Annotated in this window: 53 protein-coding genes and 4 tRNA genes (2 of these 57 cut by a window edge); 27 read left to right on the top strand and 30 right to left on the bottom strand. The window is 40.9% G+C overall.

Features of this window, described 5'->3' with window-relative positions; translation table 11 throughout:
* On the top strand, window positions 1-720 hold the 3' portion of the coding sequence (locus BM739_RS12375) for a cation:proton antiporter (RefSeq protein WP_076541046.1). Its footprint begins 477 nt before the window's first position; only the last 720 of its 1,197 coding nucleotides appear in the window; its start codon lies beyond the left edge, outside the window; its stop codon occupies window positions 718-720.
* A gap of 84 nt (window positions 721-804) precedes the next feature.
* Here the strand turns inward: BM739_RS12375 and BM739_RS12370 are convergent, their stop codons facing one another.
* From BM739_RS12370 to BM739_RS12360, 3 genes are all read right to left on the bottom strand, one after another.
* Window positions 805-2,163, bottom strand: coding sequence for a sodium-dependent transporter (locus tag BM739_RS12370; RefSeq protein ID WP_076541044.1), 1,359 nt, complete (start codon window positions 2,161-2,163; stop codon window positions 805-807).
* A gap of 411 nt (window positions 2,164-2,574) precedes the next feature.
* On the bottom strand, window positions 2,575-3,048 hold the full coding sequence (locus BM739_RS12365; RefSeq protein WP_076541042.1) for an Lrp/AsnC family transcriptional regulator: 474 nt from the start codon (window positions 3,046-3,048) through the stop codon (window positions 2,575-2,577).
* 124 nt (window positions 3,049-3,172) lie between these two features.
* Window positions 3,173-4,909, bottom strand: a complete 1,737-nt coding sequence (locus BM739_RS12360) for a cation:proton antiporter (protein ID WP_076541040.1) — start codon at window positions 4,907-4,909, stop codon at window positions 3,173-3,175.
* A gap of 166 nt (window positions 4,910-5,075) precedes the next feature.
* Here BM739_RS12360 and BM739_RS12355 point away from each other — a divergent pair, with 166 nt between their 5' ends.
* From BM739_RS12355 to BM739_RS12330, 6 genes are all read left to right on the top strand, one after another.
* Window positions 5,076-5,408 carry an SMP-30/gluconolactonase/LRE family protein gene (locus BM739_RS12355; RefSeq protein WP_076541038.1) on the top strand — a complete coding sequence of 111 codons (333 nt, stop codon included), beginning with the start codon at window positions 5,076-5,078 and terminating at the stop codon, window positions 5,406-5,408.
* Between the two features lie 204 nt (window positions 5,409-5,612).
* The gene (locus BM739_RS12350) at window positions 5,613-6,401 is read left to right on the top strand and encodes a 2-keto-4-pentenoate hydratase (protein ID WP_254843539.1); all 789 of its coding nucleotides are present in this window, start codon (window positions 5,613-5,615) and stop codon (window positions 6,399-6,401) included.
* 285 nt (window positions 6,402-6,686) lie between these two features.
* On the top strand, window positions 6,687-8,066 hold the full coding sequence (locus BM739_RS12345; RefSeq protein ID WP_076541036.1) for a Na+/H+ antiporter NhaC family protein: 1,380 nt from the start codon (window positions 6,687-6,689) through the stop codon (window positions 8,064-8,066).
* 123 nt (window positions 8,067-8,189) lie between these two features.
* On the top strand, window positions 8,190-8,639 hold the full coding sequence (locus tag BM739_RS12340; RefSeq protein WP_076541034.1) for an NUDIX hydrolase: 450 nt from the start codon (window positions 8,190-8,192) through the stop codon (window positions 8,637-8,639).
* Between the two features lie 154 nt (window positions 8,640-8,793).
* Window positions 8,794-9,393: an FMN-binding negative transcriptional regulator gene (locus BM739_RS12335; RefSeq protein ID WP_076541032.1), complete on the top strand. Its 600-nt coding sequence runs from the start codon at window positions 8,794-8,796 to the stop codon at window positions 9,391-9,393.
* Between the two features lie 62 nt (window positions 9,394-9,455).
* The gene (locus BM739_RS12330) at window positions 9,456-9,911 is read left to right on the top strand and encodes a GNAT family N-acetyltransferase (protein WP_076541030.1); all 456 of its coding nucleotides are present in this window, start codon (window positions 9,456-9,458) and stop codon (window positions 9,909-9,911) included.
* Here BM739_RS12330 and rrtA read toward each other — a convergent pair.
* Both rrtA and queC read right to left on the bottom strand, forming a co-directional pair.
* The gene (rrtA, locus tag BM739_RS12325) at window positions 9,908-10,549 is read right to left on the bottom strand and encodes a rhombosortase (protein WP_076541028.1); all 642 of its coding nucleotides are present in this window, start codon (window positions 10,547-10,549) and stop codon (window positions 9,908-9,910) included. The two genes, BM739_RS12330 and rrtA, sit on opposite strands and share 4 nt — an antisense overlap.
* A gap of 14 nt (window positions 10,550-10,563) precedes the next feature.
* A complete protein-coding gene (gene queC / locus BM739_RS12320; protein WP_175609523.1) occupies window positions 10,564-11,256 on the bottom strand; it encodes a 7-cyano-7-deazaguanine synthase QueC in 693 nt (230 codons plus the stop codon).
* Window positions 11,257-11,601: 345 nt separating this feature from the next.
* Here queC and queE point away from each other — a divergent pair, with 345 nt between their 5' ends.
* Window positions 11,602-12,270: a 7-carboxy-7-deazaguanine synthase QueE gene (queE, locus tag BM739_RS12315; RefSeq protein ID WP_076541024.1), complete on the top strand. Its 669-nt coding sequence runs from the start codon at window positions 11,602-11,604 to the stop codon at window positions 12,268-12,270.
* A gap of 101 nt (window positions 12,271-12,371) precedes the next feature.
* Here the strand turns inward: queE and BM739_RS12310 are convergent, their stop codons facing one another.
* The 5 genes from BM739_RS12310 to BM739_RS12290 all read right to left on the bottom strand — a co-directional run bounded on the left by BM739_RS12310 (window position 12,372) and on the right by BM739_RS12290 (window position 14,327).
* Window positions 12,372-13,439, bottom strand: coding sequence for a PLP-dependent cysteine synthase family protein (locus BM739_RS12310; protein WP_076541022.1), 1,068 nt, complete (start codon window positions 13,437-13,439; stop codon window positions 12,372-12,374).
* Window positions 13,440-13,729: 290 nt separating this feature from the next.
* A tRNA-Tyr gene (locus BM739_RS12305) sits at window positions 13,730-13,814 on the bottom strand.
* A gap of 133 nt (window positions 13,815-13,947) precedes the next feature.
* Window positions 13,948-14,032, bottom strand: a tRNA-Tyr gene (locus tag BM739_RS12300).
* 96 nt (window positions 14,033-14,128) lie between these two features.
* A tRNA-Tyr gene (locus BM739_RS12295) sits at window positions 14,129-14,213 on the bottom strand.
* A gap of 29 nt (window positions 14,214-14,242) precedes the next feature.
* A tRNA-Tyr gene (locus tag BM739_RS12290) sits at window positions 14,243-14,327 on the bottom strand.
* Window positions 14,328-14,450: 123 nt separating this feature from the next.
* Between BM739_RS12290 and BM739_RS12285 the strand changes: the two genes are divergently transcribed.
* The 3 genes from BM739_RS12285 to BM739_RS12275 all read left to right on the top strand — a co-directional run bounded on the left by BM739_RS12285 (window position 14,451) and on the right by BM739_RS12275 (window position 17,901).
* Complete coding sequence (locus tag BM739_RS12285; RefSeq protein WP_076541020.1) at window positions 14,451-14,954, top strand: VC2046/SO_2500 family protein; 504 nt, start codon at window positions 14,451-14,453, stop codon at window positions 14,952-14,954.
* Between the two features lie 232 nt (window positions 14,955-15,186).
* Window positions 15,187-15,474, top strand: coding sequence for a DUF406 family protein (locus BM739_RS12280; RefSeq protein WP_083698145.1), 288 nt, complete (start codon window positions 15,187-15,189; stop codon window positions 15,472-15,474).
* 252 nt (window positions 15,475-15,726) lie between these two features.
* Complete coding sequence (locus tag BM739_RS12275) at window positions 15,727-17,901, top strand: bifunctional diguanylate cyclase/phosphodiesterase (RefSeq protein WP_076541018.1); 2,175 nt, start codon at window positions 15,727-15,729, stop codon at window positions 17,899-17,901.
* 26 nt (window positions 17,902-17,927) lie between these two features.
* Here BM739_RS12275 and BM739_RS12270 read toward each other — a convergent pair whose 3' ends face one another.
* Both BM739_RS12270 and BM739_RS12265 read right to left on the bottom strand, forming a co-directional pair.
* Window positions 17,928-18,410 carry a YchJ family protein gene (locus BM739_RS12270; RefSeq protein ID WP_076541016.1) on the bottom strand — a complete coding sequence of 161 codons (483 nt, stop codon included), beginning with the start codon at window positions 18,408-18,410 and terminating at the stop codon, window positions 17,928-17,930.
* A gap of 128 nt (window positions 18,411-18,538) precedes the next feature.
* Window positions 18,539-19,087 carry a nuclear transport factor 2 family protein gene (locus tag BM739_RS12265; RefSeq protein WP_254843538.1) on the bottom strand — a complete coding sequence of 183 codons (549 nt, stop codon included), beginning with the start codon at window positions 19,085-19,087 and terminating at the stop codon, window positions 18,539-18,541.
* A gap of 186 nt (window positions 19,088-19,273) precedes the next feature.
* Here BM739_RS12265 and smrA point away from each other — a divergent pair, with 186 nt between their 5' ends.
* Window positions 19,274-19,864, top strand: a complete 591-nt coding sequence (smrA, locus tag BM739_RS12260; protein WP_076541013.1) for a DNA endonuclease SmrA — start codon at window positions 19,274-19,276, stop codon at window positions 19,862-19,864.
* Between the two features lie 113 nt (window positions 19,865-19,977).
* Here smrA and BM739_RS12255 read toward each other — a convergent pair whose 3' ends face one another.
* On the bottom strand, window positions 19,978-21,861 hold the full coding sequence (locus BM739_RS12255; RefSeq protein WP_076541011.1) for a M2 family metallopeptidase: 1,884 nt from the start codon (window positions 21,859-21,861) through the stop codon (window positions 19,978-19,980).
* 193 nt (window positions 21,862-22,054) lie between these two features.
* Here BM739_RS12255 and BM739_RS12250 point away from each other — a divergent pair, with 193 nt between their 5' ends.
* Together BM739_RS12250 and BM739_RS12245 are read left to right on the top strand one after the other, a co-directional pair.
* Complete coding sequence (locus BM739_RS12250; protein ID WP_076541009.1) at window positions 22,055-22,696, top strand: TetR/AcrR family transcriptional regulator; 642 nt, start codon at window positions 22,055-22,057, stop codon at window positions 22,694-22,696.
* A gap of 12 nt (window positions 22,697-22,708) precedes the next feature.
* Window positions 22,709-24,985: an acyl-CoA dehydrogenase gene (locus BM739_RS12245; protein WP_076541007.1), complete on the top strand. Its 2,277-nt coding sequence runs from the start codon at window positions 22,709-22,711 to the stop codon at window positions 24,983-24,985.
* Window positions 24,986-25,195: 210 nt separating this feature from the next.
* Here the strand turns inward: BM739_RS12245 and pyk are convergent, their stop codons facing one another.
* Both pyk and BM739_RS12235 read right to left on the bottom strand, forming a co-directional pair.
* Window positions 25,196-26,635 carry a pyruvate kinase gene (gene pyk, locus BM739_RS12240; protein WP_076541005.1) on the bottom strand — a complete coding sequence of 480 codons (1,440 nt, stop codon included), beginning with the start codon at window positions 26,633-26,635 and terminating at the stop codon, window positions 25,196-25,198.
* Between the two features lie 207 nt (window positions 26,636-26,842).
* A complete protein-coding gene (locus BM739_RS12235) occupies window positions 26,843-27,697 on the bottom strand; it encodes a MurR/RpiR family transcriptional regulator (RefSeq protein WP_076541003.1) in 855 nt (284 codons plus the stop codon).
* Between the two features lie 330 nt (window positions 27,698-28,027).
* On the opposite strand from BM739_RS12235, the gene zwf reads away from it, so the two are divergent.
* From zwf to BM739_RS12205, 6 genes are all read left to right on the top strand, one after another.
* Window positions 28,028-29,500 carry a glucose-6-phosphate dehydrogenase gene (gene zwf / locus BM739_RS12230; RefSeq protein ID WP_076541001.1) on the top strand — a complete coding sequence of 491 codons (1,473 nt, stop codon included), beginning with the start codon at window positions 28,028-28,030 and terminating at the stop codon, window positions 29,498-29,500.
* A gap of 9 nt (window positions 29,501-29,509) precedes the next feature.
* Window positions 29,510-30,208, top strand: a complete 699-nt coding sequence (pgl, locus tag BM739_RS12225) for a 6-phosphogluconolactonase (protein WP_076540999.1) — start codon at window positions 29,510-29,512, stop codon at window positions 30,206-30,208.
* Window positions 30,209-30,219: 11 nt separating this feature from the next.
* Entirely contained in the window at window positions 30,220-32,046 is a 1,827-nt protein-coding gene (edd, locus tag BM739_RS12220) for a phosphogluconate dehydratase (RefSeq protein ID WP_076540997.1), read from the top strand.
* A 19-nt stretch (window positions 32,047-32,065) separates the two neighbouring features.
* A complete protein-coding gene (locus tag BM739_RS12215; RefSeq protein WP_076540995.1) occupies window positions 32,066-32,707 on the top strand; it encodes a bifunctional 4-hydroxy-2-oxoglutarate aldolase/2-dehydro-3-deoxy-phosphogluconate aldolase in 642 nt (213 codons plus the stop codon).
* Window positions 32,708-32,843: 136 nt separating this feature from the next.
* A complete protein-coding gene (locus BM739_RS12210) occupies window positions 32,844-33,536 on the top strand; it encodes a class I SAM-dependent methyltransferase (RefSeq protein WP_076540993.1) in 693 nt (230 codons plus the stop codon).
* A gap of 21 nt (window positions 33,537-33,557) precedes the next feature.
* Window positions 33,558-34,670, top strand: a complete 1,113-nt coding sequence (locus BM739_RS12205) for a hypothetical protein (RefSeq protein WP_076540991.1) — start codon at window positions 33,558-33,560, stop codon at window positions 34,668-34,670.
* A 30-nt stretch (window positions 34,671-34,700) separates the two neighbouring features.
* Here BM739_RS12205 and BM739_RS12200 read toward each other — a convergent pair whose 3' ends face one another.
* Window positions 34,701-35,297, bottom strand: coding sequence for a DUF1569 domain-containing protein (locus BM739_RS12200; protein ID WP_076540989.1), 597 nt, complete (start codon window positions 35,295-35,297; stop codon window positions 34,701-34,703).
* Window positions 35,298-35,448: 151 nt separating this feature from the next.
* Window positions 35,449-36,297: a LysR family transcriptional regulator gene (locus BM739_RS12195; protein ID WP_076540987.1), complete on the bottom strand. Its 849-nt coding sequence runs from the start codon at window positions 36,295-36,297 to the stop codon at window positions 35,449-35,451.
* A 139-nt stretch (window positions 36,298-36,436) separates the two neighbouring features.
* Here BM739_RS12195 and rimK point away from each other — a divergent pair, with 139 nt between their 5' ends.
* From rimK to BM739_RS12180, 3 genes are read left to right on the top strand one after another with little or no spacing between them, the layout of a single operon-like run.
* Complete coding sequence (gene rimK / locus BM739_RS12190; RefSeq protein WP_076540985.1) at window positions 36,437-37,342, top strand: 30S ribosomal protein S6--L-glutamate ligase; 906 nt, start codon at window positions 36,437-36,439, stop codon at window positions 37,340-37,342.
* A 12-nt stretch (window positions 37,343-37,354) separates the two neighbouring features.
* Complete coding sequence (locus tag BM739_RS12185; protein ID WP_076540983.1) at window positions 37,355-38,377, top strand: succinylglutamate desuccinylase/aspartoacylase family protein; 1,023 nt, start codon at window positions 37,355-37,357, stop codon at window positions 38,375-38,377.
* Between the two features lie 11 nt (window positions 38,378-38,388).
* A complete protein-coding gene (locus BM739_RS12180) occupies window positions 38,389-38,811 on the top strand; it encodes a RimK/LysX family protein (RefSeq protein WP_076540981.1) in 423 nt (140 codons plus the stop codon).
* Between the two features lie 368 nt (window positions 38,812-39,179).
* On the opposite strand, the gene adhE is transcribed toward BM739_RS12180, so the two are convergent.
* The 3 genes from adhE to yfbR all read right to left on the bottom strand — a co-directional run bounded on the left by adhE (window position 39,180) and on the right by yfbR (window position 44,251).
* On the bottom strand, window positions 39,180-41,792 hold the full coding sequence (adhE, locus tag BM739_RS12175) for a bifunctional acetaldehyde-CoA/alcohol dehydrogenase (protein ID WP_076540979.1): 2,613 nt from the start codon (window positions 41,790-41,792) through the stop codon (window positions 39,180-39,182).
* Window positions 41,793-42,184: 392 nt separating this feature from the next.
* On the bottom strand, window positions 42,185-43,549 hold the full coding sequence (locus tag BM739_RS12170) for an anti-phage deoxyguanosine triphosphatase (protein WP_076541066.1): 1,365 nt from the start codon (window positions 43,547-43,549) through the stop codon (window positions 42,185-42,187).
* Between the two features lie 93 nt (window positions 43,550-43,642).
* The gene (yfbR, locus tag BM739_RS12165; RefSeq protein WP_076540977.1) at window positions 43,643-44,251 is read right to left on the bottom strand and encodes a 5'-deoxynucleotidase; all 609 of its coding nucleotides are present in this window, start codon (window positions 44,249-44,251) and stop codon (window positions 43,643-43,645) included.
* 208 nt (window positions 44,252-44,459) lie between these two features.
* Between yfbR and BM739_RS12160 the strand changes: the two genes are divergently transcribed.
* Window positions 44,460-45,368, top strand: coding sequence for a hypothetical protein (locus tag BM739_RS12160; RefSeq protein WP_076540975.1), 909 nt, complete (start codon window positions 44,460-44,462; stop codon window positions 45,366-45,368).
* Window positions 45,369-45,382: 14 nt separating this feature from the next.
* Here BM739_RS12160 and BM739_RS12155 read toward each other — a convergent pair whose 3' ends face one another.
* Window positions 45,383-46,225, bottom strand: coding sequence for an endonuclease/exonuclease/phosphatase family protein (locus BM739_RS12155; protein WP_303046096.1), 843 nt, complete (start codon window positions 46,223-46,225; stop codon window positions 45,383-45,385).
* 122 nt (window positions 46,226-46,347) lie between these two features.
* Between BM739_RS12155 and cls the strand changes: the two genes are divergently transcribed.
* Complete coding sequence (gene cls, locus BM739_RS12150; protein WP_076540971.1) at window positions 46,348-47,799, top strand: cardiolipin synthase; 1,452 nt, start codon at window positions 46,348-46,350, stop codon at window positions 47,797-47,799.
* A 134-nt stretch (window positions 47,800-47,933) separates the two neighbouring features.
* On the opposite strand, the gene BM739_RS12145 is transcribed toward cls, so the two are convergent.
* From BM739_RS12145 to BM739_RS12115, 7 genes are all read right to left on the bottom strand, one after another.
* Window positions 47,934-49,148, bottom strand: a complete 1,215-nt coding sequence (locus BM739_RS12145; protein ID WP_076540969.1) for a pyridoxal phosphate-dependent aminotransferase — start codon at window positions 49,146-49,148, stop codon at window positions 47,934-47,936.
* Between the two features lie 333 nt (window positions 49,149-49,481).
* On the bottom strand, window positions 49,482-50,042 hold the full coding sequence (efp, locus tag BM739_RS12140; RefSeq protein WP_076540967.1) for an elongation factor P: 561 nt from the start codon (window positions 50,040-50,042) through the stop codon (window positions 49,482-49,484).
* Between the two features lie 46 nt (window positions 50,043-50,088).
* Complete coding sequence (gene earP, locus BM739_RS12135) at window positions 50,089-51,282, bottom strand: elongation factor P maturation arginine rhamnosyltransferase EarP (protein WP_076540965.1); 1,194 nt, start codon at window positions 51,280-51,282, stop codon at window positions 50,089-50,091.
* Window positions 51,283-51,404: 122 nt separating this feature from the next.
* A complete protein-coding gene (gene fldA, locus BM739_RS12130; RefSeq protein WP_076540963.1) occupies window positions 51,405-51,932 on the bottom strand; it encodes a flavodoxin FldA in 528 nt (175 codons plus the stop codon).
* Between the two features lie 49 nt (window positions 51,933-51,981).
* On the bottom strand, window positions 51,982-52,254 hold the full coding sequence (gene ybfE, locus BM739_RS12125; RefSeq protein WP_076540961.1) for a LexA regulated protein: 273 nt from the start codon (window positions 52,252-52,254) through the stop codon (window positions 51,982-51,984).
* Window positions 52,255-52,262: 8 nt separating this feature from the next.
* Window positions 52,263-52,484, bottom strand: coding sequence for a DUF2788 domain-containing protein (locus BM739_RS12120; RefSeq protein ID WP_076540959.1), 222 nt, complete (start codon window positions 52,482-52,484; stop codon window positions 52,263-52,265).
* A gap of 109 nt (window positions 52,485-52,593) precedes the next feature.
* Window positions 52,594-53,358 carry an alpha/beta fold hydrolase gene (locus tag BM739_RS12115; protein ID WP_076540957.1) on the bottom strand — a complete coding sequence of 255 codons (765 nt, stop codon included), beginning with the start codon at window positions 53,356-53,358 and terminating at the stop codon, window positions 52,594-52,596.
* Window positions 53,359-53,664: 306 nt separating this feature from the next.
* On the opposite strand from BM739_RS12115, the gene seqA reads away from it, so the two are divergent.
* Together seqA and pgm are read left to right on the top strand one after the other, a co-directional pair.
* On the top strand, window positions 53,665-54,258 hold the full coding sequence (seqA, locus tag BM739_RS12110; RefSeq protein ID WP_076540955.1) for a replication initiation negative regulator SeqA: 594 nt from the start codon (window positions 53,665-53,667) through the stop codon (window positions 54,256-54,258).
* Between the two features lie 34 nt (window positions 54,259-54,292).
* Complete coding sequence (pgm, locus tag BM739_RS12105; RefSeq protein ID WP_076540953.1) at window positions 54,293-55,933, top strand: phosphoglucomutase (alpha-D-glucose-1,6-bisphosphate-dependent); 1,641 nt, start codon at window positions 54,293-54,295, stop codon at window positions 55,931-55,933.
* 91 nt (window positions 55,934-56,024) lie between these two features.
* Here pgm and BM739_RS12100 read toward each other — a convergent pair whose 3' ends face one another.
* Together BM739_RS12100 and BM739_RS12095 are read right to left on the bottom strand one after the other, a co-directional pair.
* On the bottom strand, window positions 56,025-57,194 hold the full coding sequence (locus tag BM739_RS12100; protein ID WP_076540951.1) for a DUF1501 domain-containing protein: 1,170 nt from the start codon (window positions 57,192-57,194) through the stop codon (window positions 56,025-56,027).
* Window position 57,195: 1 nt separating this feature from the next.
* Window positions 57,196-57,671, bottom strand: partial view of a DUF1800 family protein gene (locus tag BM739_RS12095; protein WP_076540949.1) — the end only. Its footprint extends 931 nt past the window's final position; 476 of the gene's 1,407 nt are visible here — the last part of the coding sequence; its start codon lies off the right edge, out of view; it ends in the stop codon at window positions 57,196-57,198.

Genomic DNA, 57,671 nt, shown 5'->3' with positions numbered 1-57,671 from the left:
GGTATTTGTGTACCGATCTTATTTGTTTTTCTGGCATTAGCAGCAGGTAGCGTTGCTGAGGGTGAGGTATCAGAATTAGCAGTACACTTTTTGGTTGAAGAGTTAGGCATTGGGCTGCTAGTTGGTTTGAGCGTGTCGTTTATTGGCGCCAGTTTAATTAAGGCATGTCATAAAAAAGGCTGGATTACCGATATTTGGAGCCAAAACCTTGTGTTAAGTTTGGCGCTGTCGAGCTTTGCTATTGCGCAAGAGTTAGGTGGCAGTGGTTATATTGCGGCATTTTCTGGCGGCTTGTTATTTGGCTATTTATGCCAAGAGCATAAACATAAATTGTTATTACCAACCGAAGGCATTGGCGAAATAATGGCGCTACTGACCTGGTTACTGTTCGGGGCTTTGGTTATCGGCAATGCGTTTGAGCAATTTACTTGGTCTATGTTGCTGTATGCATTGTTGAGTTTAACTCTGGTGCGCATGTTACCGATATTTTTGGTGTTGGGTAAGCAAGGTGGCAATGTGCCATCGCGGTTATTTCTCGGCTGGTTTGGACCACGAGGCCTAGCCTCGATTGTGTTTGTTATTATTATGCTTGATAGAGGCCTGCCCGGGGGCGACTTTATGGCAATGACGGTAATTTGTACGGTATTTATTAGCTTGATTGCCCATGGCATGACAGCGCAGCCTTTAGCCAAGTGGATTAGTCAGCGTGCTGATAAATAATGCTAACAACAAGAGAAGAGCTATTAATAGATAACGCTTCTCTTGTTATCTTTACCTAAGTTGTTTTTTAATTAACGATTAGTGTTAATTAAAAAACAGTTGCACAATAATAACGCATATCAATAACGGGCAAACAAACTTCACATAAACAGGCCACATACGCCAAAAGAAGCTATTTTTATCAACGCCTTGTTGCTGTGAAATTGCTGCTAGTAACGAATTCCTATGCCAAACCCAGCCTAAATATATCGCAATACCCAAGGCAATTAATGGCTGTGCTCGTTCTGTCGTTATGGTAATGATTAAACCAAATAACTCATTAAAATTAAACACAATCATGCTAGCAACAGAGGCGATAGACGCGCCGACTACTAAGCTGGCACTGTTACGTGTTAAGGCTGTTTTTTCGACTAAATAGCTGGTGGGTACTTCAACAATTGACATCGCCGAGGTTAAACCGGCAATGGTCATTAATGAAAAAAACACGATTGCTAATAGATATTGGCTGATCCCACCTAAGGAATCAAACAGCGCCGGTAATACACTAAACACTAAGGTGTCTGAGTTTAGTAAACTGCCATCATCTGCGAAAATATGTACGCCATTGTGCTGAGCCACATACATGGCTGGAATAATCATTAACGCGGCTAGCAATGCGACGCTGGTGTCCATTAAGGTAACGTATGCGGTTAGTTTACCTATGTTTTCTTGTTTATTAAGGTATGCACCGTATACCATCATGGCGCCAGTACCCACAGACAGTGAGAAAAAGGTTTGTCCTAATGCGCCCATTAACACATCTGTGTCTAATACTCTTGAAAAATCAGGCACAAATAATACTGACAACCCTTGCATTGCCCCTGGCTGGGTTAAAATATAGATAGCGCCAGCGACTAACATGACGAGTAACAGTGGCATCAATCGTTTTGACCAACGCTCAATTCCTTGCTGTACCCCTTGGCGGATCACCAATATCACCAATGTGATAAACAATAGGGTAAAGACTAAGTTTCTACTGATAGAAAAATCCATTAACCAAGCTGCCAGCTCAGCTTGATTCGCCATTTGTGCCACTGGTGCTAGGGCAAAACTGACAAACCAGCCTGATAAAATGCTGTAGAAAGTACAGATAAGCGTGGCAGTGATAATGGAAATAAGCCCGATACTTTTGGCTATCTGTTTGGTTAAGGGCTTATTCGCTAGTTTCGCCATGGCATCAGCTGGATTAGTCTGTCCATGACGGCCTACCATTAACTCTGCCATCAACATAGGAAAGCCCAGCAGCAATATTAATACGGCATAGACAAGTAAAAATGCACCGCCGCCATGGGTTGCAGCTTGTGTAGGGAATCCCCAGATGTTACCAACACCAACAGCAGATCCTGCTGCGGCCATGATGAAACCAATACGAGAACTAAATTGGCCAGATGATTTTACGCTCATGTGTTTAACTCTATAGACGCTAATAATTTAAGAGCGCGCATAGTAATGTCTTGGATCTGATAAGCAATAAAAACATATTGCGCGCTAAAGCTTTTGGGTGGTTTATAATGTGGGTTTATGGAGTTTTTTTTGGTCATTTGTTGCGCTTAAGTCTCTTGGGGTGATATAAAGTTGTTTTGCAGCAAGCGAGTTTCTGTATCTGCGCAATTAAATATTAGTCGAGTTAATTTTCCAGAAAGTGATCTGCCGCAGCCAATGATGCTTTAGTGTGCAATGACGTTCGGTTTATGGCTGCTGAACAGAAGTGAATAAAAGCCTTTCAAAGACAGTGAAGGCTTTGTGTCTATTATTAGTTTGTGTTTATTGCTTAGTGTTTATTGCTTAGTGTTTACTACTTGTTTTTTCCTAGCGCTAGGCTAAGGGGATAGCAGTGCTACTTTTTACTTTTTTTAAGACAAAACTAGAATTAACACCTGCAATATGAGGATTGGTGGTTAACTTATCTAATAAAAACACCTTATATTGTTGCATATCAGTGACCAACACCTTTAAGTGGTAATCAGCTTCACTGCCAGTAATTAAGCTGCATTCTTGCACTTCATCATATAAGGCAATATCTGCTTCAAATGCCTCTAAAATGGCAGCACTGTGTTTTTCTAATCGCACTTGAATATACACGGTTAATGCTAGCTTAAAGTGATCTGCATTTAATAGGGTGGCATAACCGCTAATATAACCAGCATCTTCTAATGCTTTGACTCGCCTTGAGCAAGGCGAAGGTGACAAGCCCACTTGTTCAGCTAAGTCTTGATTTGATAACTTACCCGATGCCTGCAGTAACTTTAAAATGTGCAAATCGGTCTTATCAAGTGTCAGTTCAGACATGTTTGTTCCTTTAGGCGGTTTTTTATGGTCATATCACCAGTGGGCTATTATAAATCGCCCTGAAACTAACACCAACGGTTTTGTTTCGCTGTGTTGCGCATCGTTAACTTGGCGCTTATTTTGATTAGATTTTTGATTTACTTTGGCTTGAATCAGTATCATCTGTACTTAACTTTTGTTGCTCAAACTGATGATAATCCTGCTCAAATATTTCCTGTTTAAGCTTATCGATTAATGACATGGTGTCTTTTTCTGATACACCAAAATTACGTAATAATTCACTGCCTCGTAAAAAGGTACTTTCAATATATATTGAGCTCGCATATTGAACCCCTTGTTCTCTCAAGTGGAACTCATCTGTGCGCGAGTTTGCTCGAGCATAAATATCTAGATTATTATAATGAGATAACATTAATGCAATGCGTTTAAGTCTGTCTGAGCTAGTGACAGAAATAAATGCTGCATCCGCCGTTTTTAATTGGGATTTTTGTTGGATACCGCTATTTAGAATGTCACCAAAATGGGCGTTTAACCCGATTTTTTTTGCCTTTTGTACGCATTCATAATCAATATCGTATGCGGCGTAAGGAATACCTGAACGATCGGCTAATAACGCAATTAATCGACCCACTTCATCTAAACCTAATATTACTAATTTATTAGGAAAAACATGCTCATCAGGGCCATCTTTACCTGCTAAATATTTTTTAACTATCCAGTCTCCTTGTTTATTCATTAAGGGTGTCATGATCATACTGATACTGATAATAATAAAGCCTACGGCAGCATTATGGCTATCAAGTATTCCCGCTGCTGTCGCGATCCCCAATAATACAAAAGCAAGTTCTCCCACCTGGCTTAAGTTAAAACCTGTTTTAATACTGACAGATAAGCCTTTACCATCAACAAAAGCTAACAGAATAAATACTGATGTTTTGACTATGACTGCAGCGGCCAACCAGAATAGAATACTGCCAAAGTCGCTGAAAAAAACAGCGGGATTAATAGCCATACCTACTGACAGGAAAAACAACGCCATTAATGCTTGCTTTAAGGGGGATACCACTTCTTCAAGCATCAATCTGAAATCAGATGTCGATAACAACATACCTAATATAAATGCACCTAATGTTTGCGATACGCCTGCGACGCTAGATAACCAAAGGGTGAGTAAAATTACTACAAATAAACTTAACGAAAAAGCTGATTTATTACGACTAGATATACTGACTTTAAGGCAAAAAGGTAAAATGTAACGCGCGAGTATAAACACACAAACCATTAAGCTTATGACCATCATGGCGGTGTCTAGGGCTGAGTGCTCATTAGCACTATGTTGATGAGCTAAGATTGGGATTAAAGCCATTATAGGCACCACACTAATATCTTGAGCCATGAGATTAGCAAATATGTTGTTACCGTGAGGGGTACTTAGTTGTTTTCTCTCTTGTAGTAATGACATGACGACAGCAGTAGACGATTGTGAAAAAATGATGCCAATAACAAAGCCAACTTCCCAAGCTAATCCGATAAAAGTACCAATAGCTGAAAATATGACGGCAGTTAATATAACTTGCCCAAAGCCTTGAACAAGAATGGTTTTTTTCATGCTCCATAGTTGTTGTGGCTTCATCTCTAAGCCTAGGGTAAATAAAAATAACACCACCCCAAAATCCGCAATACTTTGTAAGGTTTCGATATTGGTGGTAGCAATGGGCCCAGGAGTGTTAGGGCCTAAAATAATGCCGGCGACAATAAAACCAACAATGGTACCAACACCTATGCGGGAAAAGAAAACGCTGCTGACAGTGATAATACTTAAGGCGATTATAGCGGGTAGTAAGTAGCTATTGATATCCATGTTAGTTCCATTGGTATGTGAAAGGGTGTTATTGAGTTAACAACAAGACTCGCTGCCAGCTTTATTTATTGCTACATGCTTTTGATAAAAACTATTTATAAAAATTATAGATGAACATTTGCAGAGGCTATAATATTTTATCAAGCTATAACGCGCTGAATAAATCTTGCTTGAAGGATTAAGCCCTACATTATGGCAGCCGCTAGGTAACACATTATATTGGGTTGATTATACTAATCATTTCTTTAGTGGCAGAAATGATACAGCATCATTTGAATACAAAATGGATGAAATAGTCACTGTGCTAGGTTGGATTGATGAGTTGAAGTTATTGCTGGCAACGCGTACAGGTTTATATCGATTCAATCTTATTAACCTAGAAAAAAGTTTTATCGTGCATGTTGAGCATGAGTTAAACACTAATCGTAGTAATGATGGCCGCGCAAATCCTTGGGTGGCTTTGGATCAGCACCATGAACACCGATGCCAAAGCCGGTGAAGATGCATTTTATCGTTATTACAAAGGCGCATTAAGAAAACTTATCTCTAACTTGTCTATTTCAAATGGCGTGTGCGAACTGGACCAAATAATAACTTGCCAGGCATGTATTGTCCGTCCGTTTTGCCTGCTAATATACGATAGCTAGCCGATATTCGTAGGCATAGAATTTACCTTTTAAACAACATGACATAAGGTTTTAGTGTGGTTATTAATTCTCAATCAGTACCTCAAACAGCATTCAATTTTAAACTGATAGCCGAGCATTTATTAGCACAGCGCAATGTAAAGCTGCCGCAGTCAGAATTTAACCCGTTACACTTGCCAAAAACATTGGCAGAAGCCCAGACTGTTCAGCAGGTAATGATCGACCTACATGACAAGTCACCATTTGGCTGGAAATGTCTCACTCCTCGAGAAGACGGCAGTATCATAGCGGCGCCTTTATTGGGGCAAGTTGTTACAACACGTTCTGAATGTCAGATAAAAGCAGTTAATGAGCAGGCTTTAATTGAACCTGAAATCGCATTTTTATTAAAAAGTAATTTACCCAGCGGCAAACGCTATAGCGAAGCTGAAATCGATGCCGCCATCGGTAAAACTCATATGGCGCTTGAACTCATTCAGCCAAGATTTAGTCCTGGTTATAAAGCCAGTCATTATGAGCGCTTAGCAGACGGCTTAAGCAATCAAGGGTTATTTATTGGCCCTGAAATTGATAAAGCCTTAGCTTATCACGCTAGCAGTATCGCCATTTCAGTTACTCAATCCGCTGTGAAGACCGAATATGACGGAGTTCATCCCTGCGATTTACCCCAAAAGCCCTTATATTGGTTGGTTAACTATCTTTCTGAGCTAGGTATTGATCTCAAAGCGGGTGAATTCATTATTACCGGTTCTTATTGCGGGGTGGTAAAAGTTGCTATGGATGCACCTTTATCTGTGTCCTATGAAAATTTAGGTGAGTTTGAGGTGAGCTTTTCAAATTACTAGTATTTGTTAAAAAGTGTTGATAGTACTCGTGCTGCTAGATAGTACTCGTGCTGCTAATGGTGTAGCTAATATCACCGTAAAAACTAATAATGACTAAGCTATGATTAGTCATTGTCGTGAACACTGTGACTGTTTATTCGGTCGCAGTGAATTTATATTCCGCGAGTTGTTTTTTAATAAATCCTCATTTATTTCAATATTGTGTTTAGTTTTTGTTGACTAAAATACAATTCGACATTATTTTCTTGTTCATTATTAATCTCTCTTTTTTCAAGGAAAACCGTGATGACAGAGCCATCTGCGATCAGTTTGATCCCGCCTTTGGTTGTTATAATTTTAGCGATTTTATTAAGAAGACCGATCCTCGCCTTAGTGATAGGCGCAGTTGTGGGTTTATTGATGCTAGATCCAGCAGAAGCATTGAATAACTTTTCAGAAATATCACTCAGTGTGATGGCAGATGAAACCATAGGTTGGCTTATATTAGTGTGCGGCACTTTTGGTGCCTTGATCGCGTTATTAGTCAGGACCGGCGGCGCTTTTGCCTTTGGTAAAAAAGCCTTACGGGTGGCGAAAGGGCCAAAATCGTCATTAATGATGACCTTTGTATTGGGTGTGGCCATCTTTATCGATGATTATCTTAATGCGCTTACTGTGGGTGAGACCATGAAGCGCGTCACCGATAAATATAAAATCTCCCGTGAAATGCTCGCCTATGTGGTTGACTCAACCGCGGCGCCTATTTGTGTACTGGTGCCGTTATCAACTTGGGCTGTCTTTTTCGGCGGTTTATTAGTGGACAATGGCATTGCAGAATCCGGGCAGGGCATTGCGGTATATATGCAAGCAATTCCTTATATGCTTTATGCTTGGGTGGCAGTGATCATGGTGCCATTGGTTATTTTAGGAGTTATCCCACTCATTGGGCCGATGAAAAAAGCCCAGCTAAAAGCTAAGCAAGGTATTGGTATTCCTGTGGATGAGTCTGTAGAAACCCATACCAGTGATGACTATGGGGTTAAGGCCATTGAAGACAATTTCAGCGCCGCAGATGAACAAGGCAAGTTACATAATTTTTTAGTGCCCATCATCTTACTGGTTGGTTTTACCGTGTACTTTGATATTGATGTCTGGCTTGGGTTGTTAGCAACAATGCTGATCACCATTCCTTATTATGCGGTGCAAAAATTAATGCCATTCTCCGATATGATGGAGCAAATGATTGATGGCTTTAAAAGCATGTTACCTGCTATTGGTACTGTAATTGCTGCATTTATATTTAAAGATGTTTGCGATAAATTATTGCTGCCACAATTTGTGATTGAAAGCTTAAGCCCTTATATGACCGCGCAAATGTTACCAGCAGTGGTATTTGTCGCAATGGCGGTGTTAGCATTTGCTACAGGTTCAAGCTGGGGCATTTTTGCGGTTTCAATCCCTATTGTTATGCCGTTAGCCCAAGCTGTTGGCGCAGATATGCCATTAGTGATTGGCGCGCTGCTTTCAGCATCATCCTTTGGTAGCCAAGCATGCTTTTACAGTGACTCCACTGTACTCGCGGCCCAAGGTGCAGGCTGTAATTTAGTTAGCCATGCGGTAACGCAATTACCTTATACACTTATTGCCGCAAGCATTACCTTTATTGGGTTTATTGTTATTGCTTAGGGCATAAGTTTATTAGGCCGGTTAGCATTAAACCAGTGTTGAGACTGAATCATTGTCAGTATCACCACTGGTTTTTTTATGGGATAGTAAAAACTAAATCAACTGTGGAGTCGCTGACAAATTATGCTAGCTAATCAACAAGGGTTAACTAAGCAAACAGATACTGAATCATTCACTGGTTGCAAGTTGGCCCTTATTTTTGAAGATAAAATAGTAGTGTATTTACGGGATGATATAGCCAGTATTCCATTTGCAAATCAATGGGACTTTCCCGGTGGTGGCCGCGAAGGCAATGAGTCAGCCCAAGAGTGTGTGCTTAGAGAGCTAGATGAAGAATTTGCTATTGCGCTGCCAATAGAGCGTTTGATATATAAACAGCGAGGGATCAATCAAACGGCAAATGGCGATTCATATTTTTTTGTTGCTTATATCACTCAAACTGAACTTGATGCGATTAACTTTGGCTCAGAAGGCCAATACTGGCAATTGATGACCATAGCTGACTATTTGACTCATCCTGATGGGATAGCGCCATTACAGCAAAGGTTACAGCTGTTTCTTGCAACGAAATAATGCGTTTATTTAGACATGCACCACGACTAGCGCTTGCTCTTAGCACTTAGCACTTAGCACTTAGCTATTAGCTATTAGCTATTAACTATTAGCACTTAGCACTTAGCTTTCAGCACTTGCACTCAAAAGTTACACCAGCATATTAAGGATGATCATGTACCTAGCTAAAAAATTACAAATGCAGCCTAATGAGGCATTAGATTTTATACAAGAGTTTGGCTTTGCGCTGCTTAGTTCAAGCGATTTACAAGCCTCTCATCTGCCATTGATCCTTAAAACAGATGCTGATGGTAATCACACGTTATATGGTCATATGGCAAAAGCCAATAGTCATTGGGAAACGTTGAATTTTCAAACGGTGCTGGCAGTTTTTTCTGGACCTCATGGGTATATATCACCCACTTGGTATGACGGCTTTCCTGCCGTACCCACGTGGAATTATGCAGCGGTGCATGTTACCGGCACTTTTGAGCTAACTGATAACGATGAAACCATCTTGCATTTAACGGACACCATAGCTAAATATGAGCCTGAGTTATTACAACATGGTGGTTTTATCCCGAATGATTACCGCGATAAATTGGCTAAAGCCATTGTGGGTTTTAAAATTTCCATTACTTGCATAGAAGGGAAGTTCAAGTTAGGCCAACATCGCTCAGAGGCTGATCAACTTGGCGTATTAGCGGGTTTGGCACAATCAACAGACTTAGGTGCTCAGCAGTTATATCAATATACTAAGCAAGTGTTGGGTTAAACATAAGCTTGGGCAGCGATGTGTGTTACTTAAACTGAATAAATCTTAGTTAAGGGGCGTAAATGCAGCAGTTAGGCAGCAAGGGTTATGTTATTTCTACGGATAAACATCAATTAGATCTGAGTGTTATTCACGGTTTTATCTCACAAAGCTATTGGGCTAAAGGCATGCCCAAAACGGTATTAGCTAAGGCCATTGAGCATTCTTTATGTTTTGGGGTCTTTACTAACCAAGGCGAGCAAGTGGGGTTTGCCCGCCTTATCACAGATAGAGCCACATTCGCCTATCTGGCCGATGTTTTTATTACTAAGCCGCACCGCGGGCTTGGTTTAAGTAAGTTACTTATCGAAACGGTTATAAGTCACCCTGATGTGCAAGGATTAAGGAGAATGATGTTGGCCACAAAAGATGCTCATGGCCTTTATGCTCAGTATGGTTTTTTGCCGGTAGATAACCCAGAAATATTAATGCAAATTTGGCGACCCAATATATATCAGCAAGCGCAAAATGATGCTTAATTGTGGCTTGTTGACAGTGTTTGAGCGCGCTTAAAATAACCACTCAACGGCAACCAAATTAAACCGCACAGCAAACCACTAACAACGCCAATTAAGTGAGACTCGGTGGCGACCCTAGCATTGATCAGCTCACTGACGCTGTCACTGGCGCCAAAATAGGTTTCATAACCGACTTTGATGATGACCCCTAACAATAACAAATAGCCTGATTTAAAGCCTTTGCGGATATCAAGCAAAGCGCCAACGGTGAAAAGGCCGTGTAATAGCCCGCTAAGCCCCACATAACCTTTAAGCTCAGGGTAAAACCAATATAAGCCGAGCCCTTCAAGCATTGCCAAACTCAAAAATAAGCCTGCGAGTTTAACGCTATGCTGTTTGTAATGCACTTCATGTAAAAACAAAATCACCCAAAAACCGGCGAGGTTCATCAGTAAATGCCACAAGTTAGTATGGAGCATATTGCCGCTGAGTAAGCGCCACCATTCACCTTGAGTAATTAACTCATAACGATAAGCCAGCAAATTATCGATATCAATTTGGCCAATCGGCATTAAATTTAAGGCAAATAATGCAGCGCAAATAACGCTCACCATAATTGCAAAAACATATACGCCAATTTGAGTCTGCTTGGTTGCCATGTCGTAAACCTATTTTAAGCCTTCGCCATTTTATGATTTAGTTCTGCCATTACCGTGTCAGCATTAGCTAAATAATCATCTAAACCACGTTGACGCAGGGTACACGCTGGGCAATCACCGCAGCCACTGCCTTTAATACCGTTGTAGCAAGTGAGGGTTTCATTTCTGACTAAGGTTAATGCTTGGTATTTATCAGCGAGCGCCCACGTTTCTGCTTTATTAAGCCACATTAATGGCGTAACAATTTGCAAGGGTTTATCCATACCTAAGGCTAATGATTGCTGCATCGACTTAATAAATTCATCACGACAATCGGGATAACCAGAAAAATCAGTCTCACACACACCGGTGATAATCGCATCACAACCAAGCTGATAAGCATAAATGCCCGCTAAGGTTAAAAAGAGAATATTGCGGCCAGGAACAAAGGTATTGGGCAGTCCATTGTTCATGATCTCATGGGATACCGGAATTGAATCTCGGGTAAGTGCTGATACCGCAAGCTCATTGAGTAAACCCACATCCATCACTTTATGGCTGGCTATGTTTAATTCTTTAGCAAGTGATTGGGCAATTTCAATTTCTTCACGGTGGCGCTGGCCATAATCAAAGGTGATAGCATGTACTTCGTCATATTGAGACATTGCTTGAATAAGGCAGGTTGTAGAGTCCTGACCGCCGCTAAATACGACAATTGCTTTAGACATTTTTTTCACCATTAAAATATAAATATATCAACATGTTCCTAGAGTAAGCTCATTGAAACCGTTAATTAATTGAAGCAGTTGATTAAGCGCTAAATTATAACGACATTAACAATAACTTTCATGGTTATTTGAATATTGTTTAGCAGAGTTTTTTGTGAGCTTTTTCTACCAGTGGCCTTTGTGTAAAAGCGGCAATTAAAAGACTAAATTATAATCAGCTAGCAGCAGTCATATGCAATAAGCTGGCAGCTAAGCTACTAAGCAGTCATGATCATGGCCGTTAATGGTTGCAGCTACAGTAAAAATACACTATAAATGCGCCCTTACTGAGAATAAGGCAGCTAAATGAAATATCCAGTTAATGAAGTTTTTGAAACCATCCAAGGTGAGGGCACCTTTACCGGCGTTCCTGCAATTTTTGTTCGTTTGCAAGGTTGTCCTGTAGGCTGTGCTTGGTGTGATACCAAACAGACTTGGGATGTATTAGAAGCAAACAAGGTTTCTCAACAACAAGTGATTGCAGTGGATGGCACCATTGGACGCTGGGCAAATCATGATGCCAGTTCATTATTAGCAGCATTTACAGAAAAAGGTTTTACTGCAAAACATATTGTCATTACTGGTGGCGAGCCATGTTTATATGACTTAAGTGAGTTGACCAGCCAGTTGATTGAAGCTGGCAACAGTGTGCAGATTGAAACCAGTGGCACTTTCGAGATTCATTGTCATGAGCAAGTGTGGGTTACCGTGTCACCCAAAGTAAATATGAAAGGCGGTTATAAAGTCCTAACGACGGCGCTAGTGCGTGCTAATGAAATTAAGCATCCCATCGCCACTCAAAATCATATTGATGAACTTGATGAGTTATTAACTGATATTGATGTAACCAATAAAACCATTTGTTTACAGCCTATTAGTCAAAAGCCGCGGGCAACTGAACTTGCCATGAAAACCTGTATAAGCCGTAATTGGCGCTTATCAATTCAGACCCATAAATATTTAGATATCGATTAACTAAGATATTGAAAAATAACCCCGCCTAATGTCAATTGGGCGGGGCTTTTTTTTATAACTGATTTTATGGCTAGTTTTTTTAGCTAGTCACGGCTAAATTTTTATAACTTCCCCAAACAACCACTGCTATTAAAATGCTGCAACTCTAGGTCATATTGTTCAGTACAGCCGATATTGTTGTTAATCCACTCATTATTATAATAAGTATCTAAATAGCGCTCACCCGAATCACACAGCAAGGTCACTAACGAGCCTGTTTCGCCTTTTAGTTTCATCTGACAGGCTAACTGCAACACGCCATATAAATTAGTCCCTGTTGATGGCCCCACTTTACGGCCAATAAGCTGTGCTAACCAGTTCATGGTCGCAATGGATGCTGCATCAGGGACTTTTTTCATTTCATCCACGACACCTGCGATAAAAGACGGTTCAACCCGTGGGCGACCAATGCCTTCAATGTTACTGCCTTTATCGCTGGTAATACTGGCATCACCATTTATATAGTAGTCATAGAATACCGAGTTTTCAGGGTCTACCACGCACAGTTTAGTATCAAGTTGTTGATAATTTAGGTAGCGGCCAATGGTCGCTGAGGTACCGCCAGTGCCTGGGCTCATCACAATCCATGCAGGAATTGGGTGCGGCTCTTTTTGCATCTGATTAAAGATAGAATCAGCAATATTGTTATTGCCGCGCCAATCGGTGGCACGCTCCGCATAGGTAAATTGATCCATATAATGGCCATTGAGTTGCGCCGCTAAGCGCTGAGACTCTGCATAGATTTGATCAGTTTTGTCTACAAAATGACAACGACCACCATAAAACTCAATTTGTTGGATTTTCTTTTTCGCGGTGGTGGCTGGCATTACCGCAATAAAAGGTAGCCCAAGTAAACGAGAAAAATATGCTTCAGATACTGCAGTACTGCCAGATGATGATTCTATGATGGTGGTATTTTCATTAACCCACCCATTTGAAATCGCATACAAAAACAAAGAGCGGGCTAATCGGTGTTTTAAACTGCCTGTAGGATGGGTGCTTTCATCTTTAAGATAAATGTCGATGCCAGTTAGTTGTGGAAGCTCTAACTTAATTAAATGTGTATCGGCGCTGCGCTGAAAATCAGCTTCAATTTTAGCTATGGCTTGATTAACCCATTGTTTAGACATCTGACATCCTAAGTTTGCTGTAATCAGATTATCTTAAAGATAAATAACAAGATCAGGAAGTTAAATTCTAATGTTTTATCAACAAGGTTACATTTTGACGCAGGATAGCCAAGTAATATTCGATATGGATAATTGTGTAGGATAAGGCTGTGAAACTTAAACTGAATTTAAAACTAAGGAAATTAATGACGATAAAAATGAAGTGCAACTTGTGCGAATTGATATTGAGCTAATTGAAATGAACTGATTTAAATGAAATGATTTGAGTAAACTAAAGTAACTAAAAGAAATGGTGGAGGGAGAAGGATTCGAACCTTCGAAGGCTGAGCCGTCAGATTTACAGTCTGATCCCTTTGGCCACTCGGGAACCCCTCCACATATTTTCTTTTACTTTTTACGTCGGTCTAACTGGGTATAACGTTACATCTATATTTTTAAATATTTGCAATCAATTTTAACCATGTTGGCCACATAAATAAAATCAATTTTAAATATTTTTGCTAATGAATGGTGGAGGGAGAAGGATTCGAACCTTCGAAGGCTGAGCCGTCAGATTTACAGTCTGATCCCTTTGGCCACTCGGGAACCCCTCCACATATTTTCATTAACGCTATTACTTTTTACTTGTGTTACCTCTAATTTATGTTGGCCACATAAAATAGATTTTTAATGAACCATAAACCGATAAATGGTGGAGGGAGAAGGATTCGAACCTTCGAAGGCTGAGCCGTCAGATTTACAGTCTGATCCCTTTGGCCACTCGGGAACCCCTCCACGAAACGGTATATTTATCATTGTGCAAATGGTGGAGGGAGAAGGATTCGAACCTTCGAAGGCTGAGCCGTCAGATTTACAGTCTGATCCCTTTGGCCACTCGGGAACCCCTCCTCAATTGCGGCGGCAATAGTAGTCACGAATTAAATATAAGTAAAGGAAAAATCGAAAATAATGCTCAAGTATTTGTTTAAGTGGTCGATAAAATATCAACCTTGATAAATTTGATGTAAATATATGCAAATTGAGTCGCCATTAGTCAATGAACTGCAATTAGGCAATCGCCTTAATGATGCAGTAGAACACCATAGAAGAGGCGAGTTCGCGCTACTCCTTTCTATGTTGTCTCATGACGCTTGCGATATGGCGCAATTTCAAGTCGATAAAAACTTATCAATAGATGAAAAATTATATAAACAGTTAGATATTCCTAAACCCCAAGTATTAGTGTGCGATATATCTCAGCAACAGGCGATTAATCATGCCGCTGAATTTTATGAAAGCGGTTTAAGCCAATTTCATTTACAGCAGGCGTTGAAACCTGAAGCCGTCGTCACGCGGGGGAGATATGATGAAGATTTACAAATCACCCTAGCTAATTGTGATCTGCTGACCAAACTTAAGCACCAACAATTAGCCCCAGACACATCAGCATTAGCACAAAATGAATTTCTTGAGCAATTAACCATACAAAGAAAGATGAGCGAAACCCTAGCATCACAACTTTATGCTGTTGCTTAGTTAATGCTGGTGCCTAGTTAATGCCAGTGCTTAGTAAATGCCAGTGCTTAGTAAATGCTGTGGCAGTGATTACCCCGTAACTTAAGTTAGTCGCTAATGCGTGTTTAATGCCTGCAGCTTAGACAGCCCCATAACGTGTATTACTGATTGGTAATATTGTGAGGCATATAAAGATTTTTTTTCAGTTTTTGGGCTATGCTGACGTTTTAATGTGTATTGATAGGTGATAAAAGTGATAAAAACGATTACTAAGCAAGAAGTACAAGTCAGTGACAACTGTAATGATTGTGGCAGCTTTGTCGATATCGGTGCTGTTATCGAAGAAGAAGATACACAACTTATCTTGCAGGTTGATGGTGAAAACTTTCAGCAAATTGCAGATGACTTAGTTAACAAAGCCAAAGAACGTTTTAGCAATGTCAAAGTTGAGCAGCAAGTATCCGAGCAAGATGCGGTGATTACTTTTGAATTTGACGTTACAGTAGAAAAAATGATTTTCCAATTAGAAAACGGCCTTTAATTAGTCTTTTCTATGAGGTTTTGAAGGTTACAACTTGCTGTTTTAAAATAGGAAGTGTAACCTTCAATTATTGATGTTGAGTAAAATTCAATATCAGGATTTTGATAATAATATTTTTGTAAATATCTTTTTTTGCAACACTCCTTCATATTTTTAGAGTGTTATAAACGGCTAAGTTCCGTTATTTTAAGTAGTAAAAACCTCCACAGAAAGAGGTTTACCCGACTGTTAAGTTGTCCTTTGGGAATAATAATGAAGCAAACTGAGCAACAACATTTATTAGAGTTAATTGTAAACTCTGTCGCCAAAGAACAAGGCGACTTTAAACAGACCTCAGAGTTAGTCTGTAAATTGCTGCTAAAGTTTTTTAATGCTAGTAGCGTTTCAGTTATTTCATTACGTAACAAGTCACTAAAGCAAGAAATCATTGCTTGCCTGTCAGCTGATGACAGCCTAAAACAATTAATTTTTCAACACCGCAACGATAATCTGGTTGCAGATGCCTATTTTGATGATATACGCCGTTACCGCCATATTGTAAGTGACAGCTCTCAAACTGATACCCGTTTACAGGGCTTAAGTGGCTATTATAAGCAAGCCAATGTTCATGCGAATTTAGATGTCGCCATCCGTATTAATGGTCATATAGAAGGGCTATTGTGCATTGAGTTTGCACAGCCGATAAAGCTAACAAGCGATCAAATACAATTTGCTTGTCAATTTGCCGATCAATTGGCTTTAACCCTTGCCACTCGCTATGCCTATGACAAAGATGAGCGAATAACACTATTTCATAGTGCCACTGAGCAAGCTAAGCATGTATTGATGCTTATTAATCTTAAAAGCCAAATTATTGAATATGTAAATCCAGCTCATGAAAAAATGACTGGCCTAAGTCGCGATATTGTTCAAGATAATCAATTAATCACCTTAGACTTTTTTCGTGGCAAACGAGAGCTTGCTGATGAAATGACCCAAGCGTTAATCAATGGTAATGTGGTAGAAGGTGAAAGTGAGCTAATTCGTCTTGATGGTTCGAAATACTGGGTGCAGTATCAAGCCAACCGCTTTGTCACTGAGCAAGGTAACTATTACGCCTTAGTGTCATGCCTTGATGTTACTGCCCAGCGTAAAAGCAAAGAGCAGCTTGAACACCTCGCTTGGAATTGCAGTCTCACCGGCCTTAGTAATCGGCTTCATTTTACACAGCAGTTAGAAAGGCTTTCACAAGGCACGTTGCTCCTTATCGACTTAATGGGCTTTAAGCGGTTTAACGATACCAATGGGCATGAGCAAGGCGATGCCTTGTTATCCGAAGTTGCTCGACGATTAAAACATTTTGCTAACAGCCATGATGCTATTGATGTAGCGCGCGTCGGAAGTGACGAATTTGCAATGATTTTACCGCAAATTGATGCTGAATTACTCGAGAGCAATATTAATAAGTTATATCAACAATTACTGGTCACCTCGGTTATTGGTCGTGAAAAAGTTGACCCCAAAGCGGCGCTAGCCATTGTTGATATTGCTGCGGTTGCAGATCAGTTTTCACCATTATCCTGTGCTGATATTGCTCTGCAATACGCGAAAAAGAAGCCATCACTGAATTACCAAGTCTTTAATGATGACTTATTAGCAACCTTTAAAAATAACGCTGAAATAGAGCGAGATTTACAAACTGCGGTACGTAACAGGCAGTTTGAACTGTATTACCAGCCACTGATGGATTTAAAAAATCATAAATTTATTGGCGCAGAAGCATTAATCCGCTGGCATCACCCTAAAAAAGGTGTGCTTTATCCGGGTGCATTTATTGATATCGCTGAACAAACCGGCATGATCACTGTCATTGGCGAATGGGTATTGGAAGCGGCCTGTAAGCAGCTTAACTTATGGCAGCATAAAAATGTTGATATCGTCATGCATGTTAATGTTGCCGCAAGGCAATTTTTCAGTGGCAATTTATTTGAGCAAGTTTGGAGCTTAGTAACTCGCTACCGGATTAAACCACAAAGCTTAATTTTAGAAATTACTGAAACTGAGCTAATGGGAGATATTCGCCATGCAACCCGTCTTTGCCAAGAATTAGCCGATTTAGGTGTTGGCTTAGCCATCGATGATTTTGGTACAGGTTACAGCTCTATGCGTTATTTAAAGCAGTTTCCAATTACTAAGTTAAAAATCGATCGCTCATTTATTGCCGATTTAACCACCAGTCATCAGAGCCGTGAAATTGTCAGCGCCATTATAGCGATGGCCAAGGCGTTAAATATATCCCTAACAGCAGAAGGGGTTGAAACCAAGGAGCAAGAGCTGTTCCTTGAAGATAGCTGTTGCCATCACGCACAGGGTTATTTATACAGCCCAGCCATAAGAGAAAACGAATTTTCACAGTTTATCTTTGAACAAAATGAAGTCGTGCATTAGCACGACTTTTGTTATTTGATGGCGTGTTAGCCTGTTAACTTCATGCAGCAGGCTTTAAATTTTTTACCACTATGGCAGATACATGGGTCATTTCGCTTAGGTAAATCCGCGTTAAATTGCTCACCAGTAGTGTAAAACCACTTAGCGCCTTCTCGAACAAATTGAGATTTTTCATAGATCGCATCGATTTCACCGTCATGATAAAACCAAGCTTTAAAGGTCACAGTTGCCGTGGCGAGCTCATCTTGCGGCGCAAAATTAACCACCTCTAATCCCAGCCATCGAGTAAGCTCAGCCCCTTGAGACAAATCATTAATAGATAGGCCGCCGCGGTAGTTAGCGTGATGAGTGTCGATTAAATAAGGATAGTGTTGTAACACAAAGGCGCAATAACGCGAGCGCATCAGGATCTCAGCTGTGGCTGCAACCTGAGTGTTACTGTGGTATGGCTTACAACAATCTTCATAAGTAGAATCACTGCCGCAGGGACAATGTATTTTAGTAGTCATAGTAGCTGTCTTTTAAATGCAATGAGTAAAAATTGGCGATAAAGCGTTGAAGGCTTATCTTTAATGGCTTAAAGCACTGATGATTAAACTGGTTAATAAGAGTTTTAAACTAGTGGCTTTAACAATTGCTATGGAATTCGATGTTCTGCTTCAACGGGTACAGAACCCACTTCAACTTCATTTTCAACTGATTTTGATTTAGCTTCAGTATTAAATTGGCGACCATAATATAAGTTAGAAATGGGTTTAGCCGAATAGTAAAGCTCAGGGTTCATTTTGGTGTTTGAATCAACAATAAACTGCCATTGATTGTTAGCGTCTTTTTGTGACACAAAAACAAATTTCCCCGAGAATACACTTATTTGATCGCCTGTTTCTTTTTTAGGGTGGAATCGAACCAAATAAAAGCCAACGTCAGTGGCACTATCGTTAGTTAGCTTTCTATTGATGACTCGAAAATCGACTTCAATACGGGCTTCTCTTTTAGCAATTTTTTCAAAAAAATGCTGATAAAGTTCAACTATTTGTGGCTTACCGGTAATGATACCTTGATTTGGTGTTTCAGAAAGGTACACCGCATCATCGGTATACATGGTCTCTATGATACTGATATCTAAATTTTCAAAGCCTGACGCAAAAGTTTTATAGTTTTGGTTTATGATTTCGTTATCTGTCAAAGTTACAGCTTGGTTGAAAAAACTGATTAATGATAAGCAGGCAATAAAAAATATTTTATAATGAGGCATGCAATTATTTTGCTCTTAGTGATTCTAACAATAGTCATTACGACAATGGCAACACTATAAATTATTCGGTAGTGATACTAAAGTGGATAATCTTTACAAAGTGTGTAGGAACTAATAATGAATAACGATGACAGCGCACTGTTTTTAGCAGAAATGGCCGGGGTAAAACCCATTAAGGCCAATGATAGTATTTTTAGCTTCGATTCCGACATCGCAACAGAAGCGCAATTAGCAAGGCGAGCTGCTGCAGCGCAGAATGAGTACATTAGTAAACTTACTATAGATCCGATGATGATTAGCGCGGTTAAACCAGAAGACATGGTGAGTTACAAGCTTGATGGCGTTCAAGATGAAGTGTTTAGTCATCTACGGCTTGGTAAATATAAATATCAAACAGTGGTTGATTTACATGCTTATCGCTTAGTTCAAGCGCGGGAATACCTTATCGAGGCGATTATCAAAGCACATCATCGTGGTGAGCGTAATATTTTGGTAATTCACGGTAAAGGCTTTAAAAGTAAGCCATACCCAGGATTAATGAAATCAGCGGTGTGCCAATGGTTAATGCAGTTAGACGAAGTGCAAGCCTATCATTCAGCAACTCGCGCTGAGGGTGGCACCGGTGCAGTATTTGTTATGCTGGTAAAATCCGCTCAGCAACGAATTGAAGCAAGTGAAACCAATCGTAAAGGCAGCGGTTTTAGGTAGTCTACATTAGCGGCATCACTTAGCGTGATTACCCTTATAACAAGGCCCACTCACTAAAACAGTCAGTGGGCCTATTTGTTATTGGCCGTTCATTTAAAACAGCTAGCGATAAGTTACCAACCGCATTGACGGTTTTGTTGGCTATTTTGCTTATCTAACCACACTTGTAATGGCGCAAAATAATCAAGTACCGCTTTAGCATCCATGTTTTTAGTGCCAGTGACGATATTTAACGCTTCAGGCCACGGCTGACTTAAACCTGACTCAAGCATTTGATTAAGCTTATCTCCGGCGTCTTTATTGCCATAAATACTACAACGGTGCACTGGGCCTTCATTACCAGCGATTTCACATAATGCTTTATGGAACTGGAATTGAAGTACGTGGGCTAAAAAGTAGCGTGTGTAAGGAACATTGCCTGGGACGTGATATTTAGCACCTGGGTCAAAGTCTGCTTCACTACGTGCTATCGGCGCTTTAACGCCTTGGTATTTTTCACGTAAATCCCACCAAGCTTGGTTGTATTGATCTGGGCTAATTTCGCCATTAAATACTTTCCAGCGCCATTGATCGATCATCAAGCCAAATGGCATGAAGGCAATTTTATCAAGGGCTTGACGCAGTAACAGTCCGATGTCTTTTGATTCATCAGGTACTTCATCTAATAGGCCGATTTGTTTGAGGTAACTTGGCGTAATTGATAGCGCAATCGTGTCACCAATGGCTTCATGGAAACCGTCGTTTGCAGAACCTTTAAACAGGTGAGGTTGGTTTTTATAAGCGCGCTGATAATAGTTGTGACCTAATTCATGATGAATAACGGTAAAGTCTTCGGCGGTTTTTTGAATACACATTTTAATGCGAATATCGTCTTCGTTATCTAGATCCCAAGCTGAAGCATGACAAACGACATCGCGATCTTTAGGCTGCACAAATAATGAGCGAGTCCAAAATGTTTCTGGTAGCGCTTCAAAGCCTAATGATGAGAAAAACCCTTCAGCTTGCTCAACCATTTTAATTTCATCATAGTTATTGGCCGCTAAAAGCTCGGTAACATTGTAGCCAGGATCTGCATCATCAGGGGCGACAGTGTTGTAAATGGTTCCCCATTGTTGAGCCCACATATTACCCAATAGATGCGCAGGAATAGGGCCATTGTCTGGCGCTACCTCGTCACCATATTGCTGATTTAGTTCGCCACGGACATAACAATGCAGTGAATCATATAAAGGTTTGATATCACCCCAAAGACGGTCTAATTCAGCTGAAAACGCTTCAGGCTCCATATCATATTGACTACGCCAAAGTTCTGATAAATCGCTAAAGCCTAGATCTTGCGCGCCTTCATTGGCCAACTCAACTTCACGTTTAAATAATGGACGCATTGGTTTGGCTATTTCACGCCATCCTTGCCACGCTTCCAATAACAGTGCAGGATCTTGAGATTCAGCCATCAAATTTGACAATTCTGGCTGGGTTAAGCAGCGACCATCGGCAAAACAGTATTTCCCTTTACCGTATAAGCCATTCAGTTCTGAGCTAATTTGTGCAAGCTCAGCGTTTTTAGCAGGATCTAATGGCGCAGGTAATACCAAGCTACTGCGTAAAATATGTAACTTGCGAGCGTTAACAGGATCTAATTCGACCTTGGCATATTTAGCCGCTTCAGTGGCAAAGCCAACTGACATCGAAGTCATTTTTTCACTAATAGCAGCAGAAAGCGCAGCAGTATCTTCAGTAATAAAATTGCTATAAACCCATTCGGTGCGAGCACCTTCCACAGAGAGTTTGGCCAACTGTGCTTCAGCATCATTAATGAATGCGATTGCTGAAGCGCTATCAATTTTGGTTGTTTTTTCAGTTGATTGGCTAGCTGGTGGCAGAGGATTTGTGGTGGTTAAATTAATTTCTTCATCCATTTGTTGGCAGGCTGAAAGGCCAAGCGCCATTGAAATAACAACAGCGATTGTAGACGGTTGTTTAAAAGTGAACTTCATCTTACAGGTTTCCTTATTTTTATTTTCGACGACAGTTTACATAATTAACTTAAATATTGCATTTTAGTTGCAACTTGGTACGCAAAGGGTTGGTGCTATTGTGTTGAGATGTAATGGCTGCAAGAAATTAGATTGACAACTGTGCGCTCAATGTTTAATTTAAACGAGTGTTTTAATTGATTTGGGTCATGGAATGGCAGGCAGAACAGATACAAAAACAAGAATATTAGATGCTGCTGAAAAACTTTTCGCTGAGAGGGGCTTTTCAGAAACATCTTTACGTCTAATTACTAGTAAAGCCGAAGTTAATTTAGCTTCAGTTAATTATCATTTTGGTTCAAAGAAAGAGCTGATTAGAGCCGTATTAGCACGCTATTTAGATGTGTTCATGCCAAGCGCAGCTGCTGAAATAGATAGATTATTTAAAAATCCACAACTAGCCAATTTGAATGAGATATTTTCATCTCTAATTAATCCATTATTGGAATTAAACCAAGTAAGGCAGGGTGGAACAACGATATTTCTGCAATTGTTAGGTCGTGGTTATATCGAAAGTCAGGGCCATTTAAGGTGGTTTATCACCACGCATTATGGTGATTATTTAAAAGTTTTCGTTAAAGCGGTATCAGAAAGTGCGCCGCATATTCCGCCTGCAGAAATGTTTTGGCGACTACACTTTACCTTAGGGACCATTGTATTCACCATGGCTTCAGCTGATGCGCTTAACGAAATCGCAGAAGCAGATTATGGTGAACATAATGATACTGAAGCAATCATTCGCAAGGTGATTCCATATATGGCCGCAGGCGTTTCAGTGCCAATTTTAGCAAAGTAATAAGGGATTAACATGACTGTCGTTATACTGGTTTTAATAGCACTTGCTGTGTTATTTGGTGTGCGTAATTTAAGAATGCGATTTATCACCCGTCCGGTTTTTTCGTTTTTTAAGAAAGTACTTCCGCCATTATCTAGTACTGAAAAAGAGGCGATGGAAGCTGGTGATGTGTGGTGGGAAGGTGAATTGTTTGGCGGTAACCCAAACTGGAACACGCTTCACAATTACGGTAAACCCCAATTAACAGCAGCTGAACAAGACTTTATCAATAACCAAGTGCAAACAGCGCTCAGTATGATTGATGATTATGACATTGTTCACAACCGCAAAGACTTACCACCTGAGTTATGGGATTACTTCAAAAAAGAAGGTTTTTTTGCGTTAATTATTCCAACCAAATTTGGTGGTCGCGAGTTTTCTGCCTACGCCAACTCAACCATTGTCAGTAAAATCGCCTCTCGCAGCATTAGTGCGGCCGTTACGGTTATGGTTCCTAACTCTTTAGGCCCAGGTGAGTTATTAACTCATTATGGTACTGAAGAGCAAAAACAGCGTTGGTTACCTGCGTTAGCTAATGGCGATGAGTTACCGTGTTTTGCGTTAACTGGCCCAGAGGCGGGATCAGACGCTGGTGCAATACCTGATACTGGTATTGTGTGTCGCCGCGAGTTTAATGGCGAAGATACATTAGGGCTAAGCCTTACTTGGGATAAACGCTACATTACCTTGGCACCTGTAGCTACTGTGCTTGGTCTTGCGTTTCAAATGCGTGATCCTGACGGCTTATTAGGTGATACGGTTAATCTTGGTATTACCTGTGCGTTAATTCCAACTGATCATCCAGGTGTTGAAATCGGTCGTCGTCATAATCCATTAATGATGGCCTTTATGAACGGCACCACAAGTGGTGAAGATGTATTCATTCCACTGGATTGGATTATTGGCGGCCCTCAGTTTGCGGGTAAAGGCTGGAGAATGCTAGTTGAGTGTTTATCTGCCGGCCGTGGTATTTCATTGCCAGCATTGGCAACTGCATCGGGTCATATGGCCACTAAAACCACAACGGCTTATAGTTATGTAAGACAGCAGTTCGGTATGCCAATTGGTAAGTTTGAAGGTGTACAAGAAGCGCTAGCGCGTATTATCGCTAACACTTATCAATTAGAAGCGGCGAGATGTTTAACTACCACCGGTATTGATTTAAAAGTTAAGCCATCAGTAGTTACCGCGATTGCTAAATATCACATGACTGAATTAGGCCGTGATGTGGTAGAAGATGCGATGGATATTCAGTCTGGTAAAGGTATTCAGTTAGGGTCGAAAAACTATTTGGGTCACGCTTATATGGCTAGCCCAATTTCGATCACCGTGGAAGGCGCGAATATTTTAACCCGCTCGCTGATGATTTTTGGTCAAGGGGCAACACGTTGTCATCCTTATGTATTGGCTGAAATGGAAACTGCGGCGATGGAAGATCAAAAAGCTGCCATTAACCGTTTCGATTCATTATTAATGGGCCATATGACTTATGCTATTCGAAATGGTGTGATGGCTTTCTTTAATGCATTAACAGCAAGTAAAACCAATTCATCGCCAGTGAGTGGTACCACTCAGCAGTATTACCGTGATATGAGCCGTATCTCGGCAGCTTTAGCGATAATGACTGATTTAGCGATGTTGGTCATGGGCGGTGATTTAAAACGTAAAGAGATGATCTCAGCACGTATGGGCGATGTGCTAAGTCAATTATACCTAGCATCAGCAACCTTAAAGCTGTTTGAAGATAATGGCCGTCAACAAGATGATTTACCGGCTGTGCATTATGTCATGACAGAAAGGTTACATCTTGCCGCTAAAGCATTGGAAGAGGCTGTTCGTAACTTCCCCAATAAGTTTGTTAGCGTATTGCTTAGAGTGATCATATTCCCATTAGGTAATCACTTTAATGCGCCAACTGACAAGCAAGCAACGACCTTAGCAGATGGTTTCATGCAGCCTTCGCCAGCAAGAGATAGGTTAACTTTCTTATGTGCTGATTTTGACGGAGATAGCAGCGGCATTGCTGAAGTTGAGCAAGCATTTACAGCTAAATATGCTTGTAAAGGTTTGTACTCTCGCCTCAAGAAAGCCCAAAAAGCTGGTACTCTTGATGCGAAACAGCCAATGCTTGACTTGTTTAACCAAGCTTTAGCCAATGAAGTGATTAATCAAGCAGAGTTTGAACAGCTACTTGATGCCAATGAAAAGCGCTTAGCCGCAATTCATGTCAATGACTTTGAAAGCCTATAATCGAAAGTTAACTGACGTTTTATTGTAACGGTCTAGCGTTGCCTGAGGTTTGAATGTTAAACAAGTAACTAATGTTTAAGCCTTGGGGTACTGTTAGCCTGAAATATTGACGACACACAATTTTCTAAATCAAAACACACATATTTAGCACATAAAAAAACCACCTAATCAGGTGGTTTTTTATTAGCTATTTGAAGCAATTAACACATATTAAGCAACAACAAGTACTTTACAAGTGTTAGTGCCGCCAACAGTTTCCATTGCATCGCCTTTGGTCATTAGCACCATGTCACCTGATTTAAGGTAACCAGCTGCAGCAACCGCTTTTAACGCTTCTGATGCTAATGCATCAGCAGGGTAGGCTGTAGAATCAAACTGAACTGGCATAACGCCACGGAATAAAGCCAATTTAGCTAGCGTCTTTTGATGACGAGACAGTGCGAAAATTGGTAATGAAGAGCTGATGCGCGACATTAACTTGGTGGTTTCGCCTGATTCGGTCAAGCTGATGATAGCTTTAACGCCTTTTAAATGGTTCGCAGCATACATAGTTGAAAGCGCGATAGTCTCTTCAATAGAATCGAATGTTTCATTCATTCTATGCTTAGAAGACATAACCGAAGGATGTTGCTCTGCGCCTTTACAAACATTGCTCATTGCTAACACTGTTTCTTCAGGGAAATCACCGGCAGCCGTTTCAGCTGAAAGCATCACTGCGTCAGTACCATCTAATACTGCGTTCGCCACGTCCATAACTTCAGCACGAGTTGGCATTGGGCTTGAAATCATTGATTCCATCATTTGAGTTGCAGTAATAACAACTTTGTTCAATTGACGTGAACGACGGATTAGTTTCTTTTGTACTGCAACTAATGCAGCATCGCCAATTTCAACACCTAAGTCACCACGGGCAACCATTACTGCGTCAGATGCTTTAATGACATCATCCATTGCTTCATCAGTACCAACAGCTTCTGCACGTTCTACTTTTGATACGATAAGTGCAAAACTGCCCGCATCTTCAGCAAGTTTACGTGCTAAATCTAAATCAGCGCCAGTACGTGGGAAAGAAACGGCTAAGTAATCAACCTGAATTTGCGCAGCAGTTAAAATATCTGCTTTGTCTTTTTCAGTTAGTGCAGGGGCTGTTAATCCGCCGCCTTTTTTGTTGATACCTTTATTATTAGATAAAGGACCCGCAACAGTAACACTAGTGAAAACTTTACGACCTTCAACAGATTCAACTTTAAGCTGAACACGGCCGTCATCAAGCATAAGGATGTCACCAATGACAACGTCATTTGGTAATTCTTTATAATCGATACCAACTTGTTTCTCGTCACCTTCACCTTTAGCAAGATCTGCATCTAAAATGAAAGTATCACCCAAATTTAACTGAATTTTTTTGTTATCTTTAAAGGTAGATACACGAATTTTAGGGCCTTGCAAATCACCTAATACAGCGACGTGAACACCTAACTCTTTAGCAATATTGCGAGCGTCAGTAGCACGTTTAAGATGATCTTCTGGTGAACCGTGTGAGAAGTTAAGACGTACAACATTTGCACCAGCGGCAATGATTTTACGTAGGTTGTCATCGCGGTCGGTTGCAGGTCCAAGTGTCGTAACGATTTTAGTTCTGCGGAACATAAGATACTCCGTTAATTTAAAAGAAAAAGAATTCGGTACTAAATATGGGTTTATATTAACAGAGATTTTCGACTTTTGTAGGAAAGTTACGAACAAAAAGATCGTTTTTGATATATATATTTGTGACCGAGTCGAGTAAATTCAATAAAAAAAGGCCGAACAGTCAATACTGTTCGGCCTTTCGGACAGGTAATTATTCAGTAATAATTAGATGGTAAGATCTTTATTTACCCGAGATTCTTTCAATACTTCTTTTACCCGTTTTAGATTATCGCGAAAACGCGGGCCTCTTCTTAAGGTAAAGCCTGTGGCTAACACATCAATAGTAACCAGCTGTGCTAAACGTGAAGCCATAGGTAAGTACATGTCAGTATCTTCTGGGACTTCCATGGTAACAGGCAGGGTACATTCGTGAGACAGTGGCGAGTTACGAGCAGTAATACCAATCACCGCAGCGCCATTTTCACGGGCAATTCGGGCTATTTCAATTAATGATTTAGTACGACCAGTGTGGGATATAAGTACAACGACATCACCTTCATCGCAGCCAATACAGCTCATACGTTGCATTAATACATCATCAAAACAAATGACCGGAACGTTAAAGCGAAAGAACTTATTTTGCGCATCGTGAGCAACCGATGAGGATGCTCCCAGGCCAAAAAACGATATTGTTTTAGCTTGCGTTAAAATATCTACGGCTTTATTGACTGCAACCACATCAAGGCTTTGACGGGCTGTATCAAGGGATGCCATTGAAGATTCAAAGATTTTTGTTGTATAGGATTCAGGAGAATCATCTTCTTCAACATGGCGGCTTACATAAGGTGTACCGTTAGCAAGACTTTGGGCCAAATGTAACTTAAAATCAGGGAAGCCCTTAGTATCAAGTCTGCGACAAAAACGATTTACAGTGGGTTCGCTAACGTCAGCCATTTTGGCAAGCGTAGCAATACTAGAGTGAATCGCAGTTTGCGGAGAGGACAGAATAACTTCTGCAACTTTTCGCTCTGACTTACTAAATTGTGTAAGGCTTTTTTGGACTTTCTCAAGGGTATTCATAAGTAATTGTCCGCTAAAATGGATGATGTAATTTTATATCATAAATTACAATTTAGGAGGAAATGAAGTAATTTTCATACCTCTGGAAACGATTATAAGCCGTTTATTTTTATTTTTTGTAACTAATCTATGATAGTAAAGTAATTTAACAACCAAAATACTATCAGGTTTTATGTGAAAAAGGCTAGATGTAACATATACCAATAATTGTAAAATTTTGATGCACTAATTTAATTCTGTTGTTATATTACAACAAAAGTGTGCTTTTATTCACTGGCAGCTAAAAATGGTTTGCCTGTGAACACGCATAATAAAGGAGTATTTTAAGCAATGAGTAACTCATCACTAGGCGCCAAGGCTTGCGATTTTGTACTTTTTGGCACCAAAGGCGATTTAGCTCGCCGTAAATTGTTACCTTCTCTCTATCAGCTTGATAAAGCGAATCTATTAGATAAAGACACGAAAGTTATTGGTGTCGCTAAAGACGCCTTTACTCAAGAAGAGTTCATTGAGCTTGTCAATAAAGCATTAAACACTTTTGTCAAAGACGAGCTATGTGAAGAGACCCTTGCACGCTTTATCGCTCGTTGTCATTATATTGGTACTAATTTTACAGATTCTGAAGGCTACAAAGCATTCCATGGTCTATTAGAACCAACTAAACGTGTCATGGTCAGTTATTTCGCCACGCCTCCGTCTATCTTTGGTGAAATATGTCGTTGTCTTAACGAACAAAACCTTATCCATTCCGACACCCGCATCGTGCTAGAAAAGCCCATCGGCACTTGTCTTGCGTCATCTAAAGTCATTAACGACAAAGTTTCTGAATTCTTCAATGAAAATCAAGTTTACCGAATTGACCACTATTTAGGTAAAGAAACGGTTCAAAACCTTATTGCACTGCGCTTTGCTAACTCATTGTTTGCTTCTAAGTGGGATAACCGCACCATTGATCATGTACAAATCACCGTAGCTGAAGAAGTCGGTATTGAAGGTCGTTGGGGATACTTTGATACTGCCGGTCAAATGCGCGATATGATCCAAAACCATTTATTGCAAGTGCTGACGCTTGTGGCAATGGACCCGCCGGTAAATTTAGATGCTGATAGCATTCGTGATGAAAAAGTAAAAGTACTTAAGTCATTACGTCCTATTACCCCAAACAACGTGTTTGAAAACACGGTTCGTGGTCAATATTCTAGTGGTTATTTAAAAGGCTCACCTGTTCCTGGTTATCTTGAAGAAGAGGGTGCTAATGTTAAATCCAACACTGAAACCTTTGTAGCGCTTCGCGTTGATATTGATAACTGGCGCTGGGCTGGCGTACCGTTCTACTTACGTAGCGGTAAGCGTATGCCATTTAAGAGCAGTGAGATTGTGGTTTACTTCAAAAACCCGCCACATAATTTATATCGCGACACCATGCGTAACTTACCACCAAACAAGCTGACTATTCGTTTGCAACCCCATGAAGGTGTTGAAATTCAAATGATGAATAAAGTGCCTGGCTTGGAAGAAAAGCAGCGCATTCAAACCACCAAACTTGATTTAAGTTTCACCGACACCTTTAAAAACGAACGCATTGCCGATGCATACGAACGTTTGTTACTTGAAGCCATGTTAGGCAATCAAGCATTGTTCGTGCGCCGTGATGAAGTTGAGCAAGCCTGGACTTGGGTCGATGGCATCATCAACTCTTGGGAAAATGGCGGCGAGAAGCCTAAGCCTTATCCAGCAGGTACATGGGGCCCTGTGGCTTCGGTAGCTTTAATCACTAAAGACGGTCGTTCTTGGGACGAGTAAGGAAATATTATGATTAAAGAATCAGTATTTAAAGCATTTGAAACCCCAGCGGCTCTTGAAGCTAAATTGGCAGACAAAATTGCCAGTCAATTACAAGATGCGGTAGATAGCCGTGGCAAAGCAAGCCTAGTTGTTTCTGGTGGCTCAACACCGCTTAAATTATTTCAATTACTAAGCAATAAAGCGATCGACTGGAGTGATGTTTATATCACGCTTGCCGATGAACGTTGGGTAGATGCAGAAGCTGCAGATTCTAACGAGCGCTTAGTAAGAGCGCATTTATTACAAAATCGCGCCGCAAGTGCCAAGTTCCGTGGATTAAAAAACATGTTTGATAGCCCTGAAAAGGGTTGCGACATGACCATTGAATCTCTGGCGAATTTCCCTAAACCATTTGATGTTGTGGTTTTAGGTATGGGTACAGATGGCCACACTTGTTCGTGGTTCCCTTGCAGTAAAGAATTAGAAAACGCTTTTACGACTGATTTACTTTGCGCAGCTGTTAATCCAACGACTGCGCCACATGCACGTATTACCTTATCCAAAGGTGCCATTTTAAACAGTCGCCAGATTTATCTGCATTTAGTAGGTGAGTCAAAACTATCCGTATATCGCCAAGCTTTGGAAAGCGACGATGTGAATGCAATGCCAATTAGAGCCGTATTAGCGCAGCGTAAAACGCCCGTTGATGTGTTTTATAGCGCGTAAAGGAGTTAACCATGCACTCAGTAGTTCAAGCTGTTACCGATCGAATTATCGCTCGCAGCCAAGATTCTCGTAAAAAATATCTTGCAGCATTAAATGATGCTCGCGCCAAAGGCGTACATCGTAGTGCATTAAGCTGTGGCAACTTAGCCCATGGTTTTGCGGCTTGTAAGCCAGATGATAAAGATTCTTTACGTCAATTAACCAAAGCGAATATCGGTATTGTGACGGCATTTAACGACATGTTATCTGCCCATCAGCCATATGAAGATTACCCAAACTTCATTAAAAAAGCCTGCCAAGAAGTCGGCAGTGTTGCTCAAGTTGCTGCGGGTGTGCCGGCAATGTGTGACGGTGTGACCCAAGGTCAACCTGGCATGGAGCTTAGCTTACTGAGTCGTGAAGTGATTGCAATGTCAACGGCGGTGGGGTTATCTCACAACATGTTTGACGGCGCCTTATTATTAGGTATTTGCGACAAGATTGTTCCGGGTTTATTGATTGGCGCGTTAAGTTTTGGTCATTTACCTATGATGTTTGTGCCAGCAGGCCCAATGAAATCTGGTATTCCAAACAAAGAAAAAGCCCGCGTACGTCAACAATTTGCTCAAGGCAAAGTTGATAGAGCGGCATTGTTAGAAGCTGAGTCAAGTTCTTATCACAGTGCCGGTACTTGTACTTTCTACGGTACTGCTAACTCTAATCAGTTAATGCTTGAAATGATGGGGTTACAGTTACCGGGTTCTTCATTTGTGAATCCTGATGATCCATTACGTGATGAATTAACTGCAATGGCAGCTAAACAAGTGTGCCGCTTAACTGAAATGGGCACCCAATACACCCCAATCGGTGAGATTGTTAACGAAAAATCCGTGGTTAATGGCATCGTCGGTATTCTTGCTACAGGTGGCTCTACCAACCTGACTATGCACATTGTTGCAGCCGCGCGCGCTGCTGGCATCATTGTTAACTGGGATGATTTTTCAGATTTATCTGATTGCGTACCGTTAATGGCCAAGGTTTATCCAAATGGACATGCTGATATTAACCATTTCCACGCCGCAGGCGGTATGGCATTTTTAGTCAAAGAATTACTAGATGCAGGGCTTATCCATGAAGATGTTAACACTGTAGCGGGCTTTGGGTTACGTAAATATACCCAAGAGCCGCGCATTCTTGATGGCAAGTTAACTTGGGTTGATGGGCCAACAGAAAGTTTAGACAAAGAAGTGTTAACTCACATCGACACGCCTTTTCAAAATAACGGCGGTCTAAAATTACTTAAAGGCAACCTTGGTCGTTCAGTGATTAAAGTCTCCGCCGTACCTGCGGGTAACCGAGTTGTTGAAGGCCCAGCGGTTGTTATTGACGACCAAAACAAGCTCGATGCTATTTTCCAAGCCGGTGGTTTAGACCGAGATTGTGTTGTGGTGGTAAAAGGCCAAGGCCCGAAAGCTAACGGTATGCCAGAGTTACATAAACTCACGCCATATTTAGGTACCTTACAAGATAAGGGCTTTAAAGTAGCGCTTGTTACTGATGGTCGTATGTCGGGTGCGTCAGGCAAAGTGCCTGCAGCGATTCACTTAACGCCAGAAGCATTAGATGGCGGCCTTATTGCAAAGGTCGAAGATGGCGACATGATTCGCGTCAATGCTGATACAGGCGAGCTAAGTTTACTGGTGGATGAAGTCACTTTAACTGCACGTGTGGCAGGGAAAGTAGATCTACATCACTCAAGTTATGGCATGGGCCGTGAATTATTTGGTGCTTTACGAAATAGTTTAAGCAGTCCAGAAACAGGCGCTCGTAGTACCAGTGCCATTGACGAAATTTATTAATTAAAAGGAAGATACTCGAATGCTTGAGAATAACTGGACGCTACAGCCACAAGATATTTTTAAACGCAGCCCGATCGTTCCTGTCATGGTGATCAATAAAATCGAGCATGCGGTTCCGTTAGCGAAAGCATTAGTAGCGGGCGGCATCAGTGTTTTAGAAGTCACTTTACGCACAGAATGTGCTTTAGAAGCCATTGCATTAATTGCCAAAGAAGTCCCTGATGCGTTAGTGGGTGCAGGTACGATTTTAAATGAATTACAACTGCAGCAAGCTGTAGATGCGGGTTCACAATTTATTATCACCCCTGGTGCGACGGTTGATCTGCTTAAAGCCGCTAAGCGTGGCAAGGTGCCGTTAATTCCAGGTGTTGCGAGTATTTCTGAAGTCATGGCGGGGATGGAGTTGGGTTACACCCATTTTAAATTCTTCCCAGCAGAAGCGTCTGGCGGCGTTAATGCACTGAAAGCTTTCTCTGGTCCATTGGCGAATATTCGTTTTTGTCCAACAGGCGGCATTACGCCGACAAGTTATAAAAACTACTTAGCATTAGCCAATGTTGATTGTATTGGTGGCAGCTGGATTGCGCCTACTGATGCTATGGAACAAGAAGATTGGGGTCGTATTACTCAGCTATGTAAAGATGCCATCGGTGCTTTATAACTCGAGCGTTTAATCAGCGATCATAAAAAGCCACTTTCGAGTGGCTTTTTTGTTTTTAAAATAAGACCGATCATCAATTTTATAGTGTATAAATTAATACTGGTGAATTGGCATTAGTAAAATGGACACTTTTTAGATGGATAAGTACCAGCAAACGGTAAGCGTATTTGATAAAACTGCTGATAAATATCAGCAAAAATATATGGATTGCGCTTTATATGCTCACAGCCTTGATAAGTTTGCTGGCTTAATACTGACTGAATTCACCTCAGAGCCTAGGTCTCAATTAACCTATAAAACTGAAGCGGCTATTGCCATGTTCGATATTGGTTGCGGGCCCGGTAATGCTAGTTTATATCTGCAACAGGTTTTATCTGGGCAATTAAACGTCTCTATCAATATAACCGGAGTGGACTTATCTGCAGCGATGATAACCCTTGCTCGAGAGTACAATCCTGCAGCGACATTTGAGGTTAACGATATCCGCCAAATTGCGGCAACAAAGAATAAATTTAATGTACTGCTGTGCTCATTTTGTCTACCTTATTTAGCAAAAAGCGATATCGCGCCTTTTATTGAGTCTTTAGCTAAGGTTTCGACACCACAAGCGTTAGTCTATATCGGTTTTATGCAAGGTGACTACAGTCAATCCTGTGTGCAGGAGTCTGCTGAGGGTGACAAATTACATATGTATTTTTATCAGCCTGCATTTATAACGTCCTTGCTGAGCCAATATGATTTTGAAATTGTTGATAGCTTTACAGAAGATCATATCGTCGATGGTCAGAAGATGGCCACTGATAGATTTATTTTTGCTAGGAAAAAATAGCGTTAATCAAGGAGTGATAACATGCAAACAAGGCCAATAACTTCCAAAATCCCTGTTCTCAGTCTGCTAGCTTTAGCATTTAGTTGGGTTTTATTTTATCAACACGATATGTGGCTTAATGATTATGGCGCTGCTAAATTCGATTGGTTGTTACTCATTGACGCTGCTATCACTTTACCAATAATTTGTTTCTTGTGTGTCAAATCGGCCAAGTTAGCACTGGTTAAGGCGCTAAGTTATTTTGCAATTCTAATACTGCTTGGCAGTTTTATTATTCCCACTGAGCAACAAATATTATGGCCTTATTTAACTCAGGTTCGTTACCTGTTACTGACAGTATTTGTGTCAATCGAGCTATTTTCGATAGCCTGCGTGATATTTGCCATAAAAGCAGCGCTCAAATCAGCGGTTGATCCTGATCTTGCCATTAAGCAGCCCATTTGTACTGTATTTGGTAATAACTGGGTTGCCGATATTATGATATTTGAAGCCAGAGTGTGGAGTTTCTTTTTGTGTGGTCATTTAATCACACAGTCAACATACCAAGGCGATTCACATTTTAGTTATCATCATAAAGACGGTAATCAGTCTAACGCGCTAGGATTTATAATGATGATAGTGTTTGAAATCCCGCTGATGCATTTACTGGTTCATTTTATGTTTTCAGGCTTCAGCGCCAATGTGGTAACGGCATTAACTTTGATGAGTTTGGTATTCTTTATTGCTGAATATCGCGCTATGTCACGCAGACCAATCACAATCGAGACTTGTGCAGCCTCAATAGTTAATGATTTCGAGCCAAACACTCAAGCTAAGCTTGGCTTAGTGGATTTAGATTCAGGCTCAGAAGCAAGCAGCGGTATTCAGAATAAATTACATATTCGTTATGGGGTATTTAATTGTTTTAGCATTGATTTAAGTAATATTAAAACGGTTGAGCCCAACAAATTAGCCATACGACGAGCAGAAACGGTAAAGCGCTTTAATTTTTCAGGTACACCTAATGTCAAACTAACCTTAGTTGAGCCCATTAAAGGAATTGAGATTGTGTATATTGGAGTCGATAAACCTGATGCGCTTATTGGTGAATTAACTAAAGGTCTGGTAAAGGACCAAGTTCCTAACAATTGTTAAAATAACTGCTGTTATTGACCCTATATAGCTTCAGCTTAACCTGCGCAGTTGGATTTGCTGCATATGATTATTAAAGTGCATCACGTGGGCTAAGGCGTATTCATGTTTACTAAGCTTGCCATAAGCAAAGTGGGGCTGTAATTGCCCTGTGTATTGCTGAAAGTCTACTAGCGATTGTTGCAACCTTTTAAGGGCCAGCAAATAATCTGCCTGCTTTGAAATTAAAGGTGCACCAGGTATCAATTCAGCGAGGTTATGAATCATCTTGCCTTTCGCACTGAATAAAGCAAAAGCGCTAGCGCCAATAGTGTGTTTAAAAGCCTCAGCTTTGTGTTGCGGATAACCTGTCATAGAGTACTCAACACTTTGGGCGCAATGCGTAAAAATTTGGTTTAAATCCCAATCTACAGATGTTGTGCTTAAAGTATCCTTTGCTGCTTGCTCTGGCTTGCTGTCAATGACGGCAGCAGCCAGCAATTGCGCTATTTGAGATAATACATTATCTATAGTCAAAGGCTTTGGTGCAGGGCTGATGCTAAACCAAGTTGCTGTTCCAGCAATCGTGGCGCCAGCGCCAACCACGGCACCGCCTTTTACCAAGGCTGTTAAAAACGATCTTCTATCCATGGTTATCCTTGATGGGCTCTGTGAGTTGCAGACTAAAATCGCGTCTAATTTAAGTAACGTCTAATTCAAGTGGCTTCTAATATAAGTAGCGCCTAATTTAAGTGGCGTCTAACTCAAGTAACGTCTTACTAATGCTACTTGTCTATTCGCTTTATGTTTTTAAATAGGGAAATAACTGCAGCGTTTGTTCAATGATATCCACTTTATGACCTTTTTCTAAATACACTGCATAGATTTCTCGAGAAAAAACCGGCGCATCGTCTACGATAAAAAGTCTATTGCTTTCAATATATTCAAACGCCATTTGTCTTGGCAGGTAGGCGCAGCCACCGACATCCAATAAAAAATTAAGAGCAATCCTTGGTTGGTTCATCGAGTGTTTTGCTGGCGGTGAGTCTTGAAAACTGCGTCGATATTGACTGTTAATCGACTCACCATAGTCCACCATAATGTAGTTTTCTAATGTCGAGTTTTGTTTGGCGCTATTTGATTCAGTGCTAACAAGGTATAAGGGCACAGTCGCAACCTTAGTTATTACTAGGTCTTCTACATAAGGCGGCTCGAATAAAAAGGCCACATCAATAACGCGACTTAACAAGCTTTTTCTTAATTCAACCGGTGAAAGAGTATTGGTTAATAGGCTCATACCTTCAATATTTAGGTGAATTTTGGTTAGCCAGCCTTGAAGGACGATATCCCATATAGACATGATAGAACCGATGGCCAGTTGATGGTTATCACCCTCAGCAATACCCACATCTTGCTTGGCCTTTTGCCACATCAATAACAGCTCATTGGCATGCTTAATTAAGCGGTTACCCTCAGGGGTTAATTTGAGGTGTTTCTTACTGCGATCAAACAGTAACACCCCTAAATCCTCTTCTAAAAGCTTGATTCTGGCACTGACAGCAGACTGGGTGATAAACAAATTTTCGGCAGCGACTCTAAAATGTAGCGTACGGCTAACCTCTAAAAATGTTTTTAATAATTCTACTTTCATCAACATCCTTTAAAAGCTGTGATTAAAATTTTTGATTAAACACATCAAAAAATAACGTTATATTTATGAGATAGATACTCATACACTCAGCGAATTACAGCACCTTTGTACAATAAAAGAAACATAATCAGGACATATTATGAGAATTGCGATTCTATCAAGAAACCCAAAGTTATATTCAACTCGCCGCTTAAAAGAGGCGGGTGAAGCTATGGGCCACACAGTGGATATTATTGATACATTACATTGCTACATGGATATTACCAGCAGTAAGCCAACCTTGCGCTACGATGGTAAAGAGCTTCCGATGTATGATGCTGTGATCCCGCGCATTGGTGCATCGGTGACATTTTACGGTACCGCAGTGGCGCGACAATTTGAAATGATGGGCACCTTTAATATTAACGAATCTGTCGCCATTAGTCGCTCACGCGATAAATTACGCTCTTTGCAATTATTGTCACGTAAAGGCATTGGCTTGCCACGTACCGGTTTTGCTAATAAGCCTGACAATATTAAAGATTTGATAAAAAACGTCGGTGGTGCGCCTGTTGTCATTAAGCTACTAGAAGGCACCCAAGGTATCGGAGTGGTGTTAGCTGATACCGCTAAAGCTGCTGAAGCCATTATCGAGGCCTTTATGGGCTTAAAAGCCAATATTTTGGTACAAGAATTTGTTAAAGAAGCTGGCGGCGCCGATATTCGCTGTTTAGTGGTTGGCGGAAAGGTTGTTGCGGCAATGAAGCGCCAAGGGGCTGAAGGTGAGTTTCGTTCTAACTTGCACCGTGGCGGCTCTGCTGTAGTGGTTAAACTATCTAAAGAAGAGCGTGAAACAGCAATTAATGCAGCCAAAATTATGGGGCTAAACTTATGCGGCGTTGATTTACTGCGCTCACAAAATGGCCCTATGGTGATGGAAGTTAATTCATCGCCAGGGCTTGAAGGTATTGAAACGGCTACCGGAAAAGATGTCGCGTCAATGGTATTTCAATTTTTAGAAAAGAATGCCAAGCCCCATAAAAACAAAACTCGCGGTAAAGGCTGATTGGGACGCATTATGAATAAGCTAACCATTGGTGATTTTGACATTTTAGCGGGTGAGCAACGTAAAATTGAGCTGCCAGTAGCAAAATTATATACCGACGCAGATGTGTCTTTACCGGTACATATCATCCGTGCAAAAAAGCCGGGGCCGACAATATTTATCAGCGCGGCGGTACATGGCGATGAGCTAAATGGCATTGAAATTATACGAAGGCTAATTAAACAAAATAAATTTAAGATTACTTCAGGAACCCTCATAGCAGTACCTATGGTCAATGTGTATGGGGTGGTGAATCAAAGCCGCTATATGCCAGATAGACGGGATTTAAATCGCTGTTTTCCTGGCTCTGCGAAAGGTTCATTAGCTGGACGGGTGGCGCATATCTTTCTTAATGAAATCGTTAGACATTGTGATTACGGCATAGATTTACATACTGGCGCGATACACCGCTCTAATTTACCGCAAATTAGAGCGGATATGGCCGATGAGGAAACCAAATTACTTGCAGAGGTGTTTGGGGTGCCAGTGATTTTAAATTCAAACTTAGTGGATGGTTCCTTAAGGGAGTCAGCAGTTAAGAATCAAACCAAAATCCTCTTGTATGAAGCAGGTGAAGCATTAAGGTTTGATGAGTTTTCGATACGCGCCGGCATGAAAGGCATTTTAAATGTATTGCAACACTTAGGCATGATTAGAAAATCATCATCAAAAGCAAAGAAAAAACGCGCCCCATTTATCGCTAATGGCAGTCAGTGGGTACGTGCCAATGCCAGTGGCATTGTACATAACATTGCCAATTTAGGTGATCAAATTACTAAAGGGCAAGTTTTGGCTGAAATTGGTAGTCCCTATGGCGAAGTGATTGACTCGGTGATCGCATCACGCTCTGGCATATTAATCGGTAAACAAAATATACCGTTAGTGCAAGAAGGTGAAGCCATGTTTCATATTGCTTACTTTAGCGAAAATGATGAAAAAATTGCTGAACACATTGAAAATGTTCAAGAACAACTATTACCAGATACTGTAAATTAATGAGTTTCGATATGAAAAATAAAACGATTATTGGCAACTTAGAGTATATCGCGCTGCCTAAATTAGGTATTACCGAGTTACAAGTTCGCGTAGACACTGGGGCTAAAACCTCGTCTTTACATGTAGATAATATTAAAAAGGTGCTGATAGATGGCGAGCATTGTGTCTCGTTTGATATTCACCCAGATTCACATAATGTTGATACTGTAAAAAGCTGCCATGCTCCTATTAGTGATATCCGTAAAATTAAGTCATCTAATGGCACTGTGGAGCAACGTTACGTGATTAAAACGCCAGTAGTCCTTGGGCAACAAAAGTGGTCGATTGAGATTACTCTTACCGATCGCTCAGACATGAGTTATTTAATGCTATTTGGTCGTGAGGCATTAGGAACACGGTTTTTAGTGGATCCGTCAGCAGTGTATTTAGGCTGATAATTCAAGCGAGGTAGTTAGGGGGAGTCAGGATAAAAAGGGGTAATAATGGACTTAGTACAAGTTGAACAATTGCTAAAATTGACAGTGTTTACTGCTGCACAACAGCCAATTACCTTAGGCAGCATATCCACAACGTGATGTGCATTTGGATGGCTCACTGACACTAATAAAGTAAAGGTAAACAGTAAATTATTAAATAAAAATACCGCTGATACATTTGATAATAATCAATATTGTATCAGCGGTTAATTAATCGCTATTGTTCAAGCCAGTTTTTTATAACGCTAGCTTGTGTAGACTGGTACCAGAGCTAGTGCCGAAAACTAGCAAGTAGCAAGTAGCAACTAGTAAGTAGAAAATAGCAATTAGTTATCTTGATAAGCCTTACCATAAAAGCTATCTAATAATATCTGCTTTAACTCACTAATGAGCGGGAAGCGCGGATTGGCACCAGTACATTGGTCGTCAAAAGCGTGCTCGGCTAATTCATCCAATTTTGCTAAGAAATCGGCTTCATTAACACCAGCTTCTTGAATAGAGGCAGGAATACCAACTGCGGTTTTTAGCTGTTCAATTTTACTTATTAGCAATGCTACCTTGTCTTTATCCGTGGTATTTGAGTCAATACCTTCAAGCTTTAGGGTTTCAGCAATCTTTGCATAACGACATAAGGCTTTTGGGCGGTCGTACTGACTAAAAGAGGCTTGCTTGGTCGGCATATCGGTGGCGTTAAAGCGAATTACATTACTAATTAACAATGCGTTTGCTAACCCATGGGCTAAATGAAACTCAGCGCCGAGCTTATGGGCCATTGAGTGGCAAATGCCTAAAAAAGCATTCGCAAAGGCAATACCGGCGATAGTGGCGCCGTTATGGACTTTTTCTCTGGCTATTGGGGCTTTAGCACCCAGTTCATAAGCTGCTGGTAAATGCTCACATAATAATTCCAGTGCTTGTAAGGCCTGACCATCACTAAATTCGTTTGCCATCACGCTAACATAAGCTTCTAATGCGTGAGTTACAGCGTCAATGCCACCAAAAGCGGTTAATGACTTTGGCATATCCATTACTAAATTGGGGTCGACAATTGCCATGTTAGGAGTGAGTTGATAATCCGCAATAGGGTATTTCATGCCGCTCACTTCATCGGTAACCACGGCAAACGGGGTAACTTCTGAGCCTGTGCCTGAGGTGGTCGGTATTGCTACCATTTGCGCTTTAACCCCTAATTTAGGGAACTTATAAATACGTTTGCGTATATCCATAAAACTCAAAGCTAAGTCAGCAAAGTCAACCTCAGGATGTTCATACAATACCCAAATTATTTTCGCCGCATCCATAGGCGAGCCACCGCCTAATGCAATGATGACATCAGGCTTAAAGCTTTGGGCGACTTTAGCGCCTTGTTTAACAATGGCTAAGGTTGGGTCGGCTTCAACTTCATAAAATACTTCTGTTTCAAGCCCTTGAGCTTTTAATATTTTAATGGTTTCGTCGCAGTAGCCATCATTAAATAAAAATTTGTCGGTGACGATTAAGGCGCGTTTTTTAGTTGCTAGCTCTTCTAATGCAATGGGTAAACTGCCGCGGCGGAAATAAATTGAAGAGGGAAGTTTGTGCCACAACATATTTTCAGCCCTTTTAGCGACGGTTTTCTTATTGATTAAATGACTTGGGCCAACGTTTTCAGATATTGAGTTGCCGCCCCATGAGCCACAGCCCAATGTCAGTGATGGCGCTAATTTAAAGTTATATAGATCGCCAATACCACCTTGTGATGCTGGAGTGTTTATTAATATCCGCGCAGTTTTCATCCTAAAGCCAAAGGCTTTAACTCTTTCGACTTGGCCATCTTGGTCAGTGTATAACCCCGAGGTATGACCAATGCCGCCTAAGGTAACTAATGCTTCAGCTTTGTCCATGGCATCATTAAAATCAGTGGCGCGGTACATACCTAAAAGTGGTGATAACTTTTCATGGGCAAAGGCTTCAGCTTCATTGATGTCAGTCACCTCACCAATTAATACCTTAGTCCAGCTTGGGACATCAATTCCTGCCATGTTGGCAATGGTTGGGGCACTTTGACCAACGATGTCAGCATTTAACCCGCCATTTTTAAGAATAACCTCTTGCATGGCAGCAGTTTCTTTAACTGATAAAAGGTAGCCGCCATGGGTTTCAAAGCGTTGTTTAACTTGCTCATAAATACTGTCTACTACGATGACGGCTTGCTCTGAGGCGCACACGACGCCGTAATCGAAGGTTTTTGACATCAGTATTGAGCTTACTGCGCGTTTAATATCAGCGGTTTCATCAATCACGATTGGGGTATTACCCGCGCCAACCCCAATGGCTGGTGTACCCGATGAGTATGCAGCTTTAACCATACCGGGGCCGCCGGTTGCGAGGATAAGGTTAATGTTACCGTGAGTCATAAGTTGGTTAGACAGCGCCACTGAAGGCTCGTCAATCCAACCGATAATGTCTTTTGGTGCACCAGCGGCAACAGCGGCATCTAAAACGATGCGTGCTGCAGTCGTGGTGGATTGCTTAGCTCTTGGATGTGGCGAGAATATAATACCGTTACGGGTTTTAAGGCTAATGAGCGCTTTGAAAATGGCCGTTGAGGTTGGGTTGGTTGTGGGCACTATGCCGCATATTATCCCCACAGGTTCGGCAATGGTGATGGTGCCAAAGGTGATGTCTTCAGCGATAATACCGCAGGTTTTATCGTCTTTGTATTTGTTGTATATATATTCAGATGCAAAGTGATTTTTAATGACTTTGTCTTCTAATAACCCCATGTTGGTTTCAGTAGCTGCCATTTTAGCAAGTTTAATACGAGCATCTGTGGCGGCAAGAGCTGCTGCTCTGAATATTTTGTCGACTTGTGCTTGGCTGAAATTGGCAAATTCTTTTTGCGCTTTGGCGACTCGCTCTATTAGTAGGTCAAGTTGTTCGGTGTTATTGACAGTCATCATTACGTCCTCAAAAGTTGTTAACTAAAGCGTTTTAGTTAACCACTCTCAGCAGCTGATATAGCTGTGTCCTTGAATCAAGATATTCGTCTCTACGTGATAAAATTACTCCTTTAGCGGTATATATGTCGTGATCTACAGCACAAATCACTATTAATGGTAATTAAATTACAAAAAAGCGCTAAGTTAAGTGATTATAAGAGGGTTACAGAGCAGGCGGTTAATTTACTGAGAGTGTTTTATCTTTGAATTAATAGCATAAAAATTTAAGCTAACAGAGTGTGCTTTGGCAGGAAGTATATTGAAGCTTTATTACAGTGTTAGTGACTTTAGATGATTAACGCTCACTAAAGCCACTAACACAGCTGTACTCGTTATTCAGGTTAATAGGGTTATCTTTCTAAGCTAATTTCAAAAATGCCAGAAGACTTAGGGCCAAATAATTGCTGGTGTAATTTACCGGCAAATTCATCGGTCATACCTGAAATATAATCTGCAATCACTCGCATCGGATTAAGGTTATTCTCCTTGGCATGTAACCAACGCTCTTGGGTGTTTAATGGCAGCAACCGCTGTGGATCAGACTCAAAGGCTTCAAATAATTCCATCACAATTTGTTGGCCTTTGTATTCAAGCATTTGCATTTCAGGTTTACGAATAACGTACTTATAGACAAATTGTTTTAAAGTATGCAGCGCGATGGCAAAGTCAGGCTCTAGGCGGGCATTGTATTTTAATAAGGCTTCTTCAAATTTGTCGTCTTGCTCGATATTAATGGCAGTGACAAAACCATTCACTAAGGTGCCAATGGCATCTTTACGTAAGTGATGTTGATGGGAAAATAATTTATCAACAATATGGCTAAATTCGTGACTAAGCCATGGGTCATTGCTTTGGCTTAATTTATCGGCCACATCTTGCTGCCACTGCAAAGGCGTGACTATGCCCATGACGATGGCATCTTCTAAATCATGGACCGCATAGGCGATATCGTCAGCCAACTCCATGATGGAACAATCAAAAGATTTATACTGGGTTCGCTGGTGTGGATAGTGTTGATTGCTGCTGTTTTTAATGCTGATAAAGCGGTTTCTATCATTAACACTTAACGCTGAAAGTACCCAATCAAAGATATCTTTATCATCATTAAAAAGCCCTTTTACCGACGGCCATTGGGATGGTCTTAATTGCCTATGGCTGGTTATTTCTGGGTGACCTAAATCAACATGTAACTGGCTATACAATGCAGGATACTTTAACACTCCAAGTAAGGTTCGTCTGGTGAGATTCATGCCCCAGTATTCGGTATAGGGTTCAAGTCTGGCTAAAATCCTAAAGGTTTGGCCGTTACCTTCAAAACCGCCATGATGGCGCATCATATAGTTTAAGGCTACTTCGCCGCCGTGACCAAAAGGTGGGTGACCAATATCATGGGCTAAGCAGAGTGACTCGATTAAACTCATTGAATCGAGCAGCTGCTCAATGTGGGGGTATTTACGTTTAAGCTGCGCGGCGATGCCTGTGCCAATTTGTGATACTTCTAATGAATGGGTTAAGCGGGTGCGAAAAAAATCGTTCATGCCAATGCCGTGTACCTGAGTTTTAGCTTGTAGGCGACGAAAGGCGGCTGAGTGGAGTATCCTAGCTCTGTCACGTTGAAACGGACTGCGGTGATCATTACGGCGTAATTTATCTTCACCGAGGCGGCGTTCATGCCATGGATTTATTTTAGTGCTGCGCTCAATATCAGCGTTCATTTGGTTGTCATTGTTGGCGGTTAATTCGGTTTCAGTGACATCACTAGTGTGTATTTCATTATCTGACATTGATCATCCTTTACTGTGTGAGCATCAGTTAGTTAATTCGCTCTCAGTCAATTTATCTAATGTGGAGGTGCAGCTATCGAGGAAAATATCGATAAAACATTTTACTTCAGGTAAATCTTGTTCCATTTGCTTAAGCTTTTTATCCAAATTAGCTTTTACATGTTGGAATTCGTCATTATTAAAGCGTAGCTCATTCATGGTTTTTACATAGGCTTGTAAAATATCTGCGGCTTTGACGATAGCTTTGTATTCTGGGTCAACTTGGGTTTGAACTAATAGTGGCTCCATTTCTTCACGCAGATCTTCAGGTAACGAGGCTAAGCACTCTTTTTCTGCCAGATCTTCAAGCTTTTTAAAGGCTTTGGTAAATTCAGGGCTGTGATATTTGGTATTGGAGTTGATATCTTGGAGTTTAGTTTCTGACACTTCATGGTAAAGGGCGATAGTGGCGGCTTTTTCTGGATTGAGTTTACCGCCAAAGCGTTTATTTTTTATGACCACCAATAAGTGTGCAATCACAGCCACTTGATGACAATGCTCTGAAACGTTTTCTTTTTGAAAACAATGCATCAAAGCCCAACGTTCTAGCAATGGCATACGGGTGATCCATGCCATAAAAGTGCTTGGTTTCATAATTGCCTCGGTAATAGGATTAAGGCGAATAGCAGATCCGTGTCTTTAATGAATACGGATAACGGCTAAAAAGCTATCTGTCTACTGTAATCAACTACACTGCACCATACAACTGTATTTTATATTAACAATTAGCCTAAATTTACGTTAGCATAACAACGGATAAGCTTGATTATGAAAGAAAATGTTAAGTTAAATGAGATTGAATATGGATGATGCTCACTGTTTGCAATTAGATAGAATAGTCACTAACGAAGAGCTTTATATACTCGACAATGTAAAATCACTGAATTTTGTGTGCGATGAATGCGCGGTGGCGCTGATACCTTGCTCTTACAAAAAAGCGGTTAACTTACGTCGACCTTATTTTAAAACCTCAAAAAACGTGGAACATAAGCAGCATTGTTACGCTAAAGCCAGCAGCAAAATTAAGCAGCAAGGTAAAACATCACGGCTTAGTAGTGATGAAGGCTTTCCGTTAGCCTATCCCAATCGGTTTAATTTAACCGCTGCGAAGTCAGTTAAAGCGGTGAGCAATACCGAAATTGCCGCTGCTGATGTTAATCACTTATCCATGTCAAAGACCGCAAAAGATGTAAGTCGTAAGCGCAAAGCGAATTACGTCACCAGCTCTTTTCAAAGCATCGTCGATCAGTATTTTGATTTTCCGTTTGATCGTGACAGGGCACTTACATTTGAAGGGGTTCAGGGACAACAATATGGGCAGATTTTCACAAAAATCGTTAACCCTGTAGGTAAGCAAAAGTTTCGTTTTCAAACTGACAATAACGATACCAAGGTGTTTTACAGCACCTTAGCATGGGATAAACCACAAGTTGAAGCCGACTATATTATGATTAAGTTATCCGCTGGCTGGTGGCAAAAAGTGGATAATAAAAATAAAAACCTCAGACCCTATTTTGTCAAAATTCAAACCAGTGCATGGCCTGAAGCGGTAAAGACAAATTTTGTAAAACGCTTAACTCAAATACGAGAACTGGTAAAAGGCACCGACAAAAAAGCCTTGGTTGCATTCGTGGGCAAGCAAGATCAGCAAGAGGATTTTTATCGCTTTTTTGCTGAAGAAGCCAAACTGATTAGTTTTAAAGTGGTTTAATTTGGCTCTGGGTGTTATTGCAGCATAAACTCTGTTTGGATCGGATTATGATCTGAGGCTGAGGTTTCGTTAGAGTCTGCATTTATTAAGGTTAAACCGCGATAAAATAAATGATCTAGGGGTAAGCCAAATACCCGTTTACGAAAATCTGCTTTGTATTTAGCTTCTGTTAGGCTCAAGCCATGAGTGAGTTGCCTTAGGATACTCATTCTACCTTCTCGCCAGGTATTTAAGTCTCCCGCTAAAATAACCGGCCCCTGATGTATGGCGACTTTTTTTAGCACTTTTTTCAGTTGTGATTCGTAACTAGTAAGTCGCCAGTCGAAATTAACCCCATGTAAATTGACCACCAGTAACTGCTGGCCATTAGATAATGGGTACGTGGCCACAAGAGTCGATTTGGCGAATCGAATTAAAGGTTCTGCAGTTTGATAGGCACAGGCTTCATTAGCTGGTTGAGATGAAATATTCATCACCCCCATTGGTACGTTAAGCAGCTTAAACCCCTTGGCCATTACCACATGGTGCTGCGTATCGGTTAAATATTGCGAAAAACGACGATTAAGTTTGGCTTCTTGCAGCAGTAACAAATCTGAGCCTTGAGTGATTTGCTGTAATTCACTTTGCCAGTTTCTCTTTTGTTGTTTATAAATGTTCCAAACGGCAATACGCAAGCGACCTTGTTGATCAAGGGGTTTACTGACTGTTTGGGATAAACATTGGGACACAAACATGGGTTGTACTTCGCTCATCATAACCTCGGCTTCGCCATTGAATTTCGTCACTACAAATAAATACAATCCGCCGCTAAACAATAGAACGGCTATTATCCAATATTTTAATTTGTTAAGGCTCAAGGTTACCTCGGGGTATATGGATAGCTGCTGAATGTGTCGCTTTGCTATATGCTTGCTTGTTTAAAGAGTACAATCAACTTTACTATTAACTTTTCAATACACCTAGGAATACTGTAAAAACTATGGATCAATTGACCCAAATTATTGCCATTGTTGGTGTGGTGCTTTATTGGCTTATTTTAGGTGTGGTGGCAATTCGAATCGTTATCAAACGTCGAAGTATCGGCGTGTCATTTTCTTGGTTGTTGATTATTTACTTTTTGCCTTTTGTTGGGGTGTTTGCCTACTTATTATTTGGTGAATTGCATTTGGGTAAAACCCGCTCGAATCGTTCAAAAGCCATGTATAAACCCTATGCCGAGTGGTTTAAAGCGTTATACGAGCATAATGCCCATAAACCCGAAAGCCAAAGTCATTATGCTATTCCTATTAGCCATTTGTGTGACACCCAATTAAGGATCCCATCTCTCACTGCCAATGAAATGGTGCTAAAACATACTACCGATGACATTTTAAACTCAATAATTAGCGATATAAATAAGGCTAAAAATTGTATTCATATGGAGTTTTATATTTGGCATCCCGGTGGTCTTGCAGATGAAGTGGCTAATGCATTGATTGCCGCTAGGCAGCGTAATGTTGCCATTAAATTACTATTGGATGCCGCCGGCAGTCGCCAGTTTTTTAAATCATCATGGCCAAAGTTAATGACAGATGCAGGAATTAAAGTGGTGCCAGCATTGATTGTTAGTCCACTGCGTATGCTGTTTAGGCGCATGGATCTACGCTTGCATCGTAAAATCGTTGTTATAGACAATACCGTGGGCTATACCGGCTCAATGAACTTAGTTGATCCTAAATATTTTAAGCAGTCTAGCGAGGTCGGAGAGTGGATTGATATGATGGTGCGGATCACCGGACCTGTGGTTCCAGTGATTAATACCGTAAGCAGCTGGGACTGGGAAGTTGAAACCAATGAGCGCTTTTTACCTGAGCAGCCGCCTGCAGCAGAGTCGACTCATACATCATCATTAGTTCAAGTTATTCCCTCTGGTCCTGGGATGCCAGAAGATGTTATTCATCAAGTATTATTACAAAGTTTATATCAAGCCCGTACACGTATTGTTATCACCACACCTTACTTTGTACCCAGTGAATACTTGTTGGTGGCCTTAGTCACGGCAGCGTTAAGGGGAGTTGATGTCAATATTATTATCCCAAGGCGCAATGATTCCACTATGGTCAAATGGGCCAGTAGTTCCTTTTTCACAGAACTGTTAAATGCTGGTATAAAAGTCCATCAGTTTAACGGTGGTCTATTGCACACTAAGTCGGTGTTAATTGATGATGAACATTGCTTGATTGGTACGGTAAATATGGATATGCGTAGCTTGTGGCTTAATTTTGAACTCACGTTAGCGGTTGATGATGTTAAGTTTGCTTATAAATTACAGCAGTTACAGCAAAGCTATATTGATGATTCTGAGCAACTTACTTTAGCACAGTGGAATGAACGCCCTTGGTATAAAAGGGTAATTGAACAAGTTTTTTATTTGTTTAGCCCTTTGCTTTAACCTTTCACTTTAGCCGTTTAGTTTCGCTTTTTGCAATAGAGTTTCGCGTAATCGATAACGCCTTGTCATCAGCTTATAAAAACAGCCACTATAAAAACTATAGTGGCTGTGTTTGTTGTGACTATTACTGATTATTACTGTGAGTAGTTCTCTAAAAAGTTACCAAAATCTGTGAGCGCCTTAGTTAAGTCTTCTTTGTGGGGTAAAAATACCACTCGCAGATGATCGGGCTCTGGCCAGTTAAAGGCGGTGCCTTGGACTAAAAGCATTTTTTCAGATTTTAGTAAATCCAGTACCAGTCTTTCATCGTCTCTAAGATTAAATTTCTTTAAGTCCAGCTTAGGGAAGGCATATAAAGCTCCCTTAGGTTTTTTAACGCTAACACCGGGTATTGAATTAAGCACGTCATAACAGACGTCTCTTTGGGCGGTTAAACGGCCATTTGGCAGTATTAACTCGTTAATACTTTGATAGCCACCTAAAGCGGTTTGTATCGCATGCTGATTAGGTACGTTAGAACACAAGCGCATTGACGCCAACATGTCTAAACCTTCAATATAGTTTTTAGCGGCTTTTAAATTGCCACTGAGCACCATCCAGCCAACACGAAAACCTGCAGCGCGGTAAGCTTTAGATAAGCCATTAAACGTCACTGTTAAAATATCATCTGAAAGCGAAGCTGCATGCACATGCACAGCTTCATCATAAAGAATTTTATCGTAGATTTCGTCGGCGAATAAAATGATGTCATGTTGACGGCACAGTTCAACCACCTCTAACAATAACTCACGACTGTATACCGCACCTGTAGGGTTATTGGGGTTGATGATCACAATGCCGCGGGTGCGCGGGGTGATTTTACTTTTAATATCGTCAAGATCCGGAAACCAGTCTGATTCTTCATCGCAGCGATAATGCACTGCTTTACCGCCAGCAAGGTTGGCTGCAGCGGTCCATAGCGGATAATCAGGTGAGGGGATCAGTACTTCATCATCGGTATTAAGTAGCCCTTGTAATGCCATACAGATAAGCTCAGATGCACCGTTACCGATATACACATCTTCGATATCAATACCAAAGATCCCTTGAGCTTGATAATGCTGCACAATGGCTTTACGGGCAGAAAATAACCCTTTTGATTCACAATAACCTTGTGCGCTTGGTAAGTTTAAAATGACGTCACGGACAATTTCTTCAGGGGCTTCAAATCCAAAAGGGGCAGGGTTGCCGATATTCAGTTTTAATATTCTATGACCTTCATCTTCTAGGCGGCGTGCCTCTTTATGAACAGGTCCTCGAATATCATAGCAAACACTATCGAGTTTATTGGATTTGATAATAGGGCGCATACTTGCCTCAAGTTACTAATACGACATAAGTATCCGAACAATAACGAATTAATGGCAGTGAGAAAAGGATTAATTGAATATTTTAATCAGTTTATTAGAGGATTGTACTGCACGGCTTATATTATCGACACGCGATTAGGTTAAATGACTAAATCGGCGAGCGTAATCAAGATGAAACACTAACTTGCTGGCGTTTTTGAGTGTAACTCTCTGATTAAAGATAAGCTAACTTAAGTGTATAAAATAAATACAAAAAAACAAAAAAGCCAGCAAGTGCTGGCTTTTAGACTTTTAGGGTGGTCCCGTTAAAGGCCTCCCTAATGATAGCGATAATTAAACGCGTTTTTTGAACTCGTTAGTACGAGTATCAATTTCGATTTTATCACCGATTTTAACGAATTCAGCTACAGTAACAGTACCACCACCAGTAATGGTTGCTGGCTTCATTACTTTACCTGAAGTATCACCACGAGCAGCAGGCTCAGTGTAAGTTACTTCACGAACGATGCTAGTTGGTAATTCAACAGAAATCGCTTTACCTTCGTAGAAAGTGACTGAACATTCTTCTTCCATACCGTCAACGATATAAGCAGAAGCATCACCTAAGTTGTCAGCTTCAACGTCATATTGGTTGTACTCAGCATCCATAAATACATACATAGGATCTGCGTAGTAAGAGTAAGTACATGCTAAACGTTCTAGGATGATATCTTCCATTTTGTCATCACCTTTAAAGGTGGTTTCAGTGGTAGAGTCTTGTAGAACGTTCTTTAATTTGATTTTAACGATTGCAGCGTTACGACCAGAGCGAGTTGTTTCAGTTTTCTGAACAACCCATGGGCTGCCATCTAACATGATCACGTTACCAGGACGGAGTTCATGAGCAGTTTTCATTACTTTATTCCTATATTTTAGGTATTAATTTTAATTGCGCAGTATCTTAGCTGGTTTTAATAAATTGAACCAGACGTGTAGCAAGATCTGCATCATTTTTCGCATCAACTGCCCAATCTGCAGCATGACGCTGCATAGGCAATTGCACTGAAATAAGTTGTTGCCAATATTCATTGATATCGACACGTTGCTGATTGAATGCAAAATTCACTTCCGAGAAGATATTTGCAAGTCTATCATCAAGTTTGTGGGTATAGATATTAACAAAAGCCTGCAGTTTTACTAGGTGATAATCTTCATCTTGTGGGTAAATATGCCAAATAAACGGCCTAGCTGCCCACTGAGCGCGCAAAAAAGAGTCTTCTCCGCGAACAATGTTGATATCACAGCTCCAAAGCAGTCGATCAAAGCCGCTTTGATCTGTCATTGGCAGAATGTGAATAACAAGATTTTCCAGCTGATATTGCTGACCTGGTTTAATGTTATCTATGGTCACTGGCAATAAATCAATGATGCTGGTTAAGCTTTTGCCCATAGGAATTAACGCATGTAGGGTTTGGCTTGATTGACGCCAAAGCTTGACCAAATTTGCTAGGGCTTGTGACTCATAACTAAATACTGATACGACGACATCTTCAGCGTTAATGCCTGATAACCCTAATTGGCGAAACAATGACAGTTTATTGCTGCTATCAGCTTGCCAAGCATCACGTTGGCTAAATAAGTCTTGCTCGCAAATCAATCCACCACTTTTTGCTGTAAACCCAGGAAAATAAAAATACTTTTTAAGGCCACTTTGTTGCATTGAAGGCAAACCGTGACAGCCATCAACCCAATCTTCTGCGCAAAGGTATTCAAGGTTTATCCATAGCGGTGGAGTATGTGATGAGGTCGAAGTCTGGTGTTTATTACGCTTATGGAGCTCTTCAATACAGCTTTTAACTTGTGAAGGTAATTCACAAGCAAATGCTTCAATCAATACGCTTCCAGCTTTGTACTCAATATCTAATGGATTATTCCATTGAAAAATATTAACACCATAAAAGTATTGCTGGGCTATCGCCGGGTTTAACTGCGGTAAAATATGCGAAAAGCTGTGTAAGTCATCGACCCACAAATTGATTTCAATACCGTACTCTGCGTGCAACTGTTTGGCTAAACGCCAGGTGACACCGATGTCGCCGTAGTTATCGACAACAGCGCAGAATATATCCCAATGTTGATTGCTTGATTGGTTCACTTTTTATCTCTCAACACAATAGCTCGCTATTTGGTGCCAAATGTTAGCGCTAAAAAAAGCGGCAATGGCCGCTTTTTAAACTGTTTTTAGTTAATCATAAAAACAAAGTTAGAGACTCAATATTAGTCTTCTAATTCAGCTAAGCACATTTCTTCATAAATTTGCTTAACCCAAGCGTCAACACGCTCTTCAGTCAGTTCTGGTTGACGATCTTCATCAATACCTAAACCAATAAAGTGTTTGTCGTCAACTAAGCCTTTTGATGCTTCAAAGTCGTAACCTTCAGTTGGCCAATGACCAATAATGATCCCGCCACGCTCAGAAACGATATCACCAACCATTCCCATCGCGTCAAGGAAGTACTCAGCGTAATCTTCTTGATCACCACAGCCAAAGATTGCGACTAATTTATCAGTGAAGTCTACTTGTTCAAGCTCAGGGAAAAAGTCATCCCAATCGCATTGTGCTTCACCGTAATACCAGGTTGGAATACCAAATAAGATCAAATCGAATTCAGCGATTTGCTCTTTGGTACTTTTGGCGATGTCTTTGACATCGACCATTTTTTTACCCAACTTCTTCTGGATCATTTTGGCTACAGCCTCGGTATTACCAGTGTCACTACCGAAAAAAAGACCTACAGTTGCCATTGTCTATCCTTTAAATATCATGTTCGCTTTGCGAATTTAAAAAAACGGTTCAGTTGTCGATTTGTTGTTGCAAGATTAATTCGATTAACTGGCTACGGCTGATGTTACTGGCCAATGCTTGTTCGTTCAAGGCGTCATATAAAACTTGTGACACCTTTAACTCTATTCGTTTTAATCCGTTAGCGCGATCACGTTGTATTTGATTGCGCTTATTGACCTTTAACTGTTGTTCCCGACTTAAGGGGTTGCTTCTAGGACGTCCACGACGCTTCTCTGAAGCAAACAGGTCAATGGTGGTTCTGTCTGTTGTTTCTTTTGCCATCGTTCTGTTTAACCGATCCCTGAACCTTCCCAGGTGATCTGAATAATACCTTTTGCTACAAACCCGGCACAGCCAAGGAATAATACTAACCATACGATGTAACGTCCAAATTTGGGCACTTGGCCTTGCTTAAGGACATCGTGAATAGCCATACCAATAAAGAAAAATATTAAAGCAAAAAACAAGTTTAGACCTAATGTTTCAATTTGATCCATATACTGATTCAACATGTTTTTTCCTTTAGTAATGCTTTAAGGCTAAAAGAGGGCGGGAATATATCACATAGATATACTATGAGCCATATTTGTTGGCCTCTATTAATGAAAATTTACATCTTAATTAGTGGCTATTGCTATCGATAAACTCAGCAACTAATCGATTAAATATTTCAGGTTTTTGGGCGTGTAACCAATGACCTGCACCATTGATGGTTTTAGCACTGACACGGGGAAACTGCGCCATGATGGCGTTGGTGTGCTCTGCAAGCACGTATTGAGAGTCACCACCACGGATAAAGAAACAGGCCTTATCGTATTGTTTATCGGCGATATCCCAAGCAATGATTTGCGGATAATTCTCGATTAAACCGTCAAGATTCATTTTCCACTCAAAGCCCTTGTCGGTTCGCTGCAGGTTTTTTAGCAAAAACTGCGCGGTGCCTAAATCAATATCAGCGCTGATTAAATGATCTAATGCTGATTTTCTGCTGGTGGATTGATCAAGGGTTAAGGATGTTAACCCAGCAAATACGGTTTGATGACGTGGTTCATAAGCCACTGGGGCGATATCTGCAACCACTAAGCTAGTGACTTTTTCAGGATGTAATAACGCTAAAGCCATGGCGACTTTACCGCCCATTGAATGGCCAACAAAATGGGCTTCGGTTAGATTCAAACTGTCTAGTAAATCAACACAGGCCTGCGCGAGACGTGGATAATCTAAGTATTGCCAATGCTCGCTTAAACCATGGTTAGGTAAGTCGACCCGGATAACTTGATGGTTTACTTCCAGTGCATTTGCGAGGTTTTTCAGGTTGTCTAAATTACCAAATAAGCCATGAATTAATACCACTGCTGGGCCAGTACCTGATGAAACGTAATGCATTGAAATGTCCATTTTGAAGTCAACGAAGGCGTGATTTTGCCTGTAAATGGGGATGATTATCAAGATCTGAAATGAATTAGTCAGTGGCTATATGTTCATTAAAGCATCCAACAGTGCCATTGATACTGTGAAATTGACTAATTTTGAGGTATTTAGCAAATTTTGCTCTTTACCATCGGCGTGAGATGGGTAGACTGTCATTATATAGAGATCGATCTAAATCGATCGAAAATGCCACCGGTAATTATTAGCCGTCTTAAGTGGCTTGACGTTTTTGACTATAGATTAAGACCAAAGGAAGCATTGATGAGTAAATATATTGAGATAGACGAAGAACTCTATCGTTATATTGCAAGTAAAACAGAGCGCATCGGTGAGAGTGCATCTGATATTTTACGCCGTTTGTTGGATCTTTCTATTGAATCAGTTGAACCTGCAGAGCCTTTAGCGATAAGCCAACCTAGCTTAGAAACCGCCAGTGCTGTAAGTGTTGCTAAAGTAAAGGCTGAGGTTATCACGCCAGAAGTCGCTGAAGCTGCCGTAATTGAAGAAGTAAACACTGAGGTGGATTTCAACACTGTTATACATGAACATATGTTATCTCAGCAAAAAGGCGCAGTAGGGCGCTTTATGTTTTTGCTCGAGTCACTTTCTGCAATGACGCCAGCCACTTTTGATCAAATCTTAAAAATTCAGGGCCGTGGTCGTTTATATTTTGCCCGTTCAAAAGCGGAATTATTAAAAGCCAGCCAGTCTGCCAATCCGAAGGAGATCGGTAACAGCGGTTATTGGGTTACCACTAATAATAACACCGCTAAAAAACGTACTATTTTGTCAGAAGTATTAGTACAACTTGGCTGTAACGAAGAGCTGGCACAATCAATTGCCGAAAGAATTTAACACAAGTTTTAATTTACTAAATAGGGAGTATGCCGTGGCAATTCATGACAGAGCAGGGACTGTAGCAATACAACAGGATTTGATTAATTTACCCAAATTGATGAGCCACTATTACCGAATCGTCCCTAATGTTGAAGATGTGCAGCAAAAAGTGACTTTTGGTACATCAGGGCATCGCGGCAGTTCACTTAAGGTCAGTTTTAACCAAAATCATATTTGGGCCATTACTCAGGCTGTGGTTGATTATCGTCAACAAGCAGGTATCACCGGCCCTATGATAGTCGGTTTTGACACCCACGCTTTATCGTACGCAGCTTATATGTCAGTGCTTGAAGTACTTACAGCTAACCAAGTCGCTGTAAAAGTCCAAAAGGATGACGGTTTTACCCCAACACCGGTTGTCTCGCAAACTATTGTGAGTGCCAATGTTAATGGCGGCGATCTCACTGACGGTCTTATTATTACTCCGTCCCATAATCCGCCTCAAGATGGCGGCATTAAATATAATCCGCCCCATGGTGGACCTGCAGAAGGCGAGATCACCAAACAAATTGAAGCCGCTGCCAATGAGTATTTAGCGAATCAATTAAATGGCGTTAAAAAAGTCAATTACGGTACTGCTGTAGAGTCAGGCTGGATTGATGAAGTTGATTTTATCGCCCCTTATGTTAATGCACTAAGCAAGGTTATTGATCTAGAAGCCATTGCCAAAGCTAAAATTAAAATTGGTGTCGATCCATTGGGTGGCTCAGGTATTTACTATTGGTCCCACATTGCTGAGCAATATGGTTTAGACATTACCTTAGTGAATGAAAAAGTCGATCCAAGCTTTGGTTTTATGCCATTAGATAAAGATGGCAAAATCCGCATGGATTGTTCATCACCTTATGCCATGGCAGGGTTATTAGCCCATAGTGAAAACTTTGATGTCTGTGTTGGTAATGATCCAGATTACGATCGTCACGGTATTGTTTGCCCAGGTTTTGGATTAATGAACCCAAACCATTACCTTGCTGTCGCTATTGATTACTTGCTGACTTACCGCAAAGATTGGGCGGCAGACTTAGCCATTGGTAAAACCTTAGTATCAAGTGCAATTATCGACAGAATTTGTCAATCACACCAACGACATTGTTTAGAAGTCCCAGTGGGCTTTAAATGGTTTGTTGACGGTCTTGCCAACAGCAGTATTGCGTTTGGTGGTGAAGAAAGTGCCGGCGCTGCCTTTTTAAATAAAGATGGTTCTACTTGGTGTACCGATAAAGACGGTTTTATTCTAGCTTTATTAGCCGCTGAAATTTTAGCCGTAACAGGTAAAACGCCTGCACAGCGTTATGTAGAATTAACTGAGCAATTTGGTAAGAGTTACTATACCCGTATCGATAGCCCTATCAGCCTGAAGAAAAAGGCCAAGTTTGAGACTCTATCGTCAGATAGTTTTACCGATACCGTCCTTGCTGGTGAAACCATTACCGCTATTTTATCTCATGCGCCAGGTAACAATGCGGCAATTGGCGGCATAAAAGTCACCACTGAAAATGGCTGGTTTGCCGCGCGTCCATCTGGCACTGAAGCATTATTTAAAATTTATGCTGAAAGCTTTGTCAGTGAGGCGCATTTAGCTGAAATTATCAGTCAGGCGCAAGTAATGATTGATAGTGCGTTAAAAGCCTAAAGTTTAAACCAATGGGTTAATAGCCTTAGATAAAAAATGCCTGACTTAGCAATAAGTCAGGCATTTTTATATGGATTGTATTGTTACGGGTTTAGCTAATGATAGGAACATCATAGGGCGGATTATGGGGCAGTATCTGATTAATCTCTTCGGTTGTTAGTTGCCAATGTTGCTGCATCACTGTGGTTATCCAGCTAAAGCTATTTGTGGTGGGTTGCAAATCGCGTTTTTGAAACAACTGCTCAGGTTTAAGCCCCGGCCATTGCCCTAAGACTTTACCGCCTTTTACCGCGCCACCAGCGATAAACATAGCGCTACCAGTGCCATGATCGGTGCCATAGGTGCCATTTTCTTTCACCGTACGGCCAAACTCGGTCGCCACGATTACCACGGTATGTTGCCATTGATCGGCTAACGCGCTTTTAAGTGCTTCAAGGCCATTATCTAATTGGCTTAATTGCCGCTTGAGGCGACTATGTTGGTTGCTATGGGTATCCCAGCCGCCCATCTCTAACATGGCGCAATCTATTTCATCACTTTGGGTTAAAAAATTACCGCAGGCTTGAGCTAAAGCGGCAAATTTACGACTGTTATTACTACCTCCGGCCATGGCCATTTCTTTTAATGAAATGCCGTCCATCAGGTTTTGAGATAATTTTGTGTCTTGTTGGTATAACAGAGCTAACTGCTGATAAATATCTTCATCAGCTGGCTTTCCTTTAGTGGGATACCAAGTATTAACTCGATCACTACCGCGTAAACTGATGGGAACAGCGTTTGAAATGGCGATAGCATTATTGTTTCTATTATCTAGTGAAGCACTTATGGCTCGTCCTAACCAACCAGACTCAAGCTCTTTAAGTTCGCCGCCGCTTTCTAAAAAGTCTTGTCCAGCAAAATGTGACCGCTCAGGGTAGCCAGACGATACTGCCACAATAGGTAACAGTTGCTTGTCGAGATACCACTGATGCATATTGGTTAATACTGGATTTAAACTAAATTGTGGGTTTAACAGGAGTTTTGAATTGGCGACATTACCGGCTAGCGTGGGCCTTAATTGCGAAAAGTTAGGCTCATTAACTGGCACTATGGTATGCAAGGGGTCGAGTGCGCCGCGCAGTATGACCCAGACGATATTCTTTTTAGTTTGAGTGTTAGCTGAGGATGCGGATTTTGCAATGGCAACTGGGCTAGGCGCTAGGCCGCTGCTTAACATCACTAAACTGGCACCGATCCCTTTAATAAATTCACGACGTTGCATGCTATCTCCTTAAGAACTCAGGGCTAAGTAATAATAACGCTAAAGCTTGTTCACGACTTTCTGCACGGGTAATGGTATTAAATGATAATTCAGATAATGAGTTGCCATATACGGTATTAATTGTCTGAGCTGTATCAGAATCTCGTTGCGAGGTAGCAAATTGCGTGGTCCAGTTGATTTTGGTCATTAATGCATTAGCACTGTTCCAGTCTGGTTCTAGATCGCCAAAGCCCTCAGGTGAGCCCGCTTTAAAAGGCTGTTGACCCATTTCACCTAACTGCTTCAGTAACTTTTGCATGTTAGTGACAGGCTGATCAACTGCGCGGTAACTAGAGATGACATGTTCAACTGGGGTTTTAAACTTCTGCAGTTCAGGCTGCCAAGACTCCTCTGCATTAATTAAGGTCAGCATGACTTGTTTGATGTTGCCATCAGTTTGTGTCCATGTTTCAACGAGTTTTTTTTGTAGTGATTCAG

The organism is Shewanella sp. UCD-KL21 (assembly GCF_001957135.1).
In the GTDB taxonomy this organism is placed as follows: domain Bacteria; phylum Pseudomonadota; class Gammaproteobacteria; order Enterobacterales; family Shewanellaceae; genus Shewanella.
The sequence above is the reverse complement of the archived record's forward strand: the minus strand, read 5'-3'. Positions and strand labels throughout refer to the sequence as shown.

Coding starts and splice junctions, on each gene's coding strand:
- rimK (WP_076540985.1), top strand. CDS start 36,437: ATGAGAATTGCGATTCTATCAAGAAACCCAAAGTTATATTCAACTCGC.
- BM739_RS12170 (WP_076541066.1), bottom strand. CDS start 43,549: ATGAACGCTGATATTGAGCGCAGCACTAAAATAAATCCATGGCATGAA.
- efp (WP_076540967.1), bottom strand. CDS start 50,042: ATGAAAACTGCTCATGAACTCCGTCCTGGTAACGTGATCATGTTAGAT.
- rrtA (WP_076541028.1), bottom strand. CDS start 10,549: ATGGCAACCAAGCAGACTCAAATTGGCGTATATGTTTTTGCAATTATG.
- yfbR (WP_076540977.1), bottom strand. CDS start 44,251: ATGAAACCAAGCACTTTTATGGCATGGATCACCCGTATGCCATTGCTA.
- queE (WP_076541024.1), top strand. CDS start 11,602: ATGAAATATCCAGTTAATGAAGTTTTTGAAACCATCCAAGGTGAGGGC.
- BM739_RS12145 (WP_076540969.1), bottom strand. CDS start 49,148: ATGCGCCCTATTATCAAATCCAATAAACTCGATAGTGTTTGCTATGAT.
- pgl (WP_076540999.1), top strand. CDS start 29,510: ATGATTAAAGAATCAGTATTTAAAGCATTTGAAACCCCAGCGGCTCTT.
- BM739_RS12330 (WP_076541030.1), top strand. CDS start 9,456: ATGCAGCAGTTAGGCAGCAAGGGTTATGTTATTTCTACGGATAAACAT.
- zwf (WP_076541001.1), top strand. CDS start 28,028: ATGAGTAACTCATCACTAGGCGCCAAGGCTTGCGATTTTGTACTTTTT.
- BM739_RS12275 (WP_076541018.1), top strand. CDS start 15,727: ATGAAGCAAACTGAGCAACAACATTTATTAGAGTTAATTGTAAACTCT.
- BM739_RS12210 (WP_076540993.1), top strand. CDS start 32,844: ATGGATAAGTACCAGCAAACGGTAAGCGTATTTGATAAAACTGCTGAT.
- BM739_RS12250 (WP_076541009.1), top strand. CDS start 22,055: ATGGCAGGCAGAACAGATACAAAAACAAGAATATTAGATGCTGCTGAA.
- BM739_RS12120 (WP_076540959.1), bottom strand. CDS start 52,484: ATGTTGAATCAGTATATGGATCAAATTGAAACATTAGGTCTAAACTTG.
- smrA (WP_076541013.1), top strand. CDS start 19,274: ATGAATAACGATGACAGCGCACTGTTTTTAGCAGAAATGGCCGGGGTA.
- BM739_RS12215 (WP_076540995.1), top strand. CDS start 32,066: ATGCTTGAGAATAACTGGACGCTACAGCCACAAGATATTTTTAAACGC.
- BM739_RS12270 (WP_076541016.1), bottom strand. CDS start 18,410: ATGACTACTAAAATACATTGTCCCTGCGGCAGTGATTCTACTTATGAA.
- BM739_RS12195 (WP_076540987.1), bottom strand. CDS start 36,297: ATGAAAGTAGAATTATTAAAAACATTTTTAGAGGTTAGCCGTACGCTA.
- seqA (WP_076540955.1), top strand. CDS start 53,665: ATGAGTAAATATATTGAGATAGACGAAGAACTCTATCGTTATATTGCA.
- BM739_RS12365 (WP_076541042.1), bottom strand. CDS start 3,048: ATGTCTGAACTGACACTTGATAAGACCGATTTGCACATTTTAAAGTTA.
- BM739_RS12200 (WP_076540989.1), bottom strand. CDS start 35,297: ATGGATAGAAGATCGTTTTTAACAGCCTTGGTAAAAGGCGGTGCCGTG.
- pyk (WP_076541005.1), bottom strand. CDS start 26,635: ATGTTCCGCAGAACTAAAATCGTTACGACACTTGGACCTGCAACCGAC.
- edd (WP_076540997.1), top strand. CDS start 30,220: ATGCACTCAGTAGTTCAAGCTGTTACCGATCGAATTATCGCTCGCAGC.
- BM739_RS12345 (WP_076541036.1), top strand. CDS start 6,687: ATGACAGAGCCATCTGCGATCAGTTTGATCCCGCCTTTGGTTGTTATA.
- BM739_RS12185 (WP_076540983.1), top strand. CDS start 37,355: ATGAATAAGCTAACCATTGGTGATTTTGACATTTTAGCGGGTGAGCAA.
- BM739_RS12310 (WP_076541022.1), bottom strand. CDS start 13,439: ATGTCTAAACAATGGGTTAATCAAGCCATAGCTAAAATTGAAGCTGAT.
- BM739_RS12285 (WP_076541020.1), top strand. CDS start 14,451: ATGCAAATTGAGTCGCCATTAGTCAATGAACTGCAATTAGGCAATCGC.
- BM739_RS12335 (WP_076541032.1), top strand. CDS start 8,794: ATGTACCTAGCTAAAAAATTACAAATGCAGCCTAATGAGGCATTAGAT.
- BM739_RS12255 (WP_076541011.1), bottom strand. CDS start 21,861: ATGAAGTTCACTTTTAAACAACCGTCTACAATCGCTGTTGTTATTTCA.
- BM739_RS12370 (WP_076541044.1), bottom strand. CDS start 2,163: ATGAGCGTAAAATCATCTGGCCAATTTAGTTCTCGTATTGGTTTCATC.
- BM739_RS12245 (WP_076541007.1), top strand. CDS start 22,709: ATGACTGTCGTTATACTGGTTTTAATAGCACTTGCTGTGTTATTTGGT.
- BM739_RS12160 (WP_076540975.1), top strand. CDS start 44,460: ATGGATGATGCTCACTGTTTGCAATTAGATAGAATAGTCACTAACGAA.
- BM739_RS12180 (WP_076540981.1), top strand. CDS start 38,389: ATGAAAAATAAAACGATTATTGGCAACTTAGAGTATATCGCGCTGCCT.
- ybfE (WP_076540961.1), bottom strand. CDS start 52,254: ATGGCAAAAGAAACAACAGACAGAACCACCATTGACCTGTTTGCTTCA.
- cls (WP_076540971.1), top strand. CDS start 46,348: ATGGATCAATTGACCCAAATTATTGCCATTGTTGGTGTGGTGCTTTAT.
- BM739_RS12360 (WP_076541040.1), bottom strand. CDS start 4,909: ATGGATATCAATAGCTACTTACTACCCGCTATAATCGCCTTAAGTATT.
- queC (WP_175609523.1), bottom strand. CDS start 11,256: ATGTCTAAAGCAATTGTCGTATTTAGCGGCGGTCAGGACTCTACAACC.
- BM739_RS12340 (WP_076541034.1), top strand. CDS start 8,190: ATGCTAGCTAATCAACAAGGGTTAACTAAGCAAACAGATACTGAATCA.
- BM739_RS12205 (WP_076540991.1), top strand. CDS start 33,558: ATGCAAACAAGGCCAATAACTTCCAAAATCCCTGTTCTCAGTCTGCTA.
- BM739_RS12115 (WP_076540957.1), bottom strand. CDS start 53,358: ATGCATTACGTTTCATCAGGTACTGGCCCAGCAGTGGTATTAATTCAT.
- BM739_RS12235 (WP_076541003.1), bottom strand. CDS start 27,697: ATGAATACCCTTGAGAAAGTCCAAAAAAGCCTTACACAATTTAGTAAG.
- BM739_RS12100 (WP_076540951.1), bottom strand. CDS start 57,194: ATGCAACGTCGTGAATTTATTAAAGGGATCGGTGCCAGTTTAGTGATG.
- adhE (WP_076540979.1), bottom strand. CDS start 41,792: ATGACTGTCAATAACACCGAACAACTTGACCTACTAATAGAGCGAGTC.
- fldA (WP_076540963.1), bottom strand. CDS start 51,932: ATGGCAACTGTAGGTCTTTTTTTCGGTAGTGACACTGGTAATACCGAG.